The organism is Pseudomonas orientalis (assembly GCF_001439815.1).
Classification (GTDB): Bacteria; Pseudomonadota; Gammaproteobacteria; order Pseudomonadales; family Pseudomonadaceae; genus Aquipseudomonas; species Aquipseudomonas orientalis.
On record NZ_JYLM01000001.1, the window covers coordinates 226,775 to 284,445 of the forward strand.

Annotated in this window: 52 protein-coding genes and 1 riboswitch (2 of these 53 running past the window's edge); of the genes, 41 read left to right on the forward strand and 11 right to left on the reverse strand. The window is 61.9% G+C overall.

Annotation, left to right across the window (positions count from 1 at the left end; genetic code table 11):
• The 5 genes from TU82_RS01040 to TU82_RS01060 all read left to right on the forward strand — a co-directional run.
• Positions 1-86 carry the final stretch of a DUF2066 domain-containing protein gene (locus TU82_RS01040; RefSeq protein WP_057721292.1) on the forward strand. The gene continues 955 nt to the left of window position 1, outside the view, so the window shows 86 of its 1,041 coding nt (coding positions 956-1,041); the start codon falls outside the window, past its left edge; it ends in the stop codon at positions 84-86.
• Positions 87-144: 58 nt separating this feature from the next.
• Positions 145-1,218, forward strand: a complete 1,074-nt coding sequence (locus TU82_RS01045) for an AI-2E family transporter (protein WP_057721293.1) — start codon at positions 145-147, stop codon at positions 1,216-1,218.
• 204 nt (positions 1,219-1,422) lie between these two features.
• Entirely contained in the window at positions 1,423-2,127 is a 705-nt protein-coding gene (hda, locus tag TU82_RS01050) for a DnaA regulatory inactivator Hda (RefSeq protein ID WP_057721294.1), read from the forward strand.
• A gap of 213 nt (positions 2,128-2,340) precedes the next feature.
• Positions 2,341-2,970, forward strand: a complete 630-nt coding sequence (locus TU82_RS01055; RefSeq protein ID WP_057721295.1) for a C40 family peptidase — start codon at positions 2,341-2,343, stop codon at positions 2,968-2,970.
• Positions 2,971-3,114: 144 nt separating this feature from the next.
• Complete coding sequence (locus TU82_RS01060; protein WP_057721296.1) at positions 3,115-3,654, forward strand: C40 family peptidase; 540 nt, start codon at positions 3,115-3,117, stop codon at positions 3,652-3,654.
• 134 nt (positions 3,655-3,788) lie between these two features.
• Here TU82_RS01060 and TU82_RS01065 read toward each other — a convergent pair whose 3' ends face one another.
• A complete protein-coding gene (locus TU82_RS01065; protein WP_057721297.1) occupies positions 3,789-5,102 on the reverse strand; it encodes a PQQ-dependent sugar dehydrogenase in 1,314 nt (437 codons plus the stop codon).
• A gap of 99 nt (positions 5,103-5,201) precedes the next feature.
• A riboswitch (cobalamin riboswitch) is annotated at positions 5,202-5,458 on the forward strand.
• A gap of 79 nt (positions 5,459-5,537) precedes the next feature.
• Here TU82_RS01065 and cobO point away from each other — a divergent pair.
• From cobO to TU82_RS01130, 13 genes are all read left to right on the forward strand, one after another.
• The gene (cobO, locus tag TU82_RS01070; RefSeq protein WP_057721298.1) at positions 5,538-6,149 is read left to right on the forward strand and encodes a cob(I)yrinic acid a,c-diamide adenosyltransferase; all 612 of its coding nucleotides are present in this window, start codon (positions 5,538-5,540) and stop codon (positions 6,147-6,149) included.
• The gene (locus TU82_RS01075; RefSeq protein ID WP_057721299.1) at positions 6,146-7,528 is read left to right on the forward strand and encodes a cobyrinic acid a,c-diamide synthase CobB; all 1,383 of its coding nucleotides are present in this window, start codon (positions 6,146-6,148) and stop codon (positions 7,526-7,528) included. Before cobO ends, TU82_RS01075 begins: the two co-directional genes overlap by 4 nt.
• Positions 7,525-8,175, forward strand: a complete 651-nt coding sequence (gene bluB, locus TU82_RS01080; protein WP_057721300.1) for a 5,6-dimethylbenzimidazole synthase — start codon at positions 7,525-7,527, stop codon at positions 8,173-8,175. The genes TU82_RS01075 and bluB overlap by 4 nt, the downstream gene beginning before the upstream one ends.
• Complete coding sequence (gene cbiB / locus TU82_RS01085) at positions 8,172-9,080, forward strand: adenosylcobinamide-phosphate synthase CbiB (RefSeq protein ID WP_057721301.1); 909 nt, start codon at positions 8,172-8,174, stop codon at positions 9,078-9,080. Before bluB ends, cbiB begins: the two co-directional genes overlap by 4 nt.
• Positions 9,073-10,062, forward strand: a complete 990-nt coding sequence (gene cobD / locus TU82_RS01090; RefSeq protein ID WP_057721302.1) for a threonine-phosphate decarboxylase CobD — start codon at positions 9,073-9,075, stop codon at positions 10,060-10,062. Before cbiB ends, cobD begins: the two co-directional genes overlap by 8 nt.
• On the forward strand, positions 10,059-11,510 hold the full coding sequence (locus tag TU82_RS01095) for a cobyric acid synthase (RefSeq protein WP_057721303.1): 1,452 nt from the start codon (positions 10,059-10,061) through the stop codon (positions 11,508-11,510). The genes cobD and TU82_RS01095 overlap by 4 nt, the downstream gene beginning before the upstream one ends.
• A gap of 580 nt (positions 11,511-12,090) precedes the next feature.
• Complete coding sequence (cobU, locus tag TU82_RS01100; protein WP_057721304.1) at positions 12,091-12,612, forward strand: bifunctional adenosylcobinamide kinase/adenosylcobinamide-phosphate guanylyltransferase; 522 nt, start codon at positions 12,091-12,093, stop codon at positions 12,610-12,612.
• A complete protein-coding gene (gene cobT, locus TU82_RS01105) occupies positions 12,609-13,664 on the forward strand; it encodes a nicotinate-nucleotide--dimethylbenzimidazole phosphoribosyltransferase (protein WP_057721305.1) in 1,056 nt (351 codons plus the stop codon). Before cobU ends, cobT begins: the two co-directional genes overlap by 4 nt.
• Positions 13,661-14,236, forward strand: coding sequence for an alpha-ribazole phosphatase family protein (gene cobC, locus TU82_RS01110; protein WP_057721306.1), 576 nt, complete (start codon positions 13,661-13,663; stop codon positions 14,234-14,236). The genes cobT and cobC overlap by 4 nt, the downstream gene beginning before the upstream one ends.
• A 2-nt stretch (positions 14,237-14,238) precedes the next feature.
• Positions 14,239-14,967: an adenosylcobinamide-GDP ribazoletransferase gene (locus TU82_RS01115; RefSeq protein WP_057721307.1), complete on the forward strand. Its 729-nt coding sequence runs from the start codon at positions 14,239-14,241 to the stop codon at positions 14,965-14,967.
• Positions 14,968-15,009: 42 nt separating this feature from the next.
• A complete protein-coding gene (locus tag TU82_RS01120) occupies positions 15,010-15,414 on the forward strand; it encodes a MarR family winged helix-turn-helix transcriptional regulator (protein WP_057721308.1) in 405 nt (134 codons plus the stop codon).
• Between the two features lie 55 nt (positions 15,415-15,469).
• On the forward strand, positions 15,470-16,678 hold the full coding sequence (locus tag TU82_RS01125; protein ID WP_057721309.1) for an MFS transporter: 1,209 nt from the start codon (positions 15,470-15,472) through the stop codon (positions 16,676-16,678).
• Between the two features lie 150 nt (positions 16,679-16,828).
• The gene (locus TU82_RS01130; protein ID WP_057721310.1) at positions 16,829-17,380 is read left to right on the forward strand and encodes a glutathione peroxidase; all 552 of its coding nucleotides are present in this window, start codon (positions 16,829-16,831) and stop codon (positions 17,378-17,380) included.
• Positions 17,381-17,486: 106 nt separating this feature from the next.
• On the opposite strand, the gene TU82_RS01135 is transcribed toward TU82_RS01130, so the two are convergent.
• Together TU82_RS01135 and TU82_RS01140 are read right to left on the reverse strand one after the other, a co-directional pair.
• Positions 17,487-18,764, reverse strand: coding sequence for an OmpP1/FadL family transporter (locus TU82_RS01135; RefSeq protein ID WP_057721311.1), 1,278 nt, complete (start codon positions 18,762-18,764; stop codon positions 17,487-17,489).
• Between the two features lie 489 nt (positions 18,765-19,253).
• A complete protein-coding gene (locus TU82_RS01140; RefSeq protein WP_010208698.1) occupies positions 19,254-19,478 on the reverse strand; it encodes a hypothetical protein in 225 nt (74 codons plus the stop codon).
• A gap of 885 nt (positions 19,479-20,363) precedes the next feature.
• Between TU82_RS01140 and TU82_RS01145 the strand changes: the two genes are divergently transcribed.
• Both TU82_RS01145 and TU82_RS01150 read left to right on the forward strand, forming a co-directional pair.
• Complete coding sequence (locus TU82_RS01145; protein ID WP_057721312.1) at positions 20,364-20,687, forward strand: SEL1-like repeat protein; 324 nt, start codon at positions 20,364-20,366, stop codon at positions 20,685-20,687.
• Between the two features lie 175 nt (positions 20,688-20,862).
• On the forward strand, positions 20,863-22,227 hold the full coding sequence (locus TU82_RS01150) for a DNA recombination protein RmuC (RefSeq protein ID WP_164484690.1): 1,365 nt from the start codon (positions 20,863-20,865) through the stop codon (positions 22,225-22,227).
• A gap of 463 nt (positions 22,228-22,690) precedes the next feature.
• Here TU82_RS01150 and TU82_RS01155 read toward each other — a convergent pair whose 3' ends face one another.
• The 3 genes from TU82_RS01155 to TU82_RS01165 all read right to left on the reverse strand — a co-directional run bounded on the left by TU82_RS01155 (position 22,691) and on the right by TU82_RS01165 (position 27,267).
• Entirely contained in the window at positions 22,691-26,161 is a 3,471-nt protein-coding gene (locus tag TU82_RS01155) for a hybrid sensor histidine kinase/response regulator (protein ID WP_057721314.1), read from the reverse strand.
• 114 nt (positions 26,162-26,275) lie between these two features.
• On the reverse strand, positions 26,276-26,659 hold the full coding sequence (locus TU82_RS01160) for a YbaN family protein (RefSeq protein ID WP_057721315.1): 384 nt from the start codon (positions 26,657-26,659) through the stop codon (positions 26,276-26,278).
• A gap of 20 nt (positions 26,660-26,679) precedes the next feature.
• Positions 26,680-27,267: a UPF0149 family protein gene (locus TU82_RS01165; RefSeq protein WP_057721316.1), complete on the reverse strand. Its 588-nt coding sequence runs from the start codon at positions 27,265-27,267 to the stop codon at positions 26,680-26,682.
• Positions 27,268-27,544: 277 nt separating this feature from the next.
• Between TU82_RS01165 and recQ the strand changes: the two genes are divergently transcribed.
• On the forward strand, positions 27,545-29,671 hold the full coding sequence (gene recQ, locus TU82_RS01170; RefSeq protein WP_057721317.1) for a DNA helicase RecQ: 2,127 nt from the start codon (positions 27,545-27,547) through the stop codon (positions 29,669-29,671).
• A 121-nt stretch (positions 29,672-29,792) separates the two neighbouring features.
• Positions 29,793-30,227 (forward strand): MarR family transcriptional regulator, encoded by a 435-nt coding sequence (locus TU82_RS01175; protein WP_057721318.1) that lies wholly within the window; start codon positions 29,793-29,795, stop codon positions 30,225-30,227.
• Positions 30,228-30,305: 78 nt separating this feature from the next.
• Here TU82_RS01175 and TU82_RS01180 read toward each other — a convergent pair whose 3' ends face one another.
• Positions 30,306-32,495 carry a patatin-like phospholipase family protein gene (locus tag TU82_RS01180; RefSeq protein ID WP_057721319.1) on the reverse strand — a complete coding sequence of 730 codons (2,190 nt, stop codon included), beginning with the start codon at positions 32,493-32,495 and terminating at the stop codon, positions 30,306-30,308.
• Positions 32,496-32,578: 83 nt separating this feature from the next.
• On the opposite strand from TU82_RS01180, the gene TU82_RS01185 reads away from it, so the two are divergent.
• Positions 32,579-32,866, forward strand: coding sequence for an Rdx family protein (locus TU82_RS01185; protein WP_057721320.1), 288 nt, complete (start codon positions 32,579-32,581; stop codon positions 32,864-32,866).
• A gap of 2 nt (positions 32,867-32,868) precedes the next feature.
• On the opposite strand, the gene TU82_RS01190 is transcribed toward TU82_RS01185, so the two are convergent.
• On the reverse strand, positions 32,869-33,750 hold the full coding sequence (locus tag TU82_RS01190) for a DMT family transporter (RefSeq protein WP_057721321.1): 882 nt from the start codon (positions 33,748-33,750) through the stop codon (positions 32,869-32,871).
• A 142-nt stretch (positions 33,751-33,892) separates the two neighbouring features.
• Here TU82_RS01190 and TU82_RS01195 point away from each other — a divergent pair, with 142 nt between their 5' ends.
• Entirely contained in the window at positions 33,893-34,702 is an 810-nt protein-coding gene (locus tag TU82_RS01195) for a UDP-2,3-diacylglucosamine diphosphatase (protein ID WP_057721322.1), read from the forward strand.
• Between the two features lie 186 nt (positions 34,703-34,888).
• Here TU82_RS01195 and TU82_RS01200 read toward each other — a convergent pair whose 3' ends face one another.
• The 3 genes from TU82_RS01200 to phhA form a co-directional block, all read right to left on the reverse strand.
• On the reverse strand, positions 34,889-36,082 hold the full coding sequence (locus TU82_RS01200; RefSeq protein ID WP_057721323.1) for an amino acid aminotransferase: 1,194 nt from the start codon (positions 36,080-36,082) through the stop codon (positions 34,889-34,891).
• Positions 36,082-36,438, reverse strand: coding sequence for a 4a-hydroxytetrahydrobiopterin dehydratase (locus TU82_RS01205; protein WP_057721324.1), 357 nt, complete (start codon positions 36,436-36,438; stop codon positions 36,082-36,084). The genes TU82_RS01200 and TU82_RS01205 overlap by 1 nt, the downstream gene beginning before the upstream one ends.
• Before the next feature lie 97 nt (positions 36,439-36,535).
• A complete protein-coding gene (gene phhA / locus TU82_RS01210; RefSeq protein WP_057721325.1) occupies positions 36,536-37,327 on the reverse strand; it encodes a phenylalanine 4-monooxygenase in 792 nt (263 codons plus the stop codon).
• A gap of 257 nt (positions 37,328-37,584) precedes the next feature.
• On the opposite strand from phhA, the gene TU82_RS01215 reads away from it, so the two are divergent.
• The 17 genes from TU82_RS01215 to TU82_RS01295 all read left to right on the forward strand — a co-directional run.
• Positions 37,585-39,147, forward strand: a complete 1,563-nt coding sequence (locus tag TU82_RS01215; protein WP_057721326.1) for a sigma-54-dependent transcriptional regulator — start codon at positions 37,585-37,587, stop codon at positions 39,145-39,147.
• Positions 39,148-39,506: 359 nt separating this feature from the next.
• On the forward strand, positions 39,507-40,247 hold the full coding sequence (locus tag TU82_RS01220) for a flagellar basal body rod protein FlgF (protein WP_057721327.1): 741 nt from the start codon (positions 39,507-39,509) through the stop codon (positions 40,245-40,247).
• A gap of 66 nt (positions 40,248-40,313) precedes the next feature.
• Positions 40,314-41,099, forward strand: a complete 786-nt coding sequence (gene flgG / locus TU82_RS01225) for a flagellar basal-body rod protein FlgG (RefSeq protein WP_057721328.1) — start codon at positions 40,314-40,316, stop codon at positions 41,097-41,099.
• Between the two features lie 52 nt (positions 41,100-41,151).
• Positions 41,152-41,847, forward strand: coding sequence for a flagellar basal body L-ring protein FlgH (gene flgH, locus TU82_RS01230; protein ID WP_057721329.1), 696 nt, complete (start codon positions 41,152-41,154; stop codon positions 41,845-41,847).
• A gap of 6 nt (positions 41,848-41,853) precedes the next feature.
• The gene (locus TU82_RS01235; protein ID WP_375154649.1) at positions 41,854-42,963 is read left to right on the forward strand and encodes a flagellar basal body P-ring protein FlgI; all 1,110 of its coding nucleotides are present in this window, start codon (positions 41,854-41,856) and stop codon (positions 42,961-42,963) included.
• Positions 42,964-42,967: 4 nt separating this feature from the next.
• Positions 42,968-44,233: a flagellar assembly peptidoglycan hydrolase FlgJ gene (gene flgJ, locus TU82_RS01240; RefSeq protein WP_057721331.1), complete on the forward strand. Its 1,266-nt coding sequence runs from the start codon at positions 42,968-42,970 to the stop codon at positions 44,231-44,233.
• Positions 44,234-44,243: 10 nt separating this feature from the next.
• Entirely contained in the window at positions 44,244-46,286 is a 2,043-nt protein-coding gene (gene flgK, locus TU82_RS01245; protein ID WP_057721332.1) for a flagellar hook-associated protein FlgK, read from the forward strand.
• Between the two features lie 14 nt (positions 46,287-46,300).
• Entirely contained in the window at positions 46,301-47,902 is a 1,602-nt protein-coding gene (locus TU82_RS01250) for a flagellar hook-associated protein 3 (protein ID WP_057721333.1), read from the forward strand.
• A gap of 278 nt (positions 47,903-48,180) precedes the next feature.
• A complete protein-coding gene (locus TU82_RS01255) occupies positions 48,181-49,110 on the forward strand; it encodes a ketoacyl-ACP synthase III (protein WP_057721334.1) in 930 nt (309 codons plus the stop codon).
• Positions 49,111-49,372: 262 nt separating this feature from the next.
• Positions 49,373-50,788, forward strand: a complete 1,416-nt coding sequence (locus TU82_RS01260) for a flagellin N-terminal helical domain-containing protein (protein WP_057721335.1) — start codon at positions 49,373-49,375, stop codon at positions 50,786-50,788.
• A gap of 74 nt (positions 50,789-50,862) precedes the next feature.
• Positions 50,863-51,213: a flagellar protein FlaG gene (locus TU82_RS01265; RefSeq protein ID WP_057721336.1), complete on the forward strand. Its 351-nt coding sequence runs from the start codon at positions 50,863-50,865 to the stop codon at positions 51,211-51,213.
• 81 nt (positions 51,214-51,294) lie between these two features.
• The gene (gene fliD, locus TU82_RS01270; protein WP_057721337.1) at positions 51,295-52,704 is read left to right on the forward strand and encodes a flagellar filament capping protein FliD; all 1,410 of its coding nucleotides are present in this window, start codon (positions 51,295-51,297) and stop codon (positions 52,702-52,704) included.
• A 140-nt stretch (positions 52,705-52,844) separates the two neighbouring features.
• Positions 52,845-53,249, forward strand: a complete 405-nt coding sequence (gene fliS / locus TU82_RS01275) for a flagellar export chaperone FliS (protein ID WP_057721338.1) — start codon at positions 52,845-52,847, stop codon at positions 53,247-53,249.
• A 25-nt stretch (positions 53,250-53,274) separates the two neighbouring features.
• Complete coding sequence (fliT, locus tag TU82_RS01280; protein WP_057721890.1) at positions 53,275-53,571, forward strand: flagellar protein FliT; 297 nt, start codon at positions 53,275-53,277, stop codon at positions 53,569-53,571.
• Positions 53,572-53,741: 170 nt separating this feature from the next.
• Positions 53,742-55,217 carry a sigma-54 dependent transcriptional regulator gene (locus tag TU82_RS01285; protein WP_057721339.1) on the forward strand — a complete coding sequence of 492 codons (1,476 nt, stop codon included), beginning with the start codon at positions 53,742-53,744 and terminating at the stop codon, positions 55,215-55,217.
• Between the two features lie 110 nt (positions 55,218-55,327).
• Positions 55,328-56,539: a sensor histidine kinase gene (locus tag TU82_RS01290; protein ID WP_057721340.1), complete on the forward strand. Its 1,212-nt coding sequence runs from the start codon at positions 55,328-55,330 to the stop codon at positions 56,537-56,539.
• Positions 56,540-56,545: 6 nt separating this feature from the next.
• On the forward strand, positions 56,546-57,671 hold the 5' portion of the coding sequence (locus TU82_RS01295) for a sigma-54-dependent transcriptional regulator (protein ID WP_057721341.1). 251 nt of this gene lie beyond the right edge of the window; only the first 1,126 of its 1,377 coding nucleotides appear in the window; its start codon is at positions 56,546-56,548; the stop codon falls past the right edge of the window.

Consider the following 57,671-nt stretch of genomic DNA (forward strand, 5'->3'; position numbering starts at 1 on the left):
AAATCCCCGTCCAGCAACCGCCGGCCGATGGCGCACAGCCGGCCACCGCGCCTGAGCCTCAGGCGCAGTTACGTTTTCGTTGGTAAACGAGTAAGGGGTCTTCCTTCTATAGAAGAAAGAAGCCAATAACAGAGGAAGTGGTTTATGGCGGATACGCGTCGTTGGGTGTGGCTTGGCGGGATCGTCCTGCTGTGCGTTTTTGTGTTCTTGCTGCATTCGATCCTGACGCCGTTTCTGGTGGCGTTGCTGCTCGCCTATCTGTTCGATCCCGTGGTCGATCGCCTGGAGAAAGCCGGCCTGTCGCGAACCCTGGGTGTGGTCACGGTGTTTGCCTTGTTCACGCTGATTATCACCGCACTGGTGCTGGTGCTGGTGCCGATGCTGGCCAAGCAGCTGTATCGACTTTACGAACTGGCACCCCAGATGCTCGACTGGTTGCAGCACACGGCGATGCCGTGGGCCCAGGCCAAGCTGGGGCTGTCGGACGGGTTCTGGAAGTTCGACAAGGTCAAGGCGGCCATCAGTGAACACATGGACAAGACCACCGATATCGTCAGTATGGTGCTCAGCCAGGCAACCGCTTCCAGCCTTGCGCTGATCGGCTGGCTGACCAACCTGGTGCTGATCCCGGTGGTGGCGTTCTATCTGCTGCGTGACTGGGACATCATGATGGCCAAGATCCGCAGCCTGCTGCCGCGCGACCGCGAGGAACGCATCGTGTCCCTGGCGGGCGAGTGCCATGAAGTACTCGGCGCGTTCGTGCGTGGGCAACTGCTGGTGATGTTGGCGCTGGGCATCATCTACGCCGCGGGCTTGATGGCCATCGGCCTTGAGCTGGGCCTGTTGATCGGCCTGATCGCCGGTCTCGCCGCGATCGTGCCGTACATGGGTTTTGTGATCGGTATCGGTGCGGCGCTGGTGGCGGGGCTGTTCCAGTTCGGCGGCGACCTCTACCCGATGCTGGGGATCGTCGCGGTGTTCATGGTCGGTCAGGCGCTCGAAGGCATGGTCTTGACGCCGCTGCTGGTGGGCGACCGCATCGGCCTGCATCCCGTAGCGGTGATCTTTGCGATCCTCGCGGGCGGTGAGCTGTTCGGCTTTACCGGCATCCTGCTGGCGCTGCCGGTGGCGGCGGTGATCATGGTGCTGGTGCGGCATGTGCACGATCTGTACAAGGATTCGGATGTGTACACGGGGGTTGAAGACCCCGATCTGTAAGCGCAGCATTCCAAACCCGGCTCATCGCCGGGTTTGTTGTTTATGGGGTGGGTGCGTCAAACAATTCGCGTAAAACCAGCAGGTTAACGCAAACCTTTGATTTTGCTTGTGGTCTGCTGCATTGTGCGCCCGGCGCCACGCGTATAAACTTTGTCAACTTTACACAGAGGCCACTCACGGTTCGATGGGAGCCGTTCAGTCAGCATGAAACCGATTCAGCTGCCCCTAGGTGTGCGTCTGCGTGACGACGCTACCTTTATCAATTACTACCCAGGCGCCAATGCCGCAGCACTCGGCTATGTCGAGCGCCTCTGCGAAGCCGACGCCGGGTGGACTGAAAGCCTGATCTATCTGTGGGGCAAGCATGGCGTGGGGCGTACCCACCTGCTGCAGGCCGCGTGCCTGCGCTTTGAGCAAATGGGCGAGCCGGCGGTCTACTTGCCCTTGGCCGAGCTGATGGACCATGGTGTGGCGATCTTCGACAACCTCGAGCAATACGAACTGGTGTGCCTGGACGACTTGCAGGCCATCGCGGGCAAGGCGGATTGGGAAGAAGCGCTGTTTCACCTGTTCAACCGCCTGCGCGACAGCGGCCGGCGCCTGTTGATCGCCGCGTCCACCTCGCCGCGTGAGCTGCCGGTGAAGCTGGCCGACCTCAAGTCGCGCCTGACGCTGGCGTTGATCTTCCAGATGCGCCCCCTGTCCGACGAGGACAAACTGCGCGCCCTGCAACTGCGCGCCTCGCGTCGCGGCCTGCACCTGACCGACGAGGTCGGGCACTTCATCCTCACCCGTGGCACACGCAGCATGAGCGCCTTGTTCGATCTGCTCGAACAGCTCGACCAGGCCTCGTTGCAGGCCCAGCGCAAGCTCACCATTCCGTTCCTCAAGGAAACCCTCGGCTGGTAGCCAACCCTCGCGTTTCCAGGCTTTCGGCAAATTCCAGGCGCCAGAAAACCTGCGTTGGAGCCGGTTTGGCCACGCAGAAGGCAGGTATCAGGGATCAAGGGCTTAGATGGCATAGTCCAAACAAGAAGTCACAAAGAACTCGATTGAATTTGCAAATCGATGTGATAGCGGGCATAGTCTCGCCTTCTTTACACATCAGCCACGGTCGTGCCCATGCTAAATCGCTTCGCACCCCTCGTGCCTCTCGCACTCGTTACCCTGTTGTTTGGTTGCGCCTCCCACCCTCAGCAGGTGGCAGAACAGCAAAAACCACAGGTTCAAAATCAGGCTAAATTCGTTGCTGCACAGTCTGCTTCTGTTTATGAAGAAGAGCTGGCAACCGAAAAAGAACTCGCCGACTTCTCCGGCAGCAAGCCTTACCAACTCCCCGTTCTGGCCGACAGCATTCTCGAACGCGGTATGTCCCTGATCGGTACCCGCTACCGTTTCGGCGGCACTTCCGAAGCCGGTTTCGACTGCAGCGGTTTTATCGGCTACCTGTTTCGTGAAGAAGCCGGCATGAACCTGCCGCGCTCCACCCGAGAAATGATCAACGTCAAAGCACCGTTGGTCGCGCGCAACAACCTCAAGCCCGGTGATCTGCTTTTCTTCAGTACAGCCGGTCGCGGTCGGGTCAGCCACGCCGGTATCTACCTGGGCGATAACCAGTTTATCCACTCCAGCAGCCGCCGCAGCGGTGGGGTGCGGGTCGATAACCTGGGCGACAGCTACTGGAGCAAGACCTTCATCGAAGCCAAGCGCGCACTCGCCATGGCTCCCGCTACGGTTACCGCCAGTAAGTAAAGTTAAAGTGATACTTGAAGTTTGACGCGTAAGCGCTAGAATCCCTGGACATTGCTGTAATCCGTTCGCGCGAGCCCTGCTTGCGCGTTCTGGTTTTCAGCGTTCGGCAGCGAAAGCCGCATCCAGACCAGGATTGTTCTGCACATGTCGACCTCGGCCCGCGTCATTCTGCTTGTTTGCGCCGCGCTCCTCAGCGCCTGCGCGAACCGTCCACCGCCGCCCGCTCCCGTCGCGGTCAAGCCCAAGCCGGTGTTCAACTATTCCACCCAGAATTTTTCGCCTGCCGCTGAAGACGTGCTCTTCCGCGCGCTGGGCCTGGTCGGCACGCCTTATCGTTGGGGCGGCAACACACCGGACTCGGGGTTTGATTGCAGCGGCCTGATTGGCTTCGTCTATCGCGATGCGGCCGGTATCTCGCTGCCGCGTACCACCCGTGAGCTGATCGTGATGCGCGCCCAGGACGTCAGCGAGCAAAACCTGCAGACCGGTGACCTGCTGTTCTTCGCCACCGGTGGCGGCTCGCGGGTCAGCCACGCCGGGATCTACGTGGGCGAAGGCCGCTTTGTGCACGCGCCGCAGACCGGCGGTACGGTGAAGCTGGACACGCTGTCCAAGGCGTATTGGCAGAATGCTTACCTGAGTGCCAAGCGCGTGCTGCCGGCCAACCTGGCACGCAATCCCTGAGTCAGACATAGATTCAAATGTGGGAGGGGGCTTGCCCCCGATGAGGCGGGTCAGTTGATAGATTTTCAGCTGATCCACCGCTATCGGGGGCAAGCCCCCTCCCACATTGGTTTTTGTATCTGTCTCGGAAATCTTTATTTGGCAGTGGAAACCCGCCACACCTTATTCCCCACATCATCAGCCACCAGCAACGCCCCCTGCTGATCGATCACTACGCCCACCGGCCGACCCATGGCGTTCTCATCCTTGTCGAGAAACCCGGTCAGCACATCCACCGGCTTGCCTTTGGGCTGCCCACCCTCGAACGGCACGAAGATCACCTTGTAGCCACTGTGCGGCTTGCGATTCCACGAGCCATGCTGGCCGATGAATGCACCGTTGCTGAACTGCGCCGGTAGCTTGCTGCCTTGCGCGAAGGTCAGCCCCAACGACGCGGTATGCGGGCCGACCGCATAGTCCGGCGCAATGGCTTTGGCCACCAGTTGCGGGTTCTGCGGCGTGACGCGCACATCCACATGTTGCCCGTAGTAGCTGAACGGCCAGCCGTAGAACGCACCATCCTTGACCGAGGTGATGTAGTCCGGCACCAGGTCACTGCCGATCTCATCGCGCTCGTTCACCGCCGTCCACAGCTTGCCGCTCTGGGGTTCCCAGGCCATGCCGTTGGGGTTGCGCAGGCCGGAGGCGAAAATACGATGCTGGCCCGTGGCACGGTCCACTTCCCAGATCGCCGCCCGGCCTTCTTCGGCTTCCAGGCCGTTCTCGCCGACGTTGCTGTTGGAGCCGACGCTGACATACAACTTGCTGCCATCCTGGCTGGCCACCACGTTTTTGGTCCAGTGATGGTTGAGGCTGCCACCCGGCAAGTCGACGACCTTGGTGCCGGCCGCCTTGATCGCGGTTTCGCCAGGCTGATAGGGGAAGCGCAGCAACTTGTCCGAGTCGGCCACGTACAGGTCGTTGCCGACCAGCGCCATGCCGAATGGCGAGTTGAGGTTTTCCAGGAACACCGTGCGCGTTTCGGCGACGCCGTCGTGGTCGGCGTCGCGCAGCAGGGTGATGCGGTTCGGGCTCGGCACACCCGCGCCGGCGCGGCCCATGACTTTTTCCATGACCCAGCCGCGAATGCCCTTGGTGTCATCCGGCTTGGGCGGTGCGTTGGTCTCGGCCACCAGTATGTCGCCGTTGGGCAGCACATAGAGCCAGCGCGGATGCTCCAGGCCCTCGGCGAATGCGGCCACCTGCGTGCCGGCGGCGGCGGTTGGCCTGGCGCCGTCGGGCCAACCGATAGCCGGCGCGATGTTCACGGTGGGGATCAGCGTCTTGTTCGGCTCCGGCAACCGGGGCGATGGCCCGGTGCCGTCCGCCACCTGCAGGGTGGAGCTTTCTCCGCAGGCGGCGAGGGTGCCGGCCAGCATGATCAGTAAGGCAAGTCTGGTTTTATGCATGGTGTTCTCCTGAATACCTGTAAGGGTAGAGAAGCACATCACCTTGATGGTTCAAGTACAGGACCAGCTTTAATTGACGCTCCACCCCCAACCCACTAACCTTCGCGGCTTGTTCCAGGTGCTCTGTGGCGTACGCGTCGACGGAGTGAAACAGGGAAGCCGGTGAGTGAGCGCACTTGTACACAGTGCTGCCGCAATTCCGGCGCTGCCCCCGCAACGGTAAATGAGTCAAGACGGCGCTGTTGGCCACTGTATCGCAGGTGATATGGGAAGGCGCGCCGTTGGCCTGCACGGTCTTTTACATAGACAGCGCGCCACTCATGAGCCCGGAGACCGGCCTGAAACATCCAACAGCATCACGGTGGGCGATGCTTGGCAGTCTGTTTTTCTTTTTTCCTGCCCGCCGTTTTTGTCCAGCCCCAACGGAGAGCTGCCATGACCGATACCCCCGACCGCGACGAACGCCACTTGGCGCGCATGCTGCGCAAAAAAGCCGTGATCGATGAACGCATCGCCAATTCGCCCAATGAGTGCGGTTTGCTGCTGGTGCTGACCGGCAACGGCAAGGGCAAGAGCAGCTCCGCTTTCGGCATGCTGGCCCGGGCCATGGGCCATGGCATGCAGTGTGGCGTGGTGCAGTTCATCAAGGGGCGTCACAGTACCGGCGAAGAGCTGTTCTTCCGCCGTTTCCCCGAACAAGTGCGCTTCCATGTGATGGGCGAAGGCTTTACCTGGGAAACCCAGGATCGCCAGCGCGATATCGCCGCCGCCGAAGCCGCCTGGGCGGTATCCAGGGCGATGCTCAATGACCCTTCCATCGGCCTGGTGGTGCTGGACGAGTTGAACATCGCGCTCAAGCACGGCTACCTCGACCTGGATCAGGTGCTCAGCGACCTGCAAGCCCGTCCGCCGATGCAGCACGTGGTGGTCACCGGTCGTGGCGCCAAGCCTGAACTGATTGAAATGGCTGATACCGTCACCGACATGGGCATGCTCAAGCACGCGTTCCAGGCCGGTATCAAGGCTCAGAAAGGCGTCGAACTTTGAATCAGCCCCGTCATTGCCCGGCCGTATTGATCGCCGCACCGGCGTCCGGCCAGGGCAAAACCACCGTCACCGCCGCGTTGGCGCGTTTGCACCGCAACCTGGGGCGCAAGGTCCGCGTATTCAAATGCGGGCCGGACTTTCTTGACCCGATGATTCACGAACGCGCCAGCGGCGCGCCGGTGTATCAATTGGACATGTGGATGGTCGGCGAGCAGGAAAGTCGTCGCTTGTTGTGGGAAGCGGCGGGGGAGGCCGACCTGATCCTGATCGAAGGCGTGATGGGCCTGTTCGACGGCACCCCGTCCAGCGCCGACCTGGCGCGGCATTTCGGTGTGCCGGTGCTGGGGGTGATCGACGGTACGGCCATGGCGCAGACCTTCGGCGCGCTCGCGTTGGGCCTGGCGCGCTACCAGCCGGACCTGCCATTCGCCGGCGTGCTGGCCAACCGCGTCGGCACGCTGCGCCATGCGCAGTTGCTCGAGGGCAGCCTGACCGAAGGGTTGCGCTGGTACGGCGCGCTGTCGCGCGAAACCGGTATTGAATTGCCCAGCCGTCACCTGGGTCTGGTGCAAGCCAGCGAACTCAATGACCTCGACGCGCGCCTGGACGCCGCCGCCCATGCGCTGGGCAGCAGTTGCGAAGTGGCCGTGCCGCCGCCGGTGACGTTTGCCGCGCCCGAAGTCATCGCGGCCGAGCCGCTGCTCGCCGGAGTCCGCATTGCGGTAGCCCGTGACGAAGCCTTCGCCTTTACCTACGGCGCCAGCCTCGACCTGCTGCGGGCAATGGGGGCCGAGTTGAGCTTCTTTTCCCCGATCCATGACTGCGTATTACCTGCGGTCGACAGCCTCTATCTGCCAGGCGGCTACCCGGAGCTGCATCACCAGGCGCTGTCGGAAAACATCCCGATGCTCGAGGCGATCCGCGCCCATCATGCCGCCGGCAAGCCATTGCTCGCCGAGTGTGGCGGCATGCTGTATCTGCTCGACTCGCTTACCGATGTCGACGGCAATCGCGCCGAACTGCTCGGCCTGCTGCAGGGCGATGCCGTGATGCAAAAGAAATTGGCGGCCCTGGCGCTGCAAAGCGTGGAGCTGCCCGAGGGCACGTTGCGCGGGCATACCTATCACCACTCCTTGACCAGCACTGAGTGGGAACCGATCGCCCGCGGGCTCAGCCCCAATGGCGGGCGCGGGGCCGAGGCGGTCTATCGGCAGGGGCGGATGACGGCCTCCTATGTGCACTTTTACTTTCCATCCAATCCGGCAGCGGTGGCCGCTTTGTTTGCGCCAGGTCCCGATACCGCTATCGGGAGCAACTCCCCTCCCACATTTGAAATGCAATCACCTGTGGGAGGGGGCTTGCCCCCGATAGGGCCATGACTGACCACGCCTTCCCCGAGCCCGACCGCCAAGCCGTCTACCGCGCCATCGCCGAACGCCGCGACATGCGCCATTTCAGCGGCGGCACCGTCGCGCCTGAATTACTGCAGCGCCTGCTCCAGGCCGCCCACCAGGCGCCGAGCGTCGGCTTGATGCAGCCGTGGCGCTTCATCCGTATCAGCGACCGTCAATTGCGGGGCCGGATTCAACACCTGGTGGAAGAAGAGCGCATCCGCACCGCCGAGGCCCTGGGCGAGCGTTCCGATGACTTCATGAAGCTCAAGGTCGAAGGCATCCACGACTGCGCCGAAGTGCTGGTGGCGGCGCTGATGGACGATCGCGAGCGGCACATCTTCGGCCGTCGCACTTTGCCGGAAATGGACATGGCGTCCTTGTCCTGCGCGATTCAGAACCTGTGGCTGGCCGCCCGCGTCGAGGGCCTGGGCATGGGCTGGGTCTCGCTGTTCGAGCCCCAGGCCCTGGCCGACCTGCTGGGGTTGCCGGCGGGCGCCAAACCCCTGGCGGTGCTGTGCCTGGGACCGGTCGCGCAGTTCTATCCGGCACCGATGTTGCAACTCGAAGGCTGGACCGAACCTCGGCCGTTGAGTGACATGCTGTATGAAAACCTGTGGGGAGTGAGTCAATGAGTGTGGCCTTGCTGTGTGTCGCCGCGGTGGCGCTGGATGCGCTGCTGGGCGAGCCCAGGCGCTGGCATCCGCTGGTGGCGTTCGGCAATTTTGCCGGGCGCATCGAGCAACGTTTCAACACAGGGGGCCGTGGCTGGCGCAGCCATGGCGTGACCGCCTGGTTTATTGCGGTGGTGCCGCTGACCCTGCTGGCCACCGCATTATCCTGGGCGCCTTATATCGGTTGGGTGCTGGAAATCCTGGCGCTGTACTGCGCCCTGGGCATGCGCAGCCTGGGTGAGCATGTCATCCCGGTCGCCCAGGCCCTGCGCAGCGACGACCTGGAAGAGGCGCGCAAACGCGTGAGCTATCTGGTCAGCCGCCAGACCAGCGAGTTGGATCACACCGAAGTGGCCCGCGCCGCCACCGAGTCGGTGCTCGAAAACGGCAGCGACGCCGTGTTCGCCGCGCTGTTCTGGTTTGTGGTCGCCGGCGTGCCGGGCGTGGTGCTCTATCGCCTGAGCAACACCCTCGACGCCATGTGGGGCTATCGCAATGAACGCTTCGAACGCTTTGGCTGGGCGGCGGCGAAGATCGACGATGGGCTCAACTATATTCCTGCACGTCTGGTGGCAGTAACCTACGCACTGCTGGGCAAGACGCGCCTGGCGCTCACATGCTGGCGCACCCAGGGTCCGACCTGGGACAGCCCCAACGCCGGCCCGGTGATGGCCGCCGGCGCGGGCGCGTTGGGTGTTGAACTGGGCGGCGCGGCGATCTATCACGGCGAGCTGCACCAGCGCCCGCCGTTGGGCGAAGGTCCGCCGGCCGACGCTGACGCCATCGACCGCGGCTGGCAACTGGTGCAGCGCGGCGTATGGTTGTGGCTGCTGATCCTGTGCGCGGGGGCGCAATTTTATGCTTGAACACGGTGGTCGGCTGCGTAAGGCCGCAATTGAATACGGGATCGCCGAAGCGGATTGGCTTGATTTGTCCAGTGGCCTGGCGCCCTGGCCATGGCCGATTCCCGAGATTCCTTTGCGCGCCTGGGCGCGTTTACCTGAAGTCGATGACGGCCTGGAGAAAGCGGCCGGCGACTACTACGGCGCCGCTCACGTGTTGCCGGTGCCGGGCTCCCAGGCCGCGATCCAGTTACTGCCGCGCCTGCGCCGTTCGGGCAAGGTCGGGGTGCTGTCGCCGTGCTATGCCGAGCACGCCGAGGCCTGGCGGCGTGCCGGTTATGTCGTACGCGAAGTGCAGGAGCAGGAAGTCGACTTCTTTCTCGACGGCCTGGACGTGCTGGTGGTGGTCAACCCCAACAACCCCACTGGCTTGAGCCTGTCCCCGGAGCGCTTGCTCGACTGGCATACGCGGCTGGCCCAGCGTGGCGGCTGGCTCGTGGTGGACGAGGCCTTCATGGACGTTACCCCGCATTTGAGCCTGGCCAGTCACACCCATCAGGTCGGCTTGATCGTGATGCGCTCATTCGGCAAGTTCTTCGGCCTGGCCGGCGTGCGCCTGGGCTTTGTGCTGGCCGAGCGCAGGTTGCTCAAGTTGTTGGCCGAACAGGTCGGGCCCTGGGCGGTCAGCGGGCCGACACGGGTGATTGGCCAGCACTGCCTGCGCGACAGCGCCGGTCATACCCGCCAGCGCACCCGTTGCATCGAGGCCGGCCAGCGTCTGTTCGACCTGCTGCAGCGTCAGGGCTTTGAACCCAATGGCGGCTGCGCCTTGTTCCAGTGGTTGATCACACCGCACGCCGAACGCTTGCACGCATTCATGGCCCAGCGCGGCATTCTGTTGCGCCTGTTCGTGCACAACAGCAGCGTGCGTTTCGGCCTGCCCGACAGCGAGGCCGATTGGCAGCGTCTCGAGACGGCCCTGGCCGCCTACAAGGAAGTGACATGACCACATTGATGGTGCAGGGCACCACCTCCGACGCCGGTAAAAGCACGCTGGTGACCGCGCTGTGTCGCTGGCTGATACGTCAGGGGGTGCCAGTAGCACCTTTCAAGCCACAGAACATGGCGCTTAACAGCGCGGTGACTGCCGAAGGCGGCGAGATTGGTCGCGCCCAGGCCGTACAGGCGCAGGCCGCCAACCTGGCGCCCCACACCGACATGAACCCGGTGCTGCTCAAGCCCAACAGCGACACCGGTTCCCAAGTGATCATCCATGGCCGCGCCGTGACCAGCATGAACGCGGTCGTCTACCATGATTACAAGGCCATCGCGATGCAGGCGGTGCTGGCCTCCCACACACGGTTGAGCCAGGCCTATGCGGTGGTCATGGTCGAGGGCGCGGGCTCGCCGGCTGAAATCAACCTGCGCGCCAATGACATCGCCAATATGGGCTTCGCCGAGGCCGTGGACTGCCCGGTGCTGTTGATCGCCGACATCAATCGCGGCGGGGTATTCGCCCATCTGGTCGGCACGCTGGAGTTGTTGTCCCCCAGCGAACAGGCACGGGTCCGGGGGTTCATCATCAACCGTTTTCGCGGTGATATCGCGCTGCTGCAACCGGGGCTCGATTGGCTGCAGGCGCGCACCGGCAAGCCGGTGGTGGGCGTGCTGCCCTATGTGATGGACCTGCACCTGGAGGCCGAGGACGGCATCGATCAGCGCCAGATCGCCAAGGCCGCCCAGGTGCTCAAGGTGGTGGTGCCGGTGCTGCCGCGCATCAGCAACCACACGGATTTCGATCCGCTGCGCCTGCATCCGCAGGTGGATCTGCAATTCGTCGGGCCGGGCCAGCCGATCCCGGCTGCCGACCTGATCATCCTGCCGGGGTCGAAAAGTGTGCGCAGTGATCTGGCGTATCTGCGTGCCAATGGCTGGGACACGACCTTGGCGCGGCATTTGCGCTATGGCGGCAAGGTGCTGGGCATTTGCGGCGGGTTGCAGATGCTCGGCGAGCAGGTGCATGACCCGCTTGGCCTGGAAGGAACCGCCGGCTGCAGTGACGGGTTGGGGCTGCTGGCGTTCAGTACCACGCTTGCGCAGGAGAAGCAGTTGCGCAATGTGCGCGGGCGCTTGTTGCTGGAGGACGCCGAGGTCAGCGGGTATGAGATTCATGCGGGGGTGACGAGCGGCGCGGCGCTGTCGAATGCCGCCGTGCTGCTCGATGATGGGCGCAGTGAGGGTGCGCAGAGTGCTGATGGGCAGATTCTCGGGACGTACCTGCATGGGCTGTTCGAAACCCCGGCCGCGTGCAGCGCGTTGTTGCGCTGGGCGGGTTTGCAGGACGTGCAGGAGGTGGATTATCACGCGCTGCGTGAGCGGGATATCGAGCGGTTGGCGGATTTGGTGGAGAACCATCTGGATACGGACTTGTTGCGCGAACTATGCGGGCTTTGACGGTATGTACGCGGACAGAATGTGGGAGGGGCGGTGCGACGATTCGACTTGCCCCCGATGGCGGCCTCTGGGTTGGCCAGTATTTTGGATCAGATCAAGTACATATCCATTATTTAGGTAACGGCCACTTAGGGTTCCGCCCTTACGGCGGCTCACTTTTGAAAAGCGCAAAAGTAAGCAAAACGCTCTTGCCCCACCACTCGGCACCTCGCCTGGGCTCGGTGTGCCCTCTCTCCGGCTTGAATCCGTGGGCCGCCGCCACGCGCCATCCATGGCGCGGGGCGGCTAACCCGGCGTCCTGCCGAGTTGCCCACGGATTCAAGCCTGCGTTCGGCCAGCGTGGTTTAACGGGGCGCCTAAGATCAAGATCAAAAGCGACTCGCTGCGCATCGTGGTTAGGCTTGGGCGCTACTGAGTGGACTAAATGTGGGAGGGGGCTTGCCCCCGATGGCGGTGGGTCAGCTATCAATGTATTCACTGTCACTCCCTCATCGGGGGCAAGTCGAGTCGTCGCACCGCCCCTCCCACATTTTTCGGTGGCGGCCTCAGCCGGTCGGCGGGCCTTGGAAGGTATGTGTTCATGCATCAATTAATTCTTGGCGGCGCTCGCTCGGGCAAGAGTCGTCTGGCTGAAAAGCTCGCCGGCGACAGTGGTCTCTCCGTGATCTATATCGCCACCAGCCAACCGCTGGACGGTGAGATGAATCAGCGCGTTGCCTTGCATCGCGAACGGCGCCCAGATCACTGGGGCTTGATTGAAGAACCCGTCGAACTGGCGCGGGTGTTGCGCGAAAACGCTGCTGCCGGACGCTGCCTGCTGGTGGATTGCCTGACCCTGTGGCTGACCAATCTGCTGATGTTGGAAGACACCGAGCGCTTGGCCTTCGAGCGCGATCAACTGCTGCAAACCCTGGCGTCGCTGCCGGGGGAAATCATTTTTGTCAGCAACGAGACCGGACTGGGTGTCGTGCCGCTGGGCGAATTGACTCGCCGTTATGTGGATGAAGCCGGTTGGCTGCATCAAGCCTTGGCCGAGCGGTGTCAGCGTGTGGTGCTGACGGTGGCCGGCCTGCCCCTGACTTTGAAAGGTAGTGCGCTATGACCGATTCCTGGTGGATCAACCCCTGTAAGGCCATCGATGCTTCTGCGCAGGAACAGGCGCGGGACCGTCAGCAGCAGTTGACCAAGCCCGCCGGTTCCCTCGGCCAGTTGGAAGCGCTGGCGGTGCAATTGGCCGGTTTGCAGGGCCGGGTCAAGCCGTCGGTGGATCAGCTGTGGATCGCGATTTTTGCCGGCGACCATGGCGTGGTCGCCGAAGGTGTGTCGGCGTTTCCCCAGGAAGTGACCGGGCAGATGCTGCACAACTTTGTCACCGGTGGCGCGGCCATCAGCGTATTGGCCCGGCAGCTGGATGCGCAGCTGGAAGTGGTTGATCTCGGCACGGTGACGCCATCCCTGGCGTTACCCGGCGTGCGTCACCTGAATATCGGCGGGGGCACGGCCAACTTCGTCAACGGCCCGGCAATGACCCCCGCTCAGGGATGCCAGGCCCTTCAAGCCGGACGAGACAGCGCACGCCGCGCCCTGGAAGACGGCGCACAGCTGTTTGTCGGAGGGGAGATGGGCATCGGCAACACCACCGCCGCCAGTGCCTTGGCCTGTGCGCTGCTTGATTGCGCGGTGATTGACCTGACCGGGCCGGGCACGGGTTTGAATGCCCAGGGTGTGAGCCATAAGGTGGCGGTCATCGAGCGCGGCCTGAAACGGCACGCGGCCCAGCGCGACGACGCGCTGCAGACGCTGTTCAACCTGGGGGGCTTTGAAATCGCCGCGCTGGTCGGTGCCTACCTGGCCTGCGCCCAGGCAGGCATCGTAGTGCTGGTGGACGGGTTTATCTGCAGCGTCGCCGCGCTGGTCGCCACGCGCCTGAACCCGGCATGCCGTGACTGGCTGGTGTTTGGTCATCGGGGTGCCGAACCGGGCCATCGCCACGTGCTGCACAGCCTTGACGCGCAGCCTCTGCTCGACCTGGGCCTGCGCCTGGGCGAAGGCAGCGGTGCGGCGTTGGCGGTGCCGCTGCTGCGCCTGGCCTGTGCGTTGCACGGACAGATGGCGACCTTCGCCGAAGCGGCCGTGGCGGATCGCCCCGCATGACCTTGCACCTGGACCTGCTGCGCCACGGTGAAACCGAGTTGGGCGGCGGCCTGCGCGGCAGCCTGGATGACGCCTTGACCGCAAAAGGTTGGGAGCAGATGCGTGCCGCCGTCGTGGGGCAGGGGCCGTGGGACCGGCTGATCAGCTCGCCGTTGCAGCGCTGCGCGCGCTTTGCCGAGGAACTGGGCGAGCATCTGAACCTTCCGGTCAGCCTGGAAAATGACCTGCAGGAGCTGCACTTCGGCGCCTGGGAAGGGCAGAGCGCGGCGGCGTTGATGGAAACCGATGCCGAGGGCCTGGGCTTGTTCTGGGCCGATCCCTACAGTTTTACGCCGCCGCAGGGTGAACCGGTGTGCGCATTTTCCGAGCGGGTGCTGGGTGCTGTGTCACGTCTGCGCCAGGCCCATGCCGGTGAGCGCGTGCTGTTGATCAGTCACGGCGGCGTGATGCGGCTGCTGTTGGCGCGCGCGCGCGGCTTGCCCCGCGAACTATTGCTGAATGTCGAAGTCGGCCATGGCGGGCTGTTCGGCCTGCAGGTGGCTGTCGATGGCACGTTGAAGGAAAGAGGCTGACCATGCTGCCATTCTGGATCGCCCTGCAGTTCCTGAGCAGCCTGCCGATTCGCCTGCCGGGCATGCCGCAGCCGCAGCAACTGGGGCGTTCGCTGCTGTTTTATCCGCTGGTGGGCGTACTGTTCGGCCTGCTGCTGTGGGGTCTGAACGCTTTGTTGATGGGCACGCCACTGTTGCTGCACGCCGCGCTGCTGTTGAGCGCCTGGGTGCTGCTCAGCGGTGGCCTGCACCTGGACGGCCTGGCGGACAGTGCCGACGCCTGGTTGGGTGGCTTCGGCGACCGTGAGCGCACCCTCACCATCATGAAGGACCCACGCAGCGGGCCCATTGCCGTGGTCACCCTGGGCCTGGTGTTGCTGCTCAAGTTCACCGCGCTGGTGGCGCTGATCGAGCAGCACAATGGCGCTGCGCTGATGCTTGCGCCGTTGATCGGCCGGGCGTCGATGCTGGCGCTGTTTCTGACCACGCGTTATGTGCGCGCGGGTGGATTGGGTCAGGCGCTGTCGGATCATTTGCCCAGGGTTGTCGGCCAACAGGTGCTGATCCTCAGCGGCCTGGCCTGCATCCTGATCGGCGGGTTCAACGGTGGGTTGGCGGTGCTGCTTGCTGCCGTGTGTTTTATCGGCTTGCGCCAGGTGATGGTCAAGCGCCTCGGCGGCACCACCGGCGATACCGCCGGCGCCCTGCTGGAACTGCTGGAAACGGCTGTGTTGATCGGGCTGGCGTTGTAACACTTCCTTGCATTTCCTCAACTCCGGGTATATACACGCTCCATGCTTGCCTCCCAATGTTTATGCACCAACCTGCGACGTGCCGCCCGTGGCGTCAGCAGGCATTACGACGGCGCCCTCGACGGCTTCGGGATCAACGTTGCGCAGTATTCCTTGCTGTGCAACCTGCAACGTCTCGATCAGCCGAGCATTTCCAGCCTGGCCGAAGCCATGGGCCTGGACCGCAGCACCCTGGGACGCAATCTGCGCGTACTGGAAGGTGAGGGCTTGGTGCGGTTGGTCGAGGGCGATGACCTGCGCAACCGCCTGGTGGTGTTGACGGAGGCGGGCGAGCAGCGCCTGGCGGCTGCCCTGCCGGCATGGGAAGCGGCGCAACAAAAATTGATCGATCAGCTTGGCGCCGAGAAGCGCGAAACCCTGTTGGCCTTGCTCGATGAACTCGCCTGAACGGCGGTTTGTCCGACTATAAGCGGGTATATACCCGCGAGCGGAGAATAAGAAAATGACCTCGATGTGGCGCACCAGTGGCTGGGTTCTTTTGGGGAGTGCGCTGATCCTGGCGTTGTCCCTGGGCGTGCGGCACGGCTTCGGCCTGTTCCTGGCGCCGATGAGCAGCGAATTCGGCTGGGGGCGTGAGACGTTCGCCTTCGCCATTGCCTTGCAGAACCTGATATGGGGACTGGCGCAGCCATTTACCGGGGCCTTGGCCGACCGTTTCGGTGCGACCAGGGCGGTGTTTGTCGGCGGCGTGTTGTACGCCGTGGGCCTGGTGATGATGGGCATGGCGGACTCGGCATGGTCATTGTCCATGAGCGCCGGATTGCTGATCGGCATCGGTTTGTCCGGCACATCGTTTTCAGTGATTCTCGGCGTGGTCGGCCGCGCCGTCCCAGCGGAAAAACGCAGCATGGCCATGGGCATCGCCAGCGCCGCCGGCTCCTTTGGCCAGTTCGCCATGGTGCCGGGTACTCTCGGCCTGATTGGTTGGCTGGGCTGGTCGGCGGCGCTGCTGGCGCTGGGCTTGATGGTTGCGTTGATCCTGCCGCTGGTGGCCATGCTCAAGGATAAACCGCTGCCGGTGACGGTCGGCCAACAGACCCTGCGCGAAGCGTTGAAGGAGGCGTGCTCCCACTCCGGGTTCTGGCTGCTGGCCTTCGGCTTTTTCGTCTGCGGATTCCAGGTGGTGTTTATCGGTGTGCATCTGCCGGCGTACCTGGTGGACCAGCATCTGCCGGCCACGGTGGGTACCACGGTGCTGGCCCTGATCGGCCTGTTCAATGTGTTCGGCACCTACACCGCCGGCTGGCTGGGTGGGCGCATGTCCAAGCCGCGCTTGCTCACTGGCCTGTACCTGTTGCGTGCGGTGGTGATCGTGCTGTTTCTGTGGGCGCCGATCACCGAGGTCACGGCATACCTGTTTGGCATGGCCATGGGGTTTCTCTGGCTGTCCACCGTACCGCTGACCAACGGCACCGTGGCCACCTTGTTCGGCGTGCGAAACCTTTCGATGTTGGGCGGGATTGTGTTCCTGTTCCATCAGCTCGGCTCGTTCCTTGGTGGCTGGTTGGGCGGGGTGGTCTATGATCGAACCGGTAGCTATGACTTGATCTGGCAAGTGGCGATCCTGCTCAGCCTGCTCGCGGCGGCCCTTAACTGGCCGGTGCGCGAACGGCCGGTGGCGCGTGTGCAGGCGCAAATGGAGGCGGCATGAGTGCAGCGCTGCGGTGCTTGATCCTGGCGGCGACGCTGGTGTTGCTGCTGCTGGCCTGGTGGGGCTGGCAGCAAGGCGGCCTGGCGTTAATGCAGTTGGGCATGGCGATCTGTTAAGTTCTGTGTCTGAACCGAATCAAGGACCTTTGATATGTTGATGCGCTGGCTCGCTCTACCCGTCCTGATGGCTGCTGGCAGTGTGGCCCTGGCCGCCGGATGCCCGCCGTTGCTGGAAGGCCAATTGCCCAAGCTGCGGGCCAAGGAGTCCATTGACCTGTGCCAGCGTTTTGCAGGCAAGCCTCTGGTGATCGTCAATACGGCAAGCTTTTGCGGCTTCGCCCCGCAATTCAAAGGCCTCGAAGCTTTGTATCAGCGCTATAAGGGCGAAGGCCTGGAGGTGATTGGTGTGCCTTCGGACGACTTCAAGCAGGAGGCCAAGACCGGCGAGGAAACGGCCAAGGTCTGCTACGTCAATTACGGCGTGACCTTCACCATGACCGAGCCGCAGAAGGTCAAGGGGCCGGACGCGGTGCACCTGTTCAAGAGCCTGGCGCAGCAGACCGACACGCCGCCGAAGTGGAATTTCTACAAGTACGTGGTGGATCGCCAAGGCAAGGTGATCGCCAACTTTTCCAGCCTGACCAAGCCCGACAGTCCGGAGCTGATCAAGGCGGTGGAGCAGGCAATAGCTTCCAGACCCTGATACAGGATCGTTCCCACGCGGAGCGAGGGAACGATCAATACATGAGCGTCCATTGAAAAGCCCCGCCTCCTTTGCAGGAGAGCGGGGCTTTTTATGTCGCCATGAATCAGAAGCGGTAGGTCATGCCCAGGCCGAAACCGTTGGCGCTGTTCTCATACTTGGCGTTGTAGCTGGCCAGTTGGTTGGAGCGTGCAACCTTGACGTCCTCTTCCTTCAGGTAGGAGTAAGCCACGTCGATGGTCATGTTCGGCATGACCTCGTAGCCAAGGCCCAGACTGAAGATGGTGCGGTCGCCGGTGGGAATGCGCGGCGAGCGGTCGGTGTTGTTGGTCGGCGACTGGTCGAACGTCAGGCCGGTACGCAATACCACCTGCTTGGTCAGCTGGTACGAAGTACCCACGGCGTAAGCCCAGGTGTCGTGCCAGTTCTGGTCTTCCTTGATGGTGCTGACCAGGCCGGGGGCCAGTGCGCCACCCGCTGCGGCCGTCACGCCTTCGTTCTTGACGGTGATGTCTTTCAGGCGGCTCCAGCGGGTCCAGGTCGCACCGGCGTAGAGTTTCCAGGCGTCGGTCAGGTCCTGGGTCACCGACAGGTCGTAGGACTCAGGCGTGTCGATCTTCAGCGAAGCGTCGTAGCGATTGCTGCGCAGGAACGGCGAGGTCGCGGTCGGTGCGGTGACTTCGGTGTGGCCGTCCAGCTTGTAGCTGACCTTGGAATGATAGGTCAGGCCGACGCGGGTGGTATCGGTGGCCTGTACCAGCACGCCGATGTTGAAGCCCAGCGCGGTGTCGTCACCCTTGATCTTGATGTTGGTGTCCGGCGCGCGGGGGTTCAGCGTCAGGTCCGATTCCAGGGTACCGGCAATGCGGTTGATGGTCGGGCCAAAACCCACGGAAACGCGATCATTGAAGGCGTAGCTGACCGTCGGTTGCAAGGTCATGACTTTCACTTCGCTTTTGCTGCCGAAGCCACGGCCCTGGAAGCCGCTTTCGTAGTCAGTTATCAGGCCGAACGGTGCATAGACGCCGAAACCCACAGACCACTGATCGTTGAGTTTATTGGTGTAGAAACCGAAAGGGACGGCGGTGAACGGCACCATATCGCCTTTGTTGCTGCCGGCGGAGCGACCGCTGGTATCGCTCAGGTCGGTGGAGGCATCGATGGCTGCGACACCGCCGGTGATCTGCTGGCCGTTCAGGCGAGCCATACCGGCAGGGTTGCCATAGACCGTGCTTGCATCATCGGCAGAAGAAGAGCGACCCGCGAAACCGGTACCCATCCCGCTGACGCTCTGTTCGTTCAGGGCGAAGCCGCTGGCGAACAGGTGGGAGGAGGCCATGGCAACGGCGAGGCTAAGTGTGGTCTTGAGCATTACTTTTTTCATTATTAGAACTCCGTGTGATCACCGCTGCGGAAAGTATCAATAAATCTCACATCGCGCTATAGCCTGTAACGCAGGAGATAGAGCGGTTTTGTAGGACAATCCGACCAGATTTACGGTTTTTTGGCGAATCTTGCAAATTGCCCGGTCAACAGCCCACCTCTTTCATAGGGGAGACACAGGTTTGCCAGGCCTGGTGGAAATCTCGCGCGCGTACTTGAGGGCAAAATATTTTTAATGAATGACGGGCCCGAGAAGGCGGGCTTGGCAGCGGTGAATCGGATCTCAGGCCCGTCGCAAGCGGATCATGCCGCTTGAGTTGAAGTGTAGTGTCATATTCATCCTGTAAAGGACTGTTTTTAAAACATCTTATTTATTCGGTTATAACGGTTATATCTATTCGTGATTAGTAAAAAGCGCCTGGCTAAATTCCAGGCAATAAAAAACCCTGTTTTTCAGACAGGGTTTTTGTGTTTCAGCGACTCGGGTCGATCAGGCAATCAATGCCTGACGGGTACGCTCGATCACGGCCTGCAGCGGTTCTGCGCTGGAGTATTGATCGGGGTACAGGCGCTCGCTGTGACGCGCGATGCCGTGTTCGTTGACCAGAGTGAAGCTGAAGCAGCCTTTGCGAGCGGCCATGATCAGGCAGTTCATTGGGGCAAAAGCGTTGGTGAGGGTGCGAATGGCATCCTGAGTGTGGATTTGAGCGTTCATATTATGGGTGTTCCTACAAATGACACAGATAAGAACCGTGCCGTATTAAAACGTTCCAGTGACGTTGATCACCATTGATCAAACGAAGAACCCGACTGGAACAAAGCAGCCAGTTTGAAGCGCTATTGAATGAGGCGCGCTTGGGCTGGCAGGTAGGTACTTAGGAGGGCAGGCAACACAACAGGGGCAAAGGTTCTGGGCCCAGGGTGAAGATCCTGATCAATTTGCAGGTTGGTTCGGTCAGAGTATGGAGACTTCGCGACACCCTTTGCTTGTTCAAAGGCCGTGTCGTCGCAAGTGATACCTGGAAACCATCGAGGTGGTCGATCCCATGTGGTTCAAGGGATATGTTCGACCAGAATTGACTTTCAGCTTGGTACTAACGCTGCCGATAGTAATGGATCGAAACAAGGAAAGGAAGTGGCCGGGTGAAAAAATCCCAATTAACCGTTGCCGACGTGGGCGTGTGGCGGGCTGCGGCCCGTTTTAAAAGCCCCCGGTTTGCTGGACGTAACATTTTTCGAGCGTGTGGGATCAAAAAAGCCGCAGATATAACCGTTGACTGGGTACTTGTGCACATTAGTCGCAGCGGGTGTAACGTTGCTGGCAACAGCCTGGAATCCTGCCCATTTGCCTGCAATCAAAATTTAAGTCAATGAAAAATCTCGCTTTTTTTTATTGGTGAAAAAATCGTCAGTTTGACTGCAGCCCCCGTTCCATGGGGCTTTGCGCGAGTTAAAGCCGGGTTGTCCACTGAGTTATCCACAGGTTCTGTGGATTGTCCCAAGCGCTTGCTCTAGAACGGGCGTGCAGCGATTTTTGAGCTTTACCTGTACGAAAAAAAGAGTAGAGTGGCGCGCCTTCCGTTCTGTCCCACAGTGCTTTATGAAGTTTCGCTCAGTATCACCCTCTGTTACCGGTACTCCCCAAACTGTTACCGCGCCCAAGCGATTCTCTTTGAAGGTCGCGTTATGGCTGCTCGACAGCCCGCGCCTGGGGCAGAGTACCAATATCAAGCATCTGGCTGGTCGTCTGCTCAAGCAGCCAGCCCGCGAAGGCGTGGTTGCCGCGCAGAGCCGCCTGGGCCAATTGATGTGCCGTGAATGCGAAAATGCCCGCGACCGGCGTATCGGCCAGGACCTGCTGCGTTCGGCGGCCCGCGCCGGTGACCGTCGCGCCCAGCGCGAATTGGGCCAGGTCGAAGACTGAGCTGTCCTCCCGTGCCTTGCTTGGTTAACCTTGCTGTTTTTGGGTGAAGGCAGAAATGACTATGGTGTTTGACTGGACCAGTGTCGCCCTTGGGTTTGCCGGTGCAGCCCTGCCTTTATTGGCGTGGTGCTGGCAGATCCAGCGGCGGCTGACCGCGCGCACCACCGGCTGGGAGCTGCTGGAAGAACGTCTGGCGATTGCGCAATTGGCCCAGGAAGGGCTCGCCGCCCAGTTGGACGCCAGCCGCGACGAGATCAGCGATCTGAGCCAGGCCAACGCCGCCAAGCAGGCCGACCTGGCTGCGGTACGCCGAGAAGTCGAGCTGTTGCAGATCGACCGCGATAACGCCCGCGACGCCGCCCATGCCTGGAATCTTGACCGCAGCGCCAAGGAAACCGAACTGCGGCGTCTCGACGCCTTGGCCGCAGCCTTGCGCGCCGAGCTGCGTGAACAGCAGGACAGTCATCAACAACGTCTCGCCGACCTGCAAGGTTCCCGCGATGAGCTGCGCGCGCAGTTTGCCGAACTCGCCGGAAAGATTTTCGATGAGCGCGAACAACGCTTCGCCGAAACCAGCCAGGAGCGGCTGGGGCAGTTACTGGACCCGCTCAAGGAGCGCATCCAGTCCTTCGAGAAGCGCGTTGAAGAAAGCTACCAGAACGAAGCGCGCGAGCGTTTTTCCCTGGCCAAGGAGCTTGAACGCCTGCAGCAACTGAACCTGCGCCTGTCGGACGAAGCCACCAACCTGACCCGCGCCCTCAAGGGCCAGAAAACCCAGGGTAACTGGGGCGAACTGATCCTGGAGCGGGTGCTGGAACATGCGGGCCTGGAAAAAGGTCGCGAGTACCAGACCCAGGTCAGCCTCAAAGGCCCGGATGGCGAACGTTTCCAGCCGGACGTGCTGATCATGCTGCCGGGCGACAAGCAGGTGGTGGTTGACTCGAAGGTCAGCCTGACCGCTTATCAGCAGTACGTGGCGGCGGACGACGAGGTGATTGGCCAGGCGGCGTTGAAGCAGCATGTATTGTCCTTGCGCAATCACGTCAAGGGCTTGGCCGGCAAGGATTACAAGCGTCTGGAAGGCTTGCACAGCCTGGATTTCGTGCTCTTGTTCGTACCCATCGAAGCGGCGTTTTCCGCCGCGCTGCAAGCCGAGCCGAACCTGTTCCAGGAAGCCTTTGATCGCCATATCGTGATTGTCAGCCCGACCACCTTGCTGGCCACCCTGCGGGTGATCGACAGCCTGTGGAAGCAGGAGCGCCAGAGCCAGAACGCGCGGGAAATCGCCGAGCGCGCCGGTTGGCTGTATGACAAGTTCGTGCTGTTTATCCAGGATCTGGACGAAGTGGGTAATCGCCTGCAGCAGCTGGACAAGGCTTACAGCGCAGCGCGCAACAAGCTGACGGACGGACGCGGAAATCTGGTCAGCCGCACCGAGCAGCTGAGATTGCTCGGCGCCCGCGCCAGCAAAAGCCTGCCGGCGGATCTGCTGGAAAGGGCAATGACCGATTCTGACGGTGTGGCGCATCTGCCCGAATAACCGCAGATCAAAATGTGGGAGGGGGCTTGCCCCCGATGGCCATAGGTATCTACACAACTCTGTAGCGCCCAGCCGTAACCACGATGCGAAGCGAGTCGCTCTTGATCTGCTTTTGATCTTAGGCGCCCCGTTAAACCACGCTGGCCGAACGCAGGCTTGAATCCGTGGGCAACCCGGCAGGACGCCGGGTTAGCCGCACTGGGCCATGGATGGCCCATTGCGGCGGCCCACGGATTCAAGCTTGCGTTCGGGCACACCGAGCCTAAGCGAGGTGCCGAGTGGTGGGGCAAGAGCGTTTTGCTTACTTTTGCGCTTTTCAAAAGTGAGCCGCCGTCAGGGCGGAACCCTAAGTGGCCGTTACCGCAGAAACGGATATGTACTCGATCTGATCCAACATCCTGGTCGGCCCAGAGGCCGCCATCGGGGGCAAGCCCCCTCCCACATTTGACGGAGTGCGACCTTTTTAGAGCGGCAGATGCCGACTCAACAGCGCCCGCAACGCCGCCGGTTTCACCGGCTTGGCCAGGTAGTCCAGCCCCGCCGCATGCACTTGGGCCACCGTCTCCGCACGGCCGTCGGCACTGATCACCACGCCCGGAATCGGCTCGGCCAATTGCGCGCGCAGCCAGCCCATCAATTCAGTGCCGGTCTCGCCGTGGTCCAGGTGGTAATCCACCAGCGCCAGTTGCGGGCGCATGCCCTCCGCCAGCAGGGCCGCGCATTGAGCCTGGCTGGTGGCGGTCCATACCTGGCAGCCCCAGCGCGTGAGCAGGCTGCGCATGCCGATGAGGATACTGTCTTCGTTATCCACGCATAACACCTGCGCGCCGCTCAGCGGCAGGCCGTTTTCCTGAGAGGGCAGGTGCTGCGGGCTGACTTGGTTGCGCGCCAGCGGCACACGCACACTGAACACGCTGCCCTTGCCCGGCCAGGAGCGTACGCTCAGGCGATGGCCCAGCACGCGGCACAGGCCGTCGGCGATCGCCAGACCCAGGCCCAGGCCCTTTTCGGCGCGGGTCTGGTGACTGTCCAGGCGCTTGAACTCTTCGAAAATCACTTTCTGTTTATCCAGCGGGATGCCGGGGCCACGGTCCCAGACTTCCAGGCACAACTGGCCCTGGCGGCGACGTACGCCGAGCAGCACCGGCCCGTCGGCATAGCGAAAGGCGTTGGTCAGGAAATTCTGCAGGATCCGCCGCAGCAACTTGATGTCGCTGTCCACCCGCAGGCGACTGCCGCGCAAACGAAAACGCAAGCCCTGCTCATGGGCCAGTGCCTTGAATTCGGCGCCCAGGGTGTCGAATAACTCGTTGAGCACGAACGGCTGGCGTTGGGGATTGATCTTGCCGTTTTCCAGGCGTGAGATATCCAGCAAATCGCTGATCAAATCCTCGGCCGAGCGCAGCGAACTGTCCAGGTGCTGCACCAGTTGCCGGGCCTCGCTGGAAAGGCCATCGTGCTGGTGGGAGAGGGCGGCGGAGAACAGGCGTGCGGCGTTCAGCGGTTGCATCAGGTCATGGCTGACGGCCGCCAGAAAGCGAGTCTTGGACTGGCTGGCGGATTCGGCCACGCCCTTGGCCTCGGTCAACGCGACGTTGAGTTGCGAGAGTTCATGGGTGCGCTCGGTCACCCGTTGTTCGAGGCCTTCGTTGGCCTCGGTCAGCGCCTGTTCGGCTTCGCGGAACGCGGTGATGTCGGTGAAGCTCATGACGAAACCGCCGCCTGGCATCGGGTTGCCGATCAGCTCGATCACCCGACCGTTGGGAAACAGCCGCTCGGACGTGTGCGCACGGCCCTGGCGCATCCAGTGCAGGCGTCGCGCCACATGCACCTGCGCCTCACCGGGGCCGCACAGGCCGCGCTCGGCGTTGTAGCGGATGATGTCGGCAATCGGCCGGCCGACACTGATCAGGCCGTCGGGGTAGTTGAACAGCTCCAGGTAGCGCCGGTTCCAGGCCACCAGCTTGAGCGACTGATCCACCACGCTGATGCCCTGGGTAATGTTTTCGATCGCACCTTGCAGCAGGGCGCGGTTGAATTGCAGCACTTCGGAGGCTTCGTCGGCGATCCGGACCACGTCCTCCAGCTGCATGTCCCGCCCTTCAATGGCGGCTTTGACCACGGCGCGCGTCGAGGACGCACCGAGTACGCCCGCCAGCAAACGTTCGGTGTGGGCGATCCAATCGTTGTCGGCATTCTGGTTGGGGTTGAAGCCTTTACCCTGGCGATAGGCGAAACGGATAAAGCTCTGCTGGGCTCGTTCTTCACCGACAAAGCGCGCCGCCAGGCTGAGCAGGTCGCTGATCTGTACCGACAACATGGAGCGGGCGCTGGCGCGCTGGCTGATTTCCTGACCGATAAAGCGGCCGGCCTGCCAGTGTTCGGAGACCCGTGTACGCGACAGCATCGACACCCACACGAACAGCGTGAAATTACCCGCCAGGGAGAACACCGTGCCCAAGGTCAGTGAGGTCACGGACAGCCCGAACGGGTGCGAGTGCATCCAGGTCAAGCCAGGGAAAAGAGCCAGCGACCAGCCCAGGCTTTTCGCGGTAACCGGTAGGACCAGGGTGTAGAACCACAGGAATGTGCCCGCCGCCAGGCCCGCGAACACCCCGCGCCGGTTGGCCTGTTTCCAGTACAGCGCGCCGAGCATCGCCGGGGCCAGCTGGGTCACGGCGGCAAACGCGATCTGGCCGATGGTCGCCAGGCTCGCGGTAGAGCCCAGCAGCCGGTAGCTCACATAGGCCAGCAGCAAAATGATCACGATGCTGACCCGGCGTACCGACAGCATCCAGTGGCGGAACACTTCGAAGGGCCGTTCGGCGCTGGAGCGACGCAACAGCCAGGGCAGCAGCATGTCGTTGGAGACCATGGTCGACAAGGCAATGCTGGCCACGATCACCATGCCGGTGGCCGCCGAGGCGCCGCCAATGAAGGCCAGTACGGCGAGGGCCGGGTGGGCTTCGGCCATCGGCAGGCTGATCACGTAGGAGTCCGGCAGTACCGAGCCGGGCAGCAGCATCTTGCCGCCCAGAGCGATGGGGATCACGAACAGCGCGGCAAGGATCAGATAAGCCGGGAACACCCACTTGGCCACGCGCAAGTCCTGTGGGTCGATATTCTCCACCACCGTCACATGAAATTGCCGGGGCAGGCAGATGATCGCCATCATCGCGACGCCGGTCTGTACCACCATCGACGGCCAGTTGATGGTCTCCTTCCAGTATTCTTCCAGGCGCGGTGCGAGCATCGCCTTGCTGAACAGGTCGGCGAAACCGTCGTACAGCCCGTAGGTGACAAACGCACCGACCGCCAGGAATGCGAACAGCTTGACCAGTGCTTCAAAGGCAATCGCCAGCACCATGCCCCGGTGGTGTTCGGTGGCGTCGAGGTTGCGCGTACCAAACACGATGGTGAACAGCGCCAGCACCAGCGACACCACCAAAGCGGTGTCCTGTGCCCGGGTGCCCGTGGTGTCGGGCCCGGAGCCGATCAACAGGTTCACGCCGAGCACGATGCCCTTGAGCTGCAGGGCGATATAAGGCAATACGCCCACCAGGCAGATCAACGCGACCACCACCGCCAGGGACTGGGATTTACCGTAGCGGGCGGCGATGAAGTCGGCGATGGACGTAATGTTTTCCTGCTTGCTGATCAGAATCATCTTCTGCAGCACCCAGGGCGCCAGCACCAGCAACAGCACCGGCCCCAGGTAGATCGGCAAGAATGCCCACAGCTGTTCGGCCGCCTGGCCCACGGCGCCGAAGAACGTCCAGCTGGTGCAATACACGGCCAGCGACAAGCTGTACACCCACGCACGCACACGCGGCGGCAGCGGCGCGTGGCGGCGGTCACCGTAAAAGGCGATGGCAAACATAATGGCCATATAGGCCAGGGCAACGGCGGCGATCAGCCCGCTGGACAGCGTCATGGTAACTCCGAGCATAAGAACACCCGGGCCGTGCGGGCCCGGTTGGACAGTCTCGCATGATGCATGGGGTTAGTCAGTGTCGACCAAGGTCTGAGCGCGACGTGATGTCGCGGCTTATCGTGGGGGCAGGGTTTTCTGGCGCAGGATGTAAATCGTCACCAGCACCGCGCTGGTCAGCATGAACCCGCGTGCCCACGGCAACGGCACCAGGTAGCAGGACACGGCGATGCTCAGCCACATCAAGCCGATGGCGTAGACCTTGCCCTTGAGCGGGATGCCGTTACCGTCCAGGTAATCACGAATCCAGGGGCCCAGGCGCGGGTGTTCCACCAGCCAGTGATAGAAACGCGGGGAGCTTCGAGCGAAGCAGGCGGCGGCCAGCAGGAGAAAGGGTGTGGTCGGCAGTACCGGCAGGAAAATGCCGATCACCCCCAGCGCTACGCTCAGCCAGCCAACGGCCAGCAGCGCGTAACGCAGGAGCGGCGAGCGCTTGCCCATGGGGTCCACGGGCAAACGACTCAGTGGTGACGTGGCTTGAGGATCGCCGGTTTTTCGTCAGGCGCGTTGCACAGCAGGTACAGCGCGGTGAGGGCTTCCGGGATCTGCACGATCATGTCGTCCATCAGGTTGGCGTCGGCGGCGATATCGGAAAACTCGGCTTCTTCTTCAAAAAGTCCCGAACCGACCATGATCGGCAGCAGCATTTCGCTGACTTCTTCCTCGGCGGTTTCGAACCAGGCGGCTTCGCGCAGGAACACGCCTTCCATGAAGCCGATGCACCAGCCGCGCAGGTCGGAGTCGTCCGGATCGTCGCCCAGGTCCAGTTCGCAGGGCAGCTCGAACTCTTCATCGGAAGCCAGTTGGCGACTGATGTGGGCCTTGAGGGCCAGCAGGGTGGCTTCGATTTCTTCGCGCTGGGCGTCGTCGGCGTAGTGAGGTTCTTCGGCGAACAGCGCGTCGATCCACTCACGGTCCGGTACGACTTCGGAGCAGATCGACAGCGCGGTCAGGTAGCCGTGGGCGGCCACGTAGTCCAGCGCCTCGTCATGCAGCTCATCGGCGTCGAGGAAGGCTTGCAGGCGGGTTAGTTGCTCAGCGAAGGACATTGAAGAGTTACCTTGGGAATAAACGATGCTGAATTCTAGGCGTTCTTGCGCGCCCAAGCCAGTCGCCATGCATATTTGCCGGGTTTTAGAGACGGGCTGCAATTCGTCAGTGGTGTCCTTTGGCGGATGACGCTCGGGTATACTGCCGCGTTTTGTGATGCCCGTGCAGGCCAGGCGCCAGTCCGCGAAAACTTCGCTTACGGATTATTTTCCGTGAAGGCGTATTTTTTCGGCCAGCCTGTACAGAGGGTTTCGGGACTATTTTTTGGAGTTATACATGCTCGAGCAGGCTCAACGCGTCCTCAAGGACATCTTCGGCTACGACAGTTTTCGTGGCCGCCAGGGTGCGATCATTGAGCGCGTGGCCAGCGGCGGTGACGCGCTGGTCCTGATGCCTACCGGTGGCGGTAAATCGTTGTGCTTCCAGGTGCCGGCGCTGTTGCGCAATGGCCTGGCCGTGGTGGTGTCGCCGCTGATCGCGTTGATGGACGACCAGGTCGCGACCCTGGAAGAACTGGGTGTCGCCGCCGCCTCCCTGAATTCCACCCTCAGCGCCGAGCAACAGCGCGACCTGGCCGCGCGGATCAAGCGCGGCGAAGTGAAGATGCTCTACCTGGCCCCCGAGCGCCTGGTGCAGCCGCGCATGCTGGCGTTCCTGCAGAGCCTGGAAATTGCCCTGTTCGCCATCGACGAAGCCCACTGCGTATCCCAATGGGGCCACGATTTCCGCCGCGAATACCTGCAGCTCGGTCAACTGGCGGAGCTGTTTCCCGACGTGCCGCGCATCGCCCTGACTGCCACCGCCGACAAGCGTACCCGCGAAGAAATCGTCGAGCGCCTGCATTTGCAGAACGCCGAGCGTTTCCTGTCGAGCTTCGACCGACCGAATATTTTCTACCGCATCGTGCCCAAGGAGCAGCCGCGCAAGCAGTTGCTCGCGTTCCTCTCCGAGCGGCGCAGCGATGCGGGTATCGTCTATTGCCTGTCACGCAAGAAGGTCGATGAAGTCGCCGCGTTCCTCTGTGAACAGGGTTACCCGGCGCTGCCTTATCACGCCGGCTTGCCCAATGAAACACGCTCGGCGCACCAGAAGCGCTTTCTCAACGAGGAAGGCCTGATCATGGTGGCGACCATCGCCTTCGGCATGGGGATCGACAAATCCAACGTGCGTTTCGTGGCGCACATGGACCTGCCCAAGTCCCTTGAGGCCTATTACCAGGAAACCGGCCGCGCCGGTCGCGACGGCCTGCCGGCGGATGCCTGGATGGTCTATGGCCTGCAGGATGTGGTGATGCTCAAGCAGATGCTGCAGAACTCCGAAGGCGACGAGCGCCACAAGCGTCTGGAGCAGCACAAACTCGACGCGATGCTCTCGCTGTGTGAAGAGACCCGCTGCCGCCGCCAGACGCTGCTGGCGTATTTCGATGAAGACATGCCGCAACCCTGCGGCCACTGCGATAACTGCATCGACGGCGTGCAGACCTGGGACGCCACCGAGCCGGCGCGCCAGGCGTTGTCGACGATCTACCGCACCGGCCAGCGCTATGGCGTCGGTCATCTGGTGGATGTGTTGCTGGGCAAGGACAACGAAAAGGTCCGCAGCTTCGGCCACGAGAAACTCTCGGTCTACGGCGTCGGCAAGGCGCGCGCCGAAGGCGAGTGGCGCTCGCTGTTCCGCCAGATGGTCGCGCGCGGGCTGGTCGACATCGATATCGAAGGCTATGGCGGCCTGCGCCTGAACGACAGCTGCCGGCCCTTGCTCAAGGGCGAGGTCAGCCTGGAGCTGCGCCGCGACCTCAAACCGCAGACCACCGCCAAGAGCAGCACCAGCCAGGCCAGCCAGCTGGTGCGTGGCGAGGAGCGTGAACAGTGGGAGGCGTTGCGTACCCTGCGGCGCAAACTGGCGCAGGAACACAGCGTGCCGCCCTACGTTATCTTCCCCGACTCCACCTTGCTGGAGATGCTTCGCGAGCAGCCCACCAGCATGGCCGAGATGGCCAGGGTCAGCGGCGTGGGCGCGCGCAAGCTGGAGCGTTATGGCCAGGCCTTCCTCGAGGTGCTCGGCGGCCAGGCCGAGGCACCCAGGGAAATCGCCGATATTCGCCACGAACTGATCAGCCTGGCCCGCGCCGGCATGACCCCGATACAGATCGCCGGCCAGCTGCAATGCTCGGAAAAGAATGTGTATACGTTGCTGGCCGAAGCCATCGGCAAGCAGCAATTGTCCCTGGAGCAGGCCCTTGATTTGCCGGAGGATCTGCTCGGCGAAATTCAGGATGCTTTCCTCGACGGAGAGGGCGAATTGCCACCTGTCGCGGAGATGGCGCCGCTGTTTGCCGGGCGGGTTCCCGAGGGCGTTTTGTACTGCGTACGGGCCGCTTTGCAGTCGGAGTTCGAAATTTAGTGTGGCAATTACGACAATGTAACGAATCAGTACATACCGGGCCTTGCCTCCTGGCATGGCTCATGCTTAGCTGACTAATAATTAGCCACACTTTATTTTCAGTCTAAACCATGAGTTTTTTATGCCGTTAACCGATCAACACCGTTTTGGCATGCAGTTGGCGCAAATGTCCCGAGGTTGGCGCGCCGAGCTGGACCGCCGCCTGGCGGGGCTGGGCCTGTCCCAGGCGCGGTGGCTGGTGCTGCTGCACCTGGCCCGCTTTACCGAAGCACCTACCCAGCGTGAACTGGCACAAAGTGTCGGCGTGGAAGGGCCGACCCTGGCGCGTCTGCTCGACAGCCTGGAAGGCCAGGGCCTGGTGCAACGCCAGGCCGTCGTGGAAGACCGCCGCGCCAAACGTATCCTGCTGTGTGACACCGCCCGCCCGCTGATCGACCAGATCGAGACCATCGCCACGGCGTTGCGCCATGAACTGTTCGTTGGGGTGGACGAAGCGGATCTGCGCGTATGCATGCGCGTCCATGGGCACATCCTGGCGAATCTGGAAAAGTCCTGATTCCAGGTTCCAGGTTCAGTGAAGATCAAAAATGTGGGAGGGGGCTTGCCCCCTCCCACATTTGATTTGCGCAGCGTTCTAGAAAGTCTGGCCCAGGTTCAAGTACACCGCCTTCTGGTTGTCATCGTTGAACCCATAACTGAAATTCAACGGCCCCAAGGGCGTATCAAAGCCGAGGAAAATGCTCGCCGCGTTGATATAGCCGCTGTCGAACTCGTTGTCATTGTTCCATGCCCGGCCGCGTTCCACCGAGGCGCCGAGGTACAGCGGAAAATCCAGCGGCAGGTACGAGCGCGGCGTCAGGCGGCGGTAGTACACCGCGCGCATCAGGCTGATGTTCTGGGCCGAGATCGCATCCTGGCGAAAGCCTGACAATTGTCGCGCGCCGCCCAGCAGGAAGCTGGACACCACCACATCCGAATCATCCAGGGTGCGTCCGTAGCGGCCACCGAGGATCAGGGTGTCGGGCCCGTGGCTCATGGCTTTGTCCAGCTTGAACTCCCATTGACGGTAGCGCTGGTCCGAACCCAGCCCGGGCGCGAACTCGCGGAAGGCCAGGCCGATGTCTTCGCCGGTGTGCGGGAAGTAGACGTTATCGAAAGAATCGAACGAGTATTTCAACTCATAGAAACCTTCGCTGAAGCTCATGCTCGGCAGGTCGCGATCGCCGATGCGCACGTCCGCCTTGCCCCAGGCTTCCCCAACGCCGAAGCGGATCTCGCCGCTGTTGCCGATCTGCCGCCCGACGTTCAGGCCGAAACCGTAGCGCTCCAGCCGGTATTCAGAGATGGGATCGTTGTCCAGGGTCAGCTCGACGTTCTGCGCCTGGGCCCTGATATAAGGCGCGACGAAGTAGCGCGAGCCGGTGTCCATGGGTTGGTAGAACTCGCTGTACAGCTCCTGGCGGTCACCGATCTGCACCCGCGTCAGCCATTCGGCGCCGAGGCGGTTGATCCCGTTCACCCGGTAGCTGGCGCCGAGATTGAAGGCGCTGTCGCCGCGCATGTCATCCGACAGGTTCAGCCCCAGGCGCAGGTAGTCGGTGCCGCTGCGCTTGCCGCGCGCGCTGATGACCAGGGTATTGTCCTTGCCCTTTTTCACCACGCGGTATTGCACCTGCTCGAAGTAGTCCAGGCCGTACAGCGTGCCCATGTCCGATTGCAGGCGGCCAAGGTTGAGCGGTTCGCCCAACGCCTGGCGGATGTAGTAGCGGATCACGTCGTCGCTGACCTTGGAGTCGTTTTCCACGTCGATCGCCGTAATGATCGGGGTGCGCTCGCCCGGCGTGCGGGCGGCGGTCAGTTGCGGGTCGACCGGCTCGGCGGGACGCAGGTGCGCCAGGCGCAGGTCGAGGGCACGGGTGGCGCGGTAGCCGGCGTCGATCATGTCTTTGGCGCGTCCGAAATCCGTCACGCCGTAGGCCGCCAGAGGCGGCTGGATCAACACGTCCCTGGGGTGCAAGGCCTTGAGCTGTTCCTCGGAATTACGCCGGGTCATCAGGGTGATCGACTGGTTGAGCACATCGACCACGGTCGCCAATTGCTTGCGTGAGCGCAGCGGCGTGCCGATATCCACCACGATGGCGATGTCCACGCCCATTTCCCGCGCCACATCCAGGGGAATGTTGTCGGTCATGCCGCCGTCGACCAGCAGGCGCCCGTCCAGCTCCACCGGCGCGAACACTGCGGGGATCGACATGCTGGCGCGTATCACCTGGGGCAGGTGGCCCTTGCTGAACACGACTTTTTCTCCGGTGGTGATATCGGTGGCCACGGCCCGGAACGGAATCGGCAGCTTGTCGAAGTTACGCGTGTTGCTGCTGTGGGCGAACATGCTTTCCAGCAGCAGCGCCAGGTTCTGGCCCTGGATCACGCCCAGCGGCAGGCCGAGGCTGCCGTCGTCGCGGAAGCTGAGTTTCTGCTTGACCAGGAAATCGCGGTCATCCTGCTTGCGCCTGAATGGCACGTCTTCCCGGGGCGGTGCGTCGGACAAGGCCTGTTGCCAGTCGATACCGAGGGCGAGCTTTTCCAGCTCGTCGATCTTGTAGCCCGAGGCGTACAACCCGCCAATCACCGCGCCCATGCTGGTGCCGGCAATCGCGTCGACCTGGATGCCTTGTTCTTCCAGCGCCTTGAGCACGCCGATATGTGCCAGGCCACGGGCGGCGCCGCCGGACAGCACCAGGCCGATTTTCGGGCGCGGGCTTTCAACGGCGTCGGCGAGAAGGGGGAGCAGGCACAGGAACAGGCAGGACAACAGGCGGCGCATCATGAATCTCGAGGCTGGGCGATAAAGGCCGGTATTATAGCCACTCGATCCGTTCAAGCCGTCACCCAGGAGCCTTTCACGTTATGTCCGCCAGCAAACCCGAGATCGTGATCACCTATTGCACTCAGTGTCAGTGGCTGCTGCGTGCCGCGTGGCTGGCCCAGGAGTTGTTGAGTACGTTTGCCGAAGACCTGGGCCGGGTGTCGCTGGAACCGTCAACCGGCGGCGCGTTTCGCATCACCTGTAACGCTGTACAGATCTGGGAGCGCAAGGTCGATGGCGGTTTTCCCGAGGCCAAGGTGCTCAAGCAGCGCGTGCGCGATCAGATCGACCCGCAGCGCGATCTGGGGCATAACGACCGCACGCAATAAGGTCAGGTCGCCTGCGGCTGCCTGGCCTGGCTCGCGCTGCCCATCAGGCCGGACAGCACAATGGCGACGATGATCAACGCGCCACCCAGCAGCATGCGCAGGGTGGGCGTTTCGGCAAACAGCAGCCAGGCCACGGTGATGCCATAGACCGGTTCCATGGCAAACACCACCGAGGCGGTGCGTGCCTTGATCACGGCAAGGCTGGCGACGAACAGGCTGTGGGCCAGGCCCGTACAGAACACGCCGAGCAGGCCGATCCACAGCCAGTCCAGAGCGCGCACATCCGCCAGCCCCGGCGCCGCCACGGGCAACAGGCAGACCGCGACCACCACGTTCTGGCACAGCGCGGCCTGGACCGCTGGGATGCGTGCGGAACTGGCGCGGTTGTTCAGTGACAGCAAGGCGAACATCAGCCCCGATGCGATGCCCCAGAGCAGGCCGCCCGTGGCTGCGCTGGCCAGGTTGAAGTCCGGGGTCACCAGCACTAGGCCGATGCTGACCAGCGCTACCAGCATCATTTCATTGGCGCGAATCCGCTCGCGGAAGATCAGCCCTTCAAGCACCACCGTAAAGGCCGGGAAGGCCGCGAACCCCAGGGTTGCCACGGCCACCCCGGCGACTTTGACGGCGATGAAGAAGGTGACCCAGTGCGCGGCAAGCAGCACGCCGCTGACCAGCAAACGGCGCCAGTCGCGACCTTGCAGTGTTTTCCAGGGCGCATTGCTGGCAAAGCGCGCAAACACCGCCAGAGCGAGCACGGCAAACGCAGCGCGCCCGAATACGATGATGGCCGGTGAGGCGGCCGCCAGTTTGCCGAACACGCCGGTAAGGCCGAACATCAATGCGCCGATATGCAGGGCGCCGAGGGCTGAGCGGGGAGTCATTGCGATCCTTGAACCAAGGGGTAACAGGGGCGCAGTCTACAACGCCTGCCGGGCAATGCGCTGTCATCAGACTGACGCGCCGCTGTCATGGGCTATTCACCGCCCGGGCGCAAGCTCGCGAAAACAGCGTCGAGGGACACCCATGACCCGTGCCGAATTCGCCAAGCCCAGCCCCAAGCAACGGGTGCGAACCCTGTGGATTTCCGACGTGCACCTGGGCACCCGGGATTGCCAGGCCGAGCATTTATCGAAGTTTCTCAAGGGCTATCATGCCGACAAGGTGTACCTTGTCGGTGACATTATCGATGGCTGGAAAATGCGTGGCGGCATGTATTGGCCCCAGGCCCACACCAACGTGATCCGTCGCCTGCTGACCATGGCCAAGCGCGGCACCGAGGTGATCTATGTCACCGGCAACCACGACGAGTTTCTAAGGCGCTATTCCAAGCTGATCCTGGGCAATATCCAGTTGGTGGACGAGGCCGTGCACGTGACCGCTGACGGCCGCCATCTGCTGGTGATTCACGGCGATCAGTTCGACGTGATCACCCGTTATCACCGCTGGCTCGCCTTCCTGGGCGACTCGGCCTACGAGTTCACCCTGACGCTGAACCGTTGGCTCAATCACTGGCGAGCGCGCTATGGCTACGGTTATTGGTCGCTGTCGGCGTACTTGAAGCACAAGGTAAAAACCGCAGTGAGTTTTATCAGCGATTTCGAAGAGGCCATCGCCCACGAGGTGACCAAGCGCGAGTTGCACGGCGTGGTGTGCGGGCATATCCATCATGCCGAGATCCGCAAGGTGGGGGAGGTGGATTACCTCAACTGCGGGGATTGGGTGGAATCGTGCACGGCGTTGATCGAGCACTGGGATGGGCATATCGAGTTGTATCGGTTGGCGGATGCGCAGGCCAGGGAGGCGCTGCTGAAAGCCGAAATGGTTGCAGGCTAGGGGGCAACTCAATCCAAATGTGGGAGGGGGCAAGCCCTGATGCCTGTAGGAGCGAGCTTGCTCGCGAAAAACGTCAACGATAACGCGTGCTTCCTGAATGAACGCGGTGCCTGTGAGTTTTTCGCGAGCAAGCTCGCTCCTACACATGTTAGGGCAAGCCCCCTCCCACATTTGGCCTCGGTTTCGTCAGCCAGAGACGTCGGCGATGGCCTGGGCCAGCAGCGTCAGTCGTGTGGCATCAACCCCGGCCACATTCGCCCGGCCCGAACTGACCATGTACACACTGTGCTTTTCACGCAGTTGCCGGACCTGCTCGGCACTCAAGCCGGTATAGGAAAACATCCCACGCTGGGTGCCGATATGCGCAAAGCGCTCAGCCAGGCCGTGGGGCGCCAGCGCTTCCACCAGCCCGGCGCGCAACTGCGCAATGCGCACGCGCATGGCTTCGACTTCGTCGCTCCACTGCTGTTTGAGCTCGGCATCGCCAAGGATGGTCGCCACCACGGCCGCACCATGATCCGGCGGCGTCGACCACAGGTTGCGCGCCGTATTGGCGAGCTGGCTGCGCACATCCGTGAGCTTCTCGGCATCCGCCGCACACACGATCAATGCGCCGACGCGGTCGCGATACAAACCGAAGTTCTTCGAGCAGGAACTGGTGATCAAGACTTCCGGCAGTTCGGCGGCGAACAGGCGCACCGCCCAGGCGTCCTGCTCCAGGCCGTCGCCGAAGCCCTGGTAGGCAAAGTCGATCAGCGGCAGCAACTGGCGCTCGCGCACGATTTGCAACACCTGGCGCCAGTCGTCCCGGGACAGGTCGAATCCGGTCGGGTTGTGGCAGCAGGCGTGCAGCAGCACCACATCGCCCTTGGGCACCGTGGACAGGGTGGCCAGCATTGCCGCCACATTCAGGCGATTGTCGCTGCCCACGTACGGGTAATGACTGACCTTGAGCCCGGCCTTGGCGAAAATGGTTTCGTGGATCGGCCAGGTCGGATTGCTCAGCCACACGCCACGGCCAGGCAGACTGTGGGCGATAAAGTCAGCGCTCAGGCGCAGGGCACCGGTGCCCCCTGGCGTCTGGGTGGCGCCGGCACGACGTTCGGCGATCAACGCCGAATCGGCGCCCAGCACCAGTTCGCTGATCAGTGCACCGAAGGCGGCATCGCCGTGCCCGCCGATGTAAGTCTTGGTGACCTGGGTATCGACCAGGCGCTGCTCGGCACGTTTTACCGAGTCTGGAATCGGCGTCAGGCCCTGGTCGTCCTTGTACACGCCCACGCCCAGGTCGAACTTGTTCGGGTTGCTATCCTGGGCATACAGGTCCATCAGCCCGAGGATCGGGTCGCCAGGCACGCGGCCAATCGCATCGAAGTGCATTACTTGCGGCCCTCGGCGCTCTTGGCCACGTCATCGGTGCGTGCGGCCATGATGAAGTCGTTGCGGTGCAGGCCCTTGATGGAGTGGCTCCACCAGGTCACGGTGACTTTGCCCCATTCGGTGAGCAGGCCCGGGTGATGGCCTTCGGCTTCGGCGATTTCACCTACAGCATTGGTGAAGGCCAGGGCGAACTTGAAGTTCTTGAACAGGAAAACCTTTTCCAGCTGCATCACGCCGTCGCGCACTTCGATGTTCCAGTCCGGGATCTGTTTGATTAGCACCGGCAGTTCTTCATCGCTGACTTGCGGGGCGTCGGCGCGGCAGGCTTCGCAATGGGCTTGGTTCAAGGTGGTCATGAAGGTGTCCTGAATTCGAATGATTGAAGGTCAGTGGCGTTACCCTAAAGCAACGCGGGGCCAGGGAACAGACTCATCTGGCGTTAAAACGCGAGGTTCACGCGGCTTTGGGCTTGGGAGGGAATTTCGGTGCGTGCAAGCCCAACTGCATACCGCGCTCGACCATGCCCATGATGTCTTCCTGCGCCACGTCGAACAGGCGCTTGAGCTCGGGCAATACGAAGTACAGCGGTTGCAGGATGTCGATGCGATAGGGCGTGCGCATCGCTTCCAGCGGATCGAACACCTGGTGCTCGGGCTCGTCCGACAGGCAATACACGCTTTCCTTGGGCGATGACAGAATACCGCCACCATAGATGCGCCGGCCTTCAGGGGTATCCACCAGGCCAAACTCGATGGTCATCCAGTACAGACGCGCCAGGTACACGCGCTGTTCCTTGGTGGCCGCCAGGCCGAGCTTGCCGTAGGTGTGGGTGAATTCGGCAAACCAGGGGTTGGTCAGCAGCGGGCAGTGGCCGAAGATCTCGTGGAAAATATCCGGCTCTTGCAGGTAGTCCAGTTCTTCGCGGGTACGAATAAAGGTCGCCACCGGAAACTGCTTGCTGGCGAGCAATTCGAAGAAGGTCTGGAAGGGGATCAGCGCCGGCACGCGGGCGACTTGCCAGCCGGTGGTGTCGGCCAGCACCTGGTTGATCTCGCCCAGCTGCGGGATGCGATCCAGCGGCAGGCCGAGCTTGTCGATGCCATCCAGGTATTCCTGGCAGGCACGGCCCTCGATCACCTTCAACTGGCGCGTGATCAGGGTGTTCCACACCGCGTGTTCTTCCGGCGGGTAGTGGATAAAACCTTGCGCATCGGGCTCGCGGGCCACGTAGTGCGTCTGCTTCATACGGCTCTCCTGCTAGGCATTCGTTCTTGTTATGTCCTGCTGTGTCTCTATTGATAACCCGCGCGCGGCGAGTTTCCATCGGGTTCAAAAGCCTCCGGGTAGGAAAAGTTACTGCGTTTCGTAAACTATTCGTTACGGATGCGTGACTCGGCGCGGTATTGGGCTGGGAAATGTCCGCGCGCTGTCACATAATCTTGACGACTATCTGCGCCCAGCGGCAAAAAGACGCGGCGCCTCCCCACTTTTCGGGCCTCTTCATGCGTATCAAAGTGCATTGCCAGAACCGCATCGGCATCCTGCGGGACATCCTCAACCTGCTGGTGGAGTACGGCGTGAACGTCGCCAAGGGCGAGGTCGGCGGCGAGCATGGCAATGCCATCTACCTGTTCTGCCCGAACCTGGTGAACATGCAGTTCCAGGCGCTGCGCCCGCAGTTCGAGGCAATAGCCGGGGTGTTCGGCGTGAAAAGGGTAGGGCTGATGCCCAGCGAGCGTCGGCATATGGAGCTCAATGCGCTGCTGGGTGCCCTGGAATTTCCGGTGCTGTCCATCGACATGGGCGGCTCCATTGTCGCGGCCAACCGGGCGGCGGCGCAGTTGCTGGGTGTGCGCGTGGACGAAGTGCCGGGTATTCCCCTGTCGCGCTACGCCGAGGACTTTGACTTGCCGGAGCTGGTGCGCGCGAGCAAATCGCGGATCAATGGCCTGCGGGTCAAGGTCAAGGGCGATGTGTTCCTGGCCGATATCGCGCCGTTGCAGTCCTCTGAACACGACGACAGCGAGGCCATGGCCGGCGCGGTGTTGACCCTGCACCGCGCCGACCGGGTCGGCGAGCGTATCTACAATGTACGCAAGCAGGAACTGCGCGGCTTCGACAGCATTTTTCAAAGCTCCAGGGTCATGGCAGCGGTGGTGCGTGAAGCCCGGCGCATGGCGCCGCTGGATGCGCCTCTATTAATAGAAGGCGAAACCGGCACCGGCAAGGAATTGCTGGCGCGGGCCTGTCACCTGGCCAGCCCGCGTGGGCAATCGCCGTTGATGGCGCTTAACTGCGCCGGCTTGCCGGAGTCGATGGCCGAGACCGAACTGTTCGGCTACGGCCCCGGTGCGTTTGAAGGCGCGCGGGCCGAAGGCAAGCTCGGGCTGTTGGAGCTGACGGCGGGCGGTACGTTGTTTCTCGACGGCGTAGGGGAAATGAGCGCACGCCTGCAGGTCAAATTGCTGCGCTTTTTGCAGGATGGTTGCTTTCGTCGCGTGGGCAGCGATGAAGAGGTGTATCTCGACGTACGGGTAATCTGTGCGACCCAGGTGGATTTGTCCGAACTGTGCGCGCGCGGCGAATTCCGCCAGGACCTGTATCACCGCTTGAACGTACTGTCGCTGCATATCCCGCCGCTGCGCGAATGCCTTGATGGGCTGGCGCCGCTGGTCGAGCATTTTCTCGATCAAGCCAGCCGGCAGATCGGTTGCCCGCTGCCCAGGTTGGCGCCGGCCGCGATGGACAAGCTCAGTCACTATCACTGGCCGGGTAATGTGCGGCAGTTGGAAAACGTGCTGTTCCAGGCGGTGTCGTTGTGCGAAGGCGGGACGGTCAAGGTTGAGCATATTCGCTTGCCCGATTATGGCGTGCGTCAGCCGCTTGGCGATTTCTCGTTGGAGGGTGGGCTGGAAGACATCGTCGGACGTTTCGAGAAGGTGGTGTTGGAAAGCCTGTATGCGGAGCATCCGAGCAGCCGGCAGTTAGGAAAACGCTTGGGCGTTTCCCACACCACCATCGCCAACAAACTGCGCGATTACGAAATCCTCAAGGCCAACAAATAACCAATGTGGGAGGGGGATTGCCCCCGATGGCGGTAGGTCAGTTATAGATGAGCTGACTGATACATCGCTATCGGGGGCAAGCCCCCTCCCACAGTGGATCTTCGCAGGTTTGAGCATTTTGTTCGCTTTACTGACTGGCATTAGGGCAAGCCCCTCCCACATTTAAATTGCGCCGTTGCCGAAAGCGGCAGTAGTCCGCCGTTTTTTCGACTCTCCCTCCCTCCCTGTTTTCAAACACCTTCGCATAAACCCCCGCCGCGCCTGGACTTCGTCCTCTTTTTAAAAGTTGGTTCGCAAATTGCTTAAGCCTCCTCAGTACAACGGTGGGCGGCAAGCGTCCGTCAGAAAGAGGATAGAGCGTGGACAAGTACCTTTATGTGGCAATGACCGGCGCCAGCCAGAATGCTCTGGCGCAGAAGGCCCATGCCAACAATCTGGCGAACATTTCCACCAACGGTTTCCAGCGCGACCTGGAGCAGGCGCGCTCGATGCCGGTGTTCGGTGACAGCTTTCCGGCGCGGGCCTTTGCCCTGACCGAGCGGCCAGCCACCGACTTCACCCCCGGCGCGATGATCGAAACCGGGCGTGACCTGGACGTGGCCGTCAGCGGCGACGGCTGGATGGCTGTGCAAACCCCGGATGGCGGCGAAGCCTACGTGCGCAGCGCCAGCATGAACGTCGACGCGCTGGGCGTGCTGCGAGCCGGTAACGGTATGCCGATCATGGGCAACGGCGGCCCGATTGCCGTGCCGCCGCAGCAGAAAATCGAAGTGGGTTCTGATGGCACCATCAGCATCCGCGCCATGGGCGAAGGCCCGCGAGTGATGGCCGAAGTGGACCGCATCAAGATGGTCCAGCCCGACCTCAAGAACATGACTAAAGGCCTGGACGGCACCATCCACACCAAGGATGGCCAGCCGGCCCAGGCCGACGCGAACGTCAAGCTGACCTCGGGCTTCCTGCAGGCGAGCAACGTCAATGCCGTTGAGGAAATGACCGCGGTACTGGCGCTTTCCAAGCAGTTCGAGCTGCACATCAAGATGATGAACAGCGCCAAGGAAGACGACCAGGCCATGACCCGCGTCATGCAGATGAGCTGACAGGCGACCCCCGAATTCTAATTGTGTAACGCGGCGCCAACAAACAGGCGCACAGAGGAGAACAGCATGCTTCCGGCTCTATGGGTTGCCAAGACAGGCCTGTCCGCCCAGGACACCAACCTGACGACCATTTCCAACAACCTGGCGAACGTGTCGACCACCGGTTTCAAACGTGATCGCGCCGAGTTCCAGGACTTGCTCTATCAGATCAAGCGCCAGCCGGGCGCCCAGTCGACCCAGGACAGCGAACTGCCGTCGGGTCTGCAACTGGGTACCGGTGTGCAGATCGTCGGCACCCAGAAAAACTTCAGCGCCGGTAACCTGCAACAGACCGGCCAGCCGCTGGACATGGCGATCAACGGCCGTGGTTTCTTCCAGATCCTGCAACCGGATGGGACCACGTCCTACACCCGTGACGGTACCTTTCACCTGGACTCCAACGGCCAGATCGTGACCGCCAACGGTTTTGCCCTGGAGCCTGCCGTTGTGGTTCCGGCAGATGCCAAGACCTTCACCGTCGGCAACGACGGCACCGTGTCCATCACCGTGGCCGGCAACCCGGCGTCGCAAGTGATCGGCAACCTGCAAACCGCCGACTTCATCAACCCGGCCGGCCTGCAGGCCATGGGCAACAACCTGTTCCTGGAAACCGCCTCCAGCGGCGCGCCGCAAATCGGCACCCCTGGCTTGAACGGTTTCGGCACCACGCTGCAGAGCACCCTGGAAACCTCCAACGTCAGCACGGTCGAGGAGATGGTCAACATGATCACCACCCAGCGCGCCTACGAGATGAACTCCAAGGTGATCTCCACCGCCGACCAGATGCTTTCGTTCGTTACGCAAAATCTGTAATCAGTCTATGGGGCGCCTTCGAAAGCGCCTGCAACACCGTGAGGTTAGGGTCATGAATCGCTTTGTTTCTGTCTTGGCATTGAGTGGGATCGCCGTACTTGCGGGCTGTGTCGCCCCGTCGCCGAAACCCAATGACCCGTACTACGCGCCGGTGTTGCCGCGCACGCCGTTGCCGGCGGCGGCCAACAATGGCTCGATCTACCAGGCCGGTTTCGAGCAGAACCTGTACAGCGACCGCAAGGCGTTCCGGGTCGGTGACATCATCACCATTACCCTGAACGAGCGTACCCAGGCCAGCAAGAACGCCAACTCGCAGATCGGCAAGACCAGCAAGGCCAGCCTGGGCCTGACGTCGTTGTTCGGCGGCGTGCCCAACACCAATAACCCGCTGGGCAGTGGTGACCTGAGCCTCGACGCCGGTTACAGCGGCGACCGTGCCACCAACGGCAAAAGCGCGGCGGCCCAGGGCAACACGCTGACCGGTTCGATCACCGTGACCGTGGCCGACGTCTTGCCCAACGGCATCATCGCCGTACGCGGTGAAAAGTGGATGACCCTCAACACCGGCGACGAGCTGGTGCGCATTGCCGGCATGGTGCGCGCCGATGACATTGCCACCGACAACACCGTGCCGTCGACGCGGATTGCCGATGCACGGATTACCTACTCGGGTACGGGTTCGTTTGCCGATGCAAGCCAGCCGGGCTGGTTCGACCGTTTCTTCCTTAGCCCGCTGTTCCCTTTCTAGGTGGCCATCTTGAACTTCAAACCCCTGCTGGCGGCGGCATTCCTGCTTTGCGTGAGCGCTGTCGCCCAGGCCGAACGCCTGAAGGACATCGCCAGCATTTCCGGCGTGCGTTCCAACCAGTTGATCGGCTACGGGTTGGTGGTAGGTCTCAGTGGTACGGGTGACCAGACCACCCAGACCCCGTTCACCCTGCAAACCTTCAATAACATGCTGTCGCAGTTCGGCATCAAGGTCCCTGCGGGGTCGGGCAACGTGCAGCTCAAAAACGTCGCGGCGGTGTCGATCAGTGCCGACTTGCCGGCGTTCTCCAAGCCGGGGCAGGTGGTGGACATCACCGTGTCGTCCATCGGTAACTCCAAGAGCCTGCGTGGCGGCACCTTGCTGATGACGCCGCTCAAAGGTATCGACGGCAACGTCTATGCCATCGCCCAGGGCAACCTGGTGGTGGGCGGGTTCGACGCCGAAGGCCGCGACGGTTCGAAGATCACCGTCAACGTGCCGTCGGCCGGTCGCATCCCCGGTGGGGCCACGGTTGAACGCACCGTGCCGAGTGGTTTCAACCAGGGCAACAGCCTGACCCTGAACCTTAACCGTTCCGACTTCACCACCGCCAAGCGCGTGGTTGACAAGATCAACGACATGCTCGGCCCTGGCGTGGCCCAGGCCATCGATGGCGGTTCGGTGCGTGTGACCGCACCCCTGGACCCAAGCCAGCGCGTGGACTACCTGTCGATCCTGGAAAACCTGGAGGTGGACCCCGGCCAGGCGGTGGCCAAAGTCATCATCAACTCGCGCACCGGCACCATCGTGATCGGCCAGAACGTCAAGGTCTCGCCGGCGGCGGTGACCCACGGCAGCCTGACCGTGACCATTACCGAAGACCCGATCGTCAGCCAGCCCGGGCCGCTGTCCAATGGCCAGACTGCCGTGGTTCCACGTTCGCGGGTCAATGCCCAGCAGGAAGCCAAGCCGATGTTCAAGTTCGGCCCCGGTACCACCCTGGATGAGATTGTCCGCGCGGTGAACCAGGTGGGCGCCGCCCCCGGCGACTTGATGGCGATCCTCGAAGCCCTGAAACAGGCCGGCGCCCTGCAAGCCGACCTGATCGTGATCTGAGGCCATGGTCATGGATATGCGCAAGAGCGGTTTTACCAGCACGGCGGACTCGGGGTCCTACTCCGACCTGAACCGGCTTAACCAGCTCAAGGTCGGCGACGACAAGAACAGCGACGGCAACATGCGCAAGGTTGCGCAGGAGTTCGAGTCGTTGTTCCTGAGCGAGATGCTCAAGTCCATGCGTTCGGCCACCGAGGTCCTGGGCAAGGACAACCCGATGAACACGCCTGCGGCCAAGCAGTACCAGGAAATGTACGACCAGCAATTGGCGGTGTCGATGTCCCGCGAAGGCGGGGGTATCGGTCTGGCCGACGTGCTGATGCGCCAGATGCAGAAGAACAAGCCGGTGGACGCCCAGGCGGCCACCTTGCAGGGCCCTGCCTCGGCCGAGGCGGTGAAGAAGGTCGATGTGCCGACTGAAATTGCCGCAGGCACCCAGGCCGAGGGGCCGCTGGGGCGCTCCAATGGCCAGCGTCCGTTGTGGGCCTACCGCGTCGCCGAGCCACAGGCCGGTGCCGCCGCGTCCCACAGCAACGACATGGAGCTGATGAACCAGCGCCGTATCGCCTTGCCGAGCAAACTGACCGACCGCCTGCTCGCGGGCATCGTGCCGAGCACTCAGGTCGAGGCCAAGGTCGCGCCACTGCGCAACAGCGCCGCCGCTGACAATGTGGTCAACAGCAGCGCCCGCAGCGTTGCCGTGCCGAGCGGCAAGATGCAGGTGTACGGCCGCGCCATTGCCCAGCCACCGCTGGCACCGGCGAAAAAGGCCTTCAGCTCGCAGGACGAATTCGTCGCCACCATGCTGCCGATGGCCAAGGCCGCCGCCGCGCGGATCGGCATCGATCCGAAGTACCTGGTGGCCCAGGCCGCCCTGGAAACCGGTTGGGGTAAATCGGTGATGCGCGCCGAAGACGGCAGCAGCAGCCACAACCTGTTCGGCATAAAGGCCGGCCAGAGCTGGCAGGGCGGCCAGGCGCGGGCGATCACCAGCGAGTTTCGCGACGGCGCGATGGTCAAGGAGACGGCGCAGTTCCGCTCCTACAGCTCCTATCAGGACAGCTTCCATGACCTCGTGACCCTGCTGCAAAGCAATGATCGCTATAAAGAAGTCGTGAAATCAGCCGATAACCCGGAACAGTTTGTACGCGAGTTGCAAAAAGCCGGTTATGCAACCGACCCGGCCTACGCCAGCAAGATTTCGCAGATCGCCAAAAACATGAACAGTTACCAGAACTACGCTGCCGCTGGCGCAACCACACATTTATAAGGTCTGAACCATGAGTTTGCTCAGTATCGGGATGTCAGGACTCAATGCCGCTCAAGGATCGCTGTCGGTCTTGAGTAATAACATTGCCAACGCCAACACCTCGGGTTATTCGCGTCAGCAGACCACGCAGAATGCCAATGCCAACAACCCCTACGGCGGTGTGTACATCGGCAGCGGCACGACCCTGGCGGATGTGCGCCGGGTGTATAACGAGTTCCTCGATGCGGCCTACCAGAACAGTACGGCGCTGAGCAACGATGCCAAGGCCTATGCCAGCCAGGCCAGCGCCATCGACAAGACCCTGTCGGACAAGACCACCGGCATGTCGTCGGTGCTCAGTGCGTTCTTCACCGCTGTGCAAACCGCAGCGGCCAACCCCAGCGATGTATCCGCCCGGCAAGTGCTGCTGACCAACACCCAGACCTTGAGCAACCGTTTCAACGCGATCTCCGGCCAGTTGAACGAGCAGAAACAGTCGATCAACGGTCAACTCGGCACCATGAGTGATCAAGTCAACCAGTTGACCACCTCGATTGCCTCGCTGAACAAGCAGATCACCCTGGCCCAGGGCTCCGCCAGCAGCGCCCCGGCCAACCTGCTGGATGCGCGCAACGAAGCGGTGCGTTCGCTCAATGAACTGGTCGGCGTGACCACCAGTGAAAAAAACGGCGTGTTCAGCGTCAGCACCGGCACTGGCCAATCCCTGGTGCTGGGCGATCAGTCCAATACGATTTCGGCGGTCTCAAGCAACAGCGACCCAAGCCAGTACACCATCGTGCTCAATGCCGGCGGCGGTACGGCGATCGACCTGGGTAACGTGCTCAGCGGCGGCAGCATCGGCGGCCTGTTGCGTTATCGCAGCGACGCGCTGATGCCGGCCATCAATGACCTGGGGCGAATCGCCCTGGCGACCGCCGATACCGTCAACAGCCAGTTGGGCCAGGGCCTGGACCTGAACGGCGACTTCGGCTCGTCCTTGTTCAAGGACATCAATAGCGCAGCCGCCATCGCCCAGCGCAGTCAGGGCGCAATGGGCAACAGCAGCGGCTCGGGCAACTTGAACGTGAGCATCAGCGACGCGAGCAAGTTGTCGACCTACGACTACAAAGTCACCTTTACCAGCGGCAACAATTACACCGTGATGCGTTCCGACGGCAAGGCCATGGGCGCGTTCGACACCAATACCACGCCGCCGCCGGTCATCGAAGGTTTCACCCTGGCCCTGGATGGCAAGGGCCCGATGGCGGCAGGGGACAGCTTCAAGGTCAGCCCCACCGCCAACGGCGCCAGCGCTATCGGCACCGAGCTGACGGACGCCAATAAAATTGCCTTTGCAGCGCCCTTGCTGGGTGAAAGCAGCAAGACCAACCAGGGCACCGGCACTTTTACGCCGCCGTCCCTGACGCTGCCGATCGATATTCATGGCGGCGCCGACACCGCTCAATTGCGTACCGGTATTGAACACTCGATGCCGGTCAAGATGGTCTTCGGCAAGCCTGCGGCTGACGGCACCCAGGGCTACACCCTCAACGATGCCCAGGGTAATTCGATCGGGACCGGCACCATCGTTCCCGGTCAGGGCAACAAGATCACCGTCGACGTACCGATGCGCGATGCCAACGGCGCGCTGCTGGTGCCGGCCAAGAGCTTCAAGTTCGATACCACCATCGGCGGTGCGCCCGCCAATGGCGACAGCACCACGTTTTCCTTCAACGCCTCGGGCAAGTCGGATAACCGTAACGCCCAGGCGTTGCTCGACCTGCAGACCAAAGCCACGGTCGGCCTGGCCGATGCCGGTGGCGGCGTGAGCCTGGTGACGGCCAACAGCCGCCTGGTTTCCACGGTCGGCGCCAAAGCCGCTTCGGCCAATACCGACACCAGCGCCACCGGCGCACTGCTCAAGGCCAACCAGGATGCGCGCAACTCGGTGTCCCAGGTCAACCTGGATGAAGAGGCGGGCGACATGATCAAGTTCCAGCAGTACTACACCGCGTCGTCGCAGATCATCAAGGCTGCGCAAGAAACCTTCAGCACGCTGATCAATAGTCTTTAAGGGAGTCTGGGACGATGCGTATTTCCACCGCTCAATATTTCGAAACCAGCTCGGCCAAGTATTCGGATAACTATTCCGGCGTGGTCAAGGCCCAGGAACAAGCCAGTTCCGGCGTGCGCGTGCAAACCGCGGCGGATGATCCGGTGGCGGCCGCGCGGCTGTTGCTGCTGCAGCAGCAGAAAGACATGCTGGGGCAGTTCAACGGCAACATCACCAGTCTGAAGAATTCGCTGACCAACGAAGAAAGCGTGTTGGGCTCGATCGATGATGCGTTGCAGCGCGCCACGCAACTGGCCTTGCGTGCCGGCGGCTCGGTGAGCGACGCCGATCGACGCTCGATTGCCAGTGAAGTGGGCGCGATTGAGGATCAGGTCCTGGGCTTGCTCAACAGCAAGGATTCCTCCGGTAACTACCTGTTTTCCGGCTCCAAGACCCAGACCCCGCCGTACAGCCGCAACAACGATGGCACTTACAGCTATCAGGGCGACGAAACGCCGCTGAGCCTGCAGGTCTCCAATACCCTGAGGGTCAATGCAGGCGATACCGGCAAGACCATCCTGGAAGGCGCGGCCAACTCCAGCCGTACCCAGGCCACGTGGCTGGCCCCCGTGCCGCAGACCGTGCCGCCCACGGTCAACGACAACAAAGTGGCGCTGTCGGCCGGGTTGGTGACGTCGAGCAGCGACTACGCCGGCAAGTTCGCGGACGGCCAGCCGTACAAGCTGACCTTTACCAGCAGCACGCAATACAAGGTCGCCGACAAGAACGGCAACGATGTGACCTCGGAGATTGCCGGCAACGGCACCTTCGACTCCACCAAGGAAGGCAGCTCCAGCGTGGCCTTGCGGGGGGTGAAGTTCGACATAACCCTCAATCTGGGGGATGTCGCGCCAGGCGCCGACTCCGATGCGCTGGTCAAGGACCGCTCCTTCAGTCTGGAGGCCAAGCCGGATACCTTCAGCGTCTCGCGTACCCCCGGCAACGCTTCCACGGCGCAGCTGACCGGTGCCCGCGTATCCAGCCAGGCGGACTACACCAGCACGTTTCCGACCAACAGCGGTGCGCTGATCAAGTTCACCAGTGCGACCGCCTATGAGGTGTATGCACAGCCCTACTCGAGCGACAGCAAGTCCATCGCCACCGGCGATACCGGCGGCGGTACCACGGTAACGGCCGCAGGCGTGACCTTTGACGTCAGTGCCGGGCCGCCGCAACCGGGCGACCAGTTTTCCGTGGGGGCCAATACCCAGAAAACCCAGAATGCGCTGGATACCCTTGGTCAGTTGCGTAAAGCGCTGGAGCTGCCGGCTGACGGCAATCCTGCAGCAACCATCAAGCTCAAGGACGTGCTGGACGCGTCCATTGGCAACCTCGCCAACTCCAGTTCCCAGATCACCAACGTACGCGGTTCCATCGGTGCGCGGGGCAATGCCCTGGATATCCAGACCAGCGAAAACACCAGCGTGGGGATCGCCAATACCAGCACCATGAGTGACCTGGCCAACATCGACATGGGCGAGGCGGCGATCAACCTGACGCTGCAACAGACCATGTTGCAGGCCTCCCAGCTGGCGTTTGTGAAAATCTCCCAATTGAGTCTGTTCAGCCGCATGTAATGGGCGCGTTCGGCAAGCGGCCTCCTCTGGCGACAGGGGAGGCCGTTGTCGTTTCTGGGGGCAGAAATGTTGCGGGGTTTTGCATAAAGCGCACAAAATTGAGTGACCTGTGAGTCATAAAGCGCATCTTCACTGTATCGTGTGAAAAGGATGAGTCGTCACAGGGTCCTTGCGGGACGGCTTTCAGCGAATTTTTTCGGGGTTATCCCCTTTTATTGTCAGCACTTCGGGCGCAGGCCCTGAGGTGTTCTCCAGCTATTTAGTATTGGGAAGCCACAATGATTGGCATAAAAAGCATCGCCAGTTACGTGCCGGCGGACGGTATCGATAACTACGCCCAGGGTGCCAAATTCGCCAAGGATGAGGAATTCATCATTGGCAAGATCGGGTCGGCCTTCCTGCCGCGCAAGGAAGCGGCGCAGGAAACCTCCGATCTGTGTGTCGAGGCGGTCAACGCTTTGTTTGCCGGCAACCCGGACTTGAAGCGCGAGTCCATCGACGCGGTCATCGTTGTCACCCAGAACGGCGACGAAGAAGGGCTGCCCCACACCGCCGCCATCGTCCAGGACAAACTGGGCCTGCCGACCCATGTGGCCGCCTTCGATATTTCCCTGGGTTGTTCCGGCTATGTGTATGGCATTTACGCGATGAAGGGCTTCATGGAAGCCACTGGCCTGAAAAACGGCCTGCTGATTACCGCCGACCCGTACTCGAAAATCGTCGACCCGGAAGATCGCAACACCACCATGCTGTTCGGCGATGCCGCCACCGCCACCTGGATGGGCGAAGACGCGCCGTGGTTGCTGGGCAAATCCAAGTTCGGTACCGACGGTTCCGGCGCGCCGCACCTCAAGGTCAGCGACGGCGTGTTCTTCATGAACGGCCGCCAGGTGTTCAACTTCGCCTTGCTCAAGGTGCCGGCGCATTTGCACGAGCTGCTCGACGAGTCGGATCTCAAGGCCGATGACATCGATGCGTTCTGCATTCACCAGGGCAGTGCGGCCATCGTTGACGCCGTGGCGCGCCGTTTTGAAGATGCGCCGGTGGACAAGTTCATCAAGGACATGGTCGAGACCGGCAATACCGTGTCATCGAGCATTCCGTTGCTGCTGGAAAAGCACGTGATGGATGCCACCTGGAAGCGCGTGGCGATCAGCGGTTTTGGTGTGGGCCTGTCCTGGGGCTCGGCGATTCTGTATCGACCATGACTTTTTAAGGGTCATATAAAAACGCCGATGATCGAAAGATCATCGGCGTTTTTTATTTGGCGCCAGAAAAGCCAATGAAACCGGGGTTTTTGATCTCGCTAACTGCTTGAATTGCAAGGGCTGGCACAGGGCTAGTAAAAAAAATCAAAAAAACCCTCAAGCAACCGGCTACCACGACGATAACTATTACGTAGGTTCTCAGGCCACACCCGGCGGTTGCCAGGGCCGGAAGCCGCAGTATCCATCCATCGAGGATTTCGTCATGGCTTTAACAGTAAACACCAACATTGCTTCGATCACTACTCAGGGCAACCTGAACAAAGCTGGCGGCGCCCTGGCCACTTCCATGCAGCGCCTGTCTTCCGGCCTGCGTATCAACAGCGCTAAAGACGACGCAGCCGGCCTGGGTATCGCTACTCGTATCACCAGCCAGATCAACGGCCTGGGTCAAGCAGTGAAGAACGCCAACGATGGTATCTCCATCGCGCAAACCGCTGAAGGCGCAATGCAGGCTTCGACCGACATTCTGCAAAAAATGCGTACCCTGGCTCTGTCCTCGGCTACCGGCTCCCTGAGCCCCGACGACCGTAAGTCGAACAACGACGAATACCAGGCTCTGACTTCGGAACTGACCCGTATCGCTCAAACCACCACTTTCGGTGGCCAGAAGCTGCTGGACGGTTCGTACGGTACCAAAGCCATCCAGGTTGGCGCCAACGCTAACGAAACCATCAACCTGAGCCTGGACAACGTTGCAGCCAACAACATTGGTTCGCAGCAAGTCAACAGCTTGGCTATCGCTCCAGGCGCCGGTGTTGCCGGTGGCGCAATCGCCGTTACCGGTAACGGCCAGACTTCCAGCGTTACTGTAGCGGCCGCCGCTTCGGCTAAAACCATCGCTGCTCAACTGAACGGCGCTATCGGTGGCCTGAGCGCTACCGCCAGCACTGAAGCTCAGTTCGTGGTTGGCGCCGGTGCTGCCACAGCTCCAGCTTCGTTCACCATGACCGTTGGCGGCCAAGCCACCACTTTCGTTGGCGTAAATGACACTGCCGGCCTGGCTGACCAGTTGAAGTCCAACTCCGCCAAACTGGGTATCAGCGTTAACTACGACGAATCCAAGGGTACCCTGTCGGTTAAATCCGATACCGGTGAGAACCTGTCCTTCAGCGCTTCGACCGCTGCCGGCACCATCACCGTTGCCACCAAAGACGGCGCAGGCGCTTACGGTGCTGGCGTGGCACTGGCCGACGGCATCATCGCTACCGGTGCTGTGAACATGAACTCCTCCAAGGGCTACTCCCTGGAAGGCGCTGGTGTGACCGGTATCTTCGGCGCCGCCACTTCGGCTGCTTCGGCCAAGACTTCGGTTTCGCAAACTGACGTGACCGACGCCACCAAGGCTCAGAACGCTGTTTCGGTGATCGACCAGGCTATCGCTACCATCTCCAGCTCCCGTTCGGGCCTGGGTGCGGTGCAGAACCGTCTGACCAGCACTGTAGACAACCTGTCCAACATCCAGAAAAACAGCACCGCTGCCCGTAGTACCGTTCAGGACGTCGACTTCGCTTCCGAAGCCGCTGAACTGACCAAGCAGCAAACCCTGCAGTCGGCTTCCACCTCGATCCTGTCGCAGGCCAACCAGCTGCCATCGGCTGTACTGAAGCTGCTTCAGTAATCACGGCGCTTGGTAACTGACGGAAGGGCGCGTTTACGTGCCCTTTCGTCTTTTCCAGTCAGAGGAGATTGGACGTGGACATGAATGTGAAGCTGAACCTGTCTTATCCGCCCCAGGCCGTTCAAGCCTCCATGGCGCCTGTGGTTGCCGAAAAAGACAAGAGCAAGGTTGAGCCGGCCGCGCCAGCCGCAGATAAGTCCCAAACGGGCGATCTGGAAAAAGCGGTCACTGATATTAAAGAATTCGTACAAGCGGCCCAGCGCAATCTGGATTTTTCCATTGACGATTCCACCCACAGGGTTGTGGTCAAGGTGATTGCCACCGATACCGGTGAAGTCATCCGCCAGATCCCCTCGGAAACCGCGTTGAAGCTGGCGCAAAGCTTGTCCAGCGCCAGTCATGTGTTGTTTGACGACAAGGCTTGAGCTGGCATGAAACTTGTTGCTGTCAGGTCTTGAAGCGTTGTTCGTCAAGATAACGGCAGCCACCGCAACAGGAGAATGATGATGGCGGGTACAACGATTACTGGCGTGGGGTCGGGCTTCGACACCCAGGCGATTGTGAAATCCCTGGTGGATGCCGAGCGTGCGCCGAAGCAGGCGCAGATCAACCTCCAGTCGCAGAAGGCGACCACCCAGCTTTCTTCGATCGGCAAGATCCAGGCTGCCCTGGACGCCTTTCGCGGTGCGCTGACCAGCATGAGCACCGACAACAGCTTTACTGGCTTGAGCGGTAGCTCTTCGGATGAAAAGGTCGCCACCATGACGGCCAACCCGGGCGCCGCCAACGGCAGCTTCTCGCTGGTGGTCAATCAGTTGGCAACGCCTTCGAAGCTGTCGACCAAAAGTTTTGCCGGTGGCGCCTCGACCGTGGTGAATAACACCACCAGCGCAACGAAGCTGACGATCAGCCAGTCGGGCAAGAACTTCGACTTGAGCGTGCCGGCGGGTGCGACGCTGCAACAGGTGCGTGACTCGATCAACTCGCAGTTCGGCACGGCCGGCCTGAGCGCGAACATCCTGACGGACTCCAACGGTTCGCGCCTGATCCTGACGTCCACCAATGGCGGCGTCGGTTCGGATTTGACCATGTCGGGTAACTCGGGGGTGGATACCGGCTATACCGTGGTGACTCCTCCGCAGAATGCCAAATACACCATTGATGGTATTGCTGCCGAATCCAAGACCAACAGCATTACTGATGCGGTGAGTGGTGTGAGCATCAAGCTGCTCACCGTCTCGCCGACCGTTCTTGCCAACGATCCGAATAAAGACAATCCGCTTCGTTCGGCGGTGACGATTTCCGTGTCCACCAGTGCCACCTCACTGAAGTCCGGGGTCAAGGGGTTCGTCGACACCTATAACGCTTTGCTCAAGGCCATGAACGCCGAGACCAAGGTGACCAAGGATGCCGCCGGTAACTCCATCGCGGCGACCCTGACCGGCGACTCGACCATGCGCACCTTGCAGGGGGCGATTCGCAACGAGTTCAACGCGCTGTCCGGTAACGGCACCTTGAAGTCCCTGGCGCAGTTTGGCGTCACGACCGACCAGGACACCGGTGCACTGAGCATCGACAGCAAGCAGTGGGACAAGGCCGTACTGAGCAATCCTGCGGATATCAACAGTATCTTCAGCGGCAAGACCGGTCTGCTGGCGCGCCTGACGGCGGCGACCGACGCCTATGCCAAGCCCACCACCGGGATCCTGGCAACGCGCACCACGTCACTGGCCGACAGCCTGAAGGACCTGACCAAGCAACAGACCTCGCTGGATGAGCGCCTGACCACCTTGCAGGATTCGCTGACGCGCAAATACACCGCCATGGACACCCTGGTCGCGCAGCTGCGCCAACAGAGCAACAGCATCCTCGGTACGCTCAATGCGATCAGTAAATCGCAAAGCAGCGACAGCTGATTGAATGCGCATGAAAAAGCCCGGGTCGGTTGACCTGGGCTTTGTTCTTTCTAAGGCCGGCGGGTTAAAGTTTTTTGCGATTACGTCGACATAATGGTTACTGCAACCCTTCTCGCTGTTGCCTGTCACGAGGTAGAAACATGAATCCCATGAGAGCCCTTCGCCAATACCAGAAGGTCAATTCCCACGCGCAAATCTCCGAAGCCAGCCCGCATCGCCTGGTGCAGATGCTGATGGAGGGCGGGCTTGACCGTATGGCCCAGGCCAAAGGCGCGCTCGCGCGCGGCGACATCGCCCAGAAGGGGCTGATGCTGGGCAAGGCCACCGACATCCTGATTGGCCTGCGTGATGGCCTGGACGCCGAAAAGGGCGGCAATAAGGAATATGTGCAGCAGTTGGAAGGGTTGTACGTCTACATGACCAATCGCCTGATGGAAGCCAATCTGCACAATGACGCCGACATGATCGACGAAGTCGCCAAGCTGCTGATTACCGTCAAGGAAGGCTGGGATGCAATCGCTGCACCCCAAGGCGCCGCACAATAAGGCCATCGGCCTTGAGGAACACGTCATGAGCCACGCACTGCAACGCATTGATCAAACCCGCGAAGCCCTGGTCGACGCACTCGCTGCGCGCAACTGGGACGCCATCGGCGAACTGGACCTGGGCTGTCGCAACGTGATCGATGACGTGCTCAGCCAGGCGCCGGTGGACGAGGATGCGCTGCGGGAAAAGCTGGAGAGTCTGTTGGCGGTTTATCAGCAGTTACTCGAGGTGACGACCGGCGAGCGCCAGGCGATTTTCGAAGAGATGGCGCAGATCAACCAAGCTAAAAATGCGTCAAAGGTCTACCATCTGTTCGGCTGATAGAGGCTCAGTTGGTCCGAACGGCGCGTCATATATTTGACTGTGCCAGCATTTTTGACTTAACTAGTGTTGTTTTCAGATTTCAGACGTCTAGTAGGTAATAAATCTTACAGACGTCTTGATTGCCCCCATTTCGGGGCAGGAAGTTTTACTAGGGAAGTTGCTATTGCATGTGGCGTGAAACCAAAATTCTGCTGATCGATGACGATAGCGTCCGCCGCCGCGATTTAGCGGTGATTTTGAATTTTCTCGGTGAAGAAAATTTGCCCTGCGGTAGCCATGATTGGCAGCAGGCGGTCAGCTCGCTGGCATCGAGCCGTGAAGTCATCTGTGTGCTGATCGGGACGGTAAACGCTCCTGGCGCTGTTTTGGGCTTGTTAAAGACACTGTCAACCTGGGATGAGTTCCTTCCGGTGTTGCTGATGGGTGAAGTTTCTTCCGTGGACCTGCCGGAAGACCAGCGCCGCCGCGTGCTGTCCACCCTGGAAATGCCGCCCAGCTACAGCAAACTGCTCGATTCCCTGCACCGCGCCCAGGTCTATCGCGAGATGTACGACCAGGCCCGCGAGCGCGGCCGTCACCGCGAACCCAACCTGTTCCGCAGCCTTGTGGGCACCAGCCGGGCGATCCAGCACGTGCGCCAGATGATGCAGCAAGTGGCCGATACCGACGCCAGCGTGCTGATCCTCGGCGAGTCGGGCACCGGCAAGGAAGTGGTCGCGCGCAACCTGCACTATCACTCCAAGCGCCGCGACGGACCGTTCGTGCCGGTCAACTGCGGGGCGATCCCGGCAGAGCTGCTGGAAAGCGAATTGTTCGGCCACGAGAAGGGCGCCTTTACCGGGGCGATCACCAGCCGTGCCGGGCGTTTCGAGCTGGCCAACGGCGGCACGCTGTTTCTCGACGAAATCGGCGACATGCCGCTGCCGATGCAGGTCAAGTTGCTGCGCGTGTTGCAGGAGCGCACCTTCGAGCGCGTGGGCAGCAACAAGACCCAGAGCGTGGACGTGCGCATCATCGCCGCCACCCACAAGAATCTTGAAAGCATGATCGAGGTCGGCAGCTTCCGCGAAGACCTGTACTACCGCCTCAACGTCTTCCCGATCGAGATGGCCCCGCTGCGTGAGCGCGTGGAAGACATCCCGTTGCTGATGAACGAACTGATCTCACGCATGGAGCACGAAAAACGCGGCTCCATCCGTTTCAACTCCGCCGCCATCATGTCGCTGTGCCGCCACGGCTGGCCGGGCAACGTGCGCGAGCTGGCCAACCTGGTGGAGCGCATGGCGATCATGCACCCCTACGGTGTGATCGGCGTGGTCGAGTTGCCGAAGAAATTTCGCTACGTCGACGATGAAGACGAGCAGATGGTCGACAGCCTGCGCAGTGACATGGAAGAGCGCGTGGCGATCAACGGCCATACGCCGGACTTCGGCGCCACGGCCATGCTGCCGCCCGAAGGGCTTGACCTTAAGGACTACCTCGGCAACCTGGAACAAGGCCTGATCCAGCAGGCGTTGGATGACGCCAATGGCATCGTCGCCCGCGCCGCCGAACGCCTGCGTATCCGTCGCACCACCCTGGTGGAGAAGATGCGCAAGTACGGCATGAGCCGCAAAGAAGGGGATGAACAGGCGGATGATTGACGCGTGTTTTTCAGCGTCTTGATTTATAAGTAGATTTTTTTCGGCACGGGTATTGCTATAGCCCTCGCAACGTTCCGTTTAACTGACGGTCAGCCAAGCGAGAGAGCACGATGCCCCACGCCGCCCAACTATCTGCAGCCCCTGCCATCCAGGGGCTGGTCTCGCCTGTAGAACCGCCGACCCGCCAGGGTCTTGAGCAGGCGTTCTCGCAATTCAACCAGATGTCGAGCCAGCTGACCGATTCCTACAGCCTGCTTGAAGCCCGGGTGTCCGAGCTTAAAGGCGAACTGGCGGTGGTCAGCGCCCAGCGCATGCAGGAGCTGGCGGAAAAAGAACGCCTGGCCAACCGCCTGCAGAACCTGCTCTCGCTGTTGCCCGGTGGCGTGATCGTCATCGACGACCAGGGCCGCGTGCGCGAAGCCAACCCGGCGGCCTGCGACCTGCTCGGCCTGCCGCTGGAGGGCGAGCTGTGGCGCCACGTCATCACCCGCTGCTTCGCGCCGCGCGAGGATGACGGCCACGAAGTGTCGCTCAAAGACGGGCGTCGCCTGTCCATTGCCACCCGTTCCCTGGATGCCGAACCGGGCCAGTTGGTGCTGCTCAACGACCTGACGGAAACCCGTCATCTGCAGGACCAACTGGCGCGTCATGAGCGTTTGTCGTCGTTGGGGCGCATGGTCGCGTCCCTGGCGCACCAGATCCGTACACCGCTGTCGGCGGCATTGATCTACGCCAGTCATTTGACTGATGAGCAATTGCCGGCGGCCACCCACCAGCGCTTTGCCGGGCGCCTCAAGGAGCGCCTGCACGAGCTGGAGCACCAGGTGCGCGACATGCTGGTATTTGCCCGCGGCGAATTGCCGTTGACCGATCGCGTGACCCCGGCCGGGTTGATGCAAGCCCTGCAAGCGGCGGCGGCCACCCATACCGAGGGCGCCAGCCTGCGCTGGCAATGCGACAGCCATCAGGGCGAATTGCTGTGCAATCGCGACACCCTGGTCGGCGCGCTGCTCAACCTGATCGAAAACGCCACCCAGGCCAGCGGCCCGGGGGCGCGGCTCAAGGTTCACCTCTACGCTCGTGAGCAAACCCTGCGCCTGTGCATCAGCGACAGCGGCAGCGGCATCGCGCCGGCCGTGCTGCAACGCCTGGGCGAGCCGTTTTTCACCACCAAGACCAACGGCACCGGCCTGGGCCTGACCGTGGTCAAGGCAGTGGCACGCGCCCATCAGGGAGAATTGCAGCTGCGCTCCCGCCTGGGGCGCGGCACCTGTGCATTGATGACCTTGCCGCTGTTTTCCAGCGCGGCAAGCGCGGAGTAAAGGATCATGACTATCAAGGTTTTACTGGTTGAAGACGATCGCGCCCTGCGTGAAGCATTGGCTGACACGCTGCTGCTGGCGGGCCATGACTACCGCGCGGTCGGCTCTGCCGAGGAAGCCTTGGAAGCGGTGGAGCGGGAAACCTTCAGCCTGGTGGTCAGCGACGTGAACATGCCCGGCATGGACGGTCACCAACTGCTCGCCCTGCTGCGCGCGCGCCAGCCGCAATTGCCGGTGCTGCTGATGACCGCCCATGGCGCCGTGGAGCGGGCCGTGGACGCCATGCGCCAGGGCGCGGCGGATTATCTGGTCAAGCCGTTCGAACCCAAGGCGTTGATCGAGCTGGTGGCGCGGCATGCGCTTGGCGTCATTTCGACGGTGGAGGGCGATGGCCCGATTGCCTTCGAACCGGCCAGCGCACAATTGCTCGAACTGGCGGCCCGCGTGGCGCGCAGCGATTCCACCGTGTTGATCTCGGGTGAGTCCGGCACCGGCAAGGAAGTGTTGGCGCGCTATATCCACCAGCAGTCCAGTCGAGCCCTGCAACCCTTTATCGCGATCAACTGCGCGGCGATCCCGGACAACATGCTTGAAGCCACCCTGTTCGGCCATGAAAAGGGCTCGTTCACCGGCGCCATCGCGGCCCAGGCCGGCAAGTTCGAACAGGCCGACGGCGGCACCATTCTGCTCGACGAAATCTCGGAAATGCCCCTGGGCCTGCAGGCCAAGTTGCTGCGCGTGTTGCAGGAGCGCGAAGTGGAGCGGGTGGGCGCGCGCAAGCCGATCCAGTTGGACATCCGCGTGGTTGCCACCACCAACCGCGACCTGGCCGGCGAAGTGGCGGCGGGGCGCTTTCGTGAAGACTTGTTCTACCGCCTGTCGGTGTTCCCCCTGGCCTGGCGCCCGTTGCGCGAACGCCCGGCGGATATCATTCCCCTGGCCGAGCGCCTGCTGAACAACCACGTCAAAAAAATGAAGCACGCCCAGGCGCGGTTGTCGGCCGAGGCCCAGGCCTGCCTGGTCGCTTATCCGTGGCCCGGCAATGTGCGCGAGCTCGACAATGCGATCCAGCGCGCGCTGATCCTGCAGCAGGGCGGCTTGATCCAACCCCAGGATTTCTGTCTGGCCATGG

Bases quoted from the DNA above. Each gene is read 5' to 3' on its own strand.
- TU82_RS01045 (WP_057721293.1), top strand. From the start codon at position 145: ATGGCGGATACGCGTCGTTGGGTGTGGCTTGGCGGGATCGTCCTGCTG.
- hda (WP_057721294.1), top strand. From the start codon at position 1,423: ATGAAACCGATTCAGCTGCCCCTAGGTGTGCGTCTGCGTGACGACGCT.
- TU82_RS01055 (WP_057721295.1), top strand. From the start codon at position 2,341: ATGCTAAATCGCTTCGCACCCCTCGTGCCTCTCGCACTCGTTACCCTG.
- TU82_RS01060 (WP_057721296.1), top strand. From the start codon at position 3,115: ATGTCGACCTCGGCCCGCGTCATTCTGCTTGTTTGCGCCGCGCTCCTC.
- TU82_RS01065 (WP_057721297.1), bottom strand. From the start codon at position 5,102: ATGCATAAAACCAGACTTGCCTTACTGATCATGCTGGCCGGCACCCTC.
- cobO (WP_057721298.1), top strand. From the start codon at position 5,538: ATGACCGATACCCCCGACCGCGACGAACGCCACTTGGCGCGCATGCTG.
- bluB (WP_057721300.1), top strand. From the start codon at position 7,525: ATGACTGACCACGCCTTCCCCGAGCCCGACCGCCAAGCCGTCTACCGC.
- cbiB (WP_057721301.1), top strand. From the start codon at position 8,172: ATGAGTGTGGCCTTGCTGTGTGTCGCCGCGGTGGCGCTGGATGCGCTG.
- cobD (WP_057721302.1), top strand. From the start codon at position 9,073: ATGCTTGAACACGGTGGTCGGCTGCGTAAGGCCGCAATTGAATACGGG.
- TU82_RS01095 (WP_057721303.1), top strand. From the start codon at position 10,059: ATGACCACATTGATGGTGCAGGGCACCACCTCCGACGCCGGTAAAAGC.
- cobU (WP_057721304.1), top strand. From the start codon at position 12,091: ATGCATCAATTAATTCTTGGCGGCGCTCGCTCGGGCAAGAGTCGTCTG.
- cobT (WP_057721305.1), top strand. From the start codon at position 12,609: ATGACCGATTCCTGGTGGATCAACCCCTGTAAGGCCATCGATGCTTCT.
- cobC (WP_057721306.1), top strand. From the start codon at position 13,661: ATGACCTTGCACCTGGACCTGCTGCGCCACGGTGAAACCGAGTTGGGC.
- TU82_RS01115 (WP_057721307.1), top strand. From the start codon at position 14,239: ATGCTGCCATTCTGGATCGCCCTGCAGTTCCTGAGCAGCCTGCCGATT.
- TU82_RS01120 (WP_057721308.1), top strand. From the start codon at position 15,010: ATGCTTGCCTCCCAATGTTTATGCACCAACCTGCGACGTGCCGCCCGT.
- TU82_RS01125 (WP_057721309.1), top strand. From the start codon at position 15,470: ATGACCTCGATGTGGCGCACCAGTGGCTGGGTTCTTTTGGGGAGTGCG.
- TU82_RS01130 (WP_057721310.1), top strand. From the start codon at position 16,829: ATGTTGATGCGCTGGCTCGCTCTACCCGTCCTGATGGCTGCTGGCAGT.
- TU82_RS01135 (WP_057721311.1), bottom strand. From the start codon at position 18,764: ATGAAAAAAGTAATGCTCAAGACCACACTTAGCCTCGCCGTTGCCATG.
- TU82_RS01140 (WP_010208698.1), bottom strand. From the start codon at position 19,478: ATGAACGCTCAAATCCACACTCAGGATGCCATTCGCACCCTCACCAAC.
- TU82_RS01145 (WP_057721312.1), top strand. From the start codon at position 20,364: ATGAAGTTTCGCTCAGTATCACCCTCTGTTACCGGTACTCCCCAAACT.
- TU82_RS01155 (WP_057721314.1), bottom strand. From the start codon at position 26,161: ATGACGCTGTCCAGCGGGCTGATCGCCGCCGTTGCCCTGGCCTATATG.
- TU82_RS01160 (WP_057721315.1), bottom strand. From the start codon at position 26,659: ATGGGCAAGCGCTCGCCGCTCCTGCGTTACGCGCTGCTGGCCGTTGGC.
- TU82_RS01165 (WP_057721316.1), bottom strand. From the start codon at position 27,267: ATGTCCTTCGCTGAGCAACTAACCCGCCTGCAAGCCTTCCTCGACGCC.
- recQ (WP_057721317.1), top strand. From the start codon at position 27,545: ATGCTCGAGCAGGCTCAACGCGTCCTCAAGGACATCTTCGGCTACGAC.
- TU82_RS01175 (WP_057721318.1), top strand. From the start codon at position 29,793: ATGCCGTTAACCGATCAACACCGTTTTGGCATGCAGTTGGCGCAAATG.
- TU82_RS01180 (WP_057721319.1), bottom strand. From the start codon at position 32,495: ATGCGCCGCCTGTTGTCCTGCCTGTTCCTGTGCCTGCTCCCCCTTCTC.
- TU82_RS01185 (WP_057721320.1), top strand. From the start codon at position 32,579: ATGTCCGCCAGCAAACCCGAGATCGTGATCACCTATTGCACTCAGTGT.
- TU82_RS01190 (WP_057721321.1), bottom strand. From the start codon at position 33,750: ATGACTCCCCGCTCAGCCCTCGGCGCCCTGCATATCGGCGCATTGATG.
- TU82_RS01195 (WP_057721322.1), top strand. From the start codon at position 33,893: ATGACCCGTGCCGAATTCGCCAAGCCCAGCCCCAAGCAACGGGTGCGA.
- TU82_RS01200 (WP_057721323.1), bottom strand. From the start codon at position 36,082: ATGCACTTCGATGCGATTGGCCGCGTGCCTGGCGACCCGATCCTCGGG.
- TU82_RS01205 (WP_057721324.1), bottom strand. From the start codon at position 36,438: ATGACCACCTTGAACCAAGCCCATTGCGAAGCCTGCCGCGCCGACGCC.
- phhA (WP_057721325.1), bottom strand. From the start codon at position 37,327: ATGAAGCAGACGCACTACGTGGCCCGCGAGCCCGATGCGCAAGGTTTT.
- TU82_RS01215 (WP_057721326.1), top strand. From the start codon at position 37,585: ATGCGTATCAAAGTGCATTGCCAGAACCGCATCGGCATCCTGCGGGAC.
- flgG (WP_057721328.1), top strand. From the start codon at position 40,314: ATGCTTCCGGCTCTATGGGTTGCCAAGACAGGCCTGTCCGCCCAGGAC.
- flgH (WP_057721329.1), top strand. From the start codon at position 41,152: ATGAATCGCTTTGTTTCTGTCTTGGCATTGAGTGGGATCGCCGTACTT.
- flgJ (WP_057721331.1), top strand. From the start codon at position 42,968: ATGGTCATGGATATGCGCAAGAGCGGTTTTACCAGCACGGCGGACTCG.
- flgK (WP_057721332.1), top strand. From the start codon at position 44,244: ATGAGTTTGCTCAGTATCGGGATGTCAGGACTCAATGCCGCTCAAGGA.
- TU82_RS01250 (WP_057721333.1), top strand. From the start codon at position 46,301: ATGCGTATTTCCACCGCTCAATATTTCGAAACCAGCTCGGCCAAGTAT.
- TU82_RS01255 (WP_057721334.1), top strand. From the start codon at position 48,181: ATGATTGGCATAAAAAGCATCGCCAGTTACGTGCCGGCGGACGGTATC.
- TU82_RS01260 (WP_057721335.1), top strand. From the start codon at position 49,373: ATGGCTTTAACAGTAAACACCAACATTGCTTCGATCACTACTCAGGGC.
- fliD (WP_057721337.1), top strand. From the start codon at position 51,295: ATGGCGGGTACAACGATTACTGGCGTGGGGTCGGGCTTCGACACCCAG.
- fliS (WP_057721338.1), top strand. From the start codon at position 52,845: ATGAATCCCATGAGAGCCCTTCGCCAATACCAGAAGGTCAATTCCCAC.
- fliT (WP_057721890.1), top strand. From the start codon at position 53,275: ATGAGCCACGCACTGCAACGCATTGATCAAACCCGCGAAGCCCTGGTC.
- TU82_RS01285 (WP_057721339.1), top strand. From the start codon at position 53,742: ATGTGGCGTGAAACCAAAATTCTGCTGATCGATGACGATAGCGTCCGC.
- TU82_RS01290 (WP_057721340.1), top strand. From the start codon at position 55,328: ATGCCCCACGCCGCCCAACTATCTGCAGCCCCTGCCATCCAGGGGCTG.